This window comes from Autumnicola psychrophila, assembly GCF_031846645.1.
GTDB classification, from domain to species: Bacteria; Bacteroidota; Bacteroidia; order Flavobacteriales; family Flavobacteriaceae; genus Autumnicola; species Autumnicola psychrophila.
In genome coordinates, this window is the sequence record NZ_JAVRHN010000012.1 from 57672 (window position 1) to 115342 (window position 57671).

General features: G+C 39.0%; 57 protein-coding genes (2 of these 57 cut by a window edge). 16 read left to right on the top strand and 41 right to left on the bottom strand.

Annotated elements, in window-relative coordinates; all coding sequences use genetic code 11:
* The 5 genes from RM541_RS14625 to RM541_RS14645 all read left to right on the top strand — a co-directional run.
* A protein-coding gene (locus tag RM541_RS14625; protein WP_311500874.1) for a DUF4350 domain-containing protein crosses the window boundary here: on the top strand, positions 1–657 show its 3' portion. It extends 573 nt beyond the left edge of the window; only the last 657 of its 1230 coding nucleotides appear in the window; the start codon falls outside the window, past its left edge; its stop codon occupies positions 655–657.
* Positions 632–1648 carry an AAA family ATPase gene (locus RM541_RS14630; RefSeq protein ID WP_311500875.1) on the top strand — a complete coding sequence of 339 codons (1017 nt, stop codon included), beginning with the start codon at positions 632–634 and terminating at the stop codon, positions 1646–1648. The genes RM541_RS14625 and RM541_RS14630 overlap by 26 nt, the downstream gene beginning before the upstream one ends.
* Positions 1649–2980, top strand: coding sequence for a DUF58 domain-containing protein (locus RM541_RS14635; RefSeq protein WP_311500876.1), 1332 nt, complete (start codon positions 1649–1651; stop codon positions 2978–2980).
* Between the two features lie 104 nt (positions 2981–3084).
* Positions 3085–3507: a DUF2141 domain-containing protein gene (locus tag RM541_RS14640; protein ID WP_311500877.1), complete on the top strand. Its 423-nt coding sequence runs from the start codon at positions 3085–3087 to the stop codon at positions 3505–3507.
* A 123-nt stretch (positions 3508–3630) separates the two neighbouring features.
* On the top strand, positions 3631–4572 hold the full coding sequence (locus RM541_RS14645; RefSeq protein ID WP_311500878.1) for a LysR family transcriptional regulator: 942 nt from the start codon (positions 3631–3633) through the stop codon (positions 4570–4572).
* Positions 4573–4768: 196 nt separating this feature from the next.
* Here the strand turns inward: RM541_RS14645 and RM541_RS14650 are convergent, their stop codons facing one another.
* From RM541_RS14650 to RM541_RS14660, 3 genes are all read right to left on the bottom strand, one after another.
* Positions 4769–4966 carry a hypothetical protein gene (locus tag RM541_RS14650; protein WP_311500879.1) on the bottom strand — a complete coding sequence of 66 codons (198 nt, stop codon included), beginning with the start codon at positions 4964–4966 and terminating at the stop codon, positions 4769–4771.
* Positions 4967–5096: 130 nt separating this feature from the next.
* On the bottom strand, positions 5097–5897 hold the full coding sequence (locus RM541_RS14655) for a TIGR00266 family protein (RefSeq protein WP_311500880.1): 801 nt from the start codon (positions 5895–5897) through the stop codon (positions 5097–5099).
* Positions 5898–6085: 188 nt separating this feature from the next.
* Positions 6086–6505, bottom strand: coding sequence for a DUF4442 domain-containing protein (locus RM541_RS14660; RefSeq protein ID WP_311500881.1), 420 nt, complete (start codon positions 6503–6505; stop codon positions 6086–6088).
* 179 nt (positions 6506–6684) lie between these two features.
* Here RM541_RS14660 and RM541_RS14665 point away from each other — a divergent pair, with 179 nt between their 5' ends.
* Genes RM541_RS14665 through RM541_RS14680 form a run of 4 tightly spaced genes read left to right on the top strand, consistent with a single transcriptional unit; the run spans position 6685 to position 9431 of the window.
* Entirely contained in the window at positions 6685–7200 is a 516-nt protein-coding gene (locus RM541_RS14665) for a DUF4870 domain-containing protein (protein WP_311500882.1), read from the top strand.
* Positions 7197–7541 carry a PadR family transcriptional regulator gene (locus RM541_RS14670; protein ID WP_311500883.1) on the top strand — a complete coding sequence of 115 codons (345 nt, stop codon included), beginning with the start codon at positions 7197–7199 and terminating at the stop codon, positions 7539–7541. The genes RM541_RS14665 and RM541_RS14670 overlap by 4 nt, the downstream gene beginning before the upstream one ends.
* Positions 7534–9288 (top strand): PspC domain-containing protein, encoded by a 1755-nt coding sequence (locus tag RM541_RS14675; protein ID WP_311500884.1) that lies wholly within the window; start codon positions 7534–7536, stop codon positions 9286–9288. The genes RM541_RS14670 and RM541_RS14675 overlap by 8 nt, the downstream gene beginning before the upstream one ends.
* Positions 9285–9431 carry a hypothetical protein gene (locus RM541_RS14680; protein WP_311500885.1) on the top strand — a complete coding sequence of 49 codons (147 nt, stop codon included), beginning with the start codon at positions 9285–9287 and terminating at the stop codon, positions 9429–9431. Before RM541_RS14675 ends, RM541_RS14680 begins: the two co-directional genes overlap by 4 nt.
* A 76-nt stretch (positions 9432–9507) precedes the next feature.
* Here the strand turns inward: RM541_RS14680 and trxB are convergent, their stop codons facing one another.
* A complete protein-coding gene (gene trxB / locus RM541_RS14685; RefSeq protein WP_311500886.1) occupies positions 9508–10482 on the bottom strand; it encodes a thioredoxin-disulfide reductase in 975 nt (324 codons plus the stop codon).
* A 175-nt stretch (positions 10483–10657) separates the two neighbouring features.
* Here trxB and RM541_RS14690 point away from each other — a divergent pair, with 175 nt between their 5' ends.
* On the top strand, positions 10658–11281 hold the full coding sequence (locus RM541_RS14690) for a trimeric intracellular cation channel family protein (protein ID WP_311500887.1): 624 nt from the start codon (positions 10658–10660) through the stop codon (positions 11279–11281).
* Between the two features lie 150 nt (positions 11282–11431).
* On the opposite strand, the gene RM541_RS14695 is transcribed toward RM541_RS14690, so the two are convergent.
* The 17 genes from RM541_RS14695 to RM541_RS14775 form a co-directional block, all read right to left on the bottom strand.
* Complete coding sequence (locus RM541_RS14695; RefSeq protein ID WP_311500888.1) at positions 11432–12331, bottom strand: NAD(P)-dependent oxidoreductase; 900 nt, start codon at positions 12329–12331, stop codon at positions 11432–11434.
* Between the two features lie 192 nt (positions 12332–12523).
* Positions 12524–14065 carry an acyl-CoA carboxylase subunit beta gene (locus RM541_RS14700; RefSeq protein WP_311500889.1) on the bottom strand — a complete coding sequence of 514 codons (1542 nt, stop codon included), beginning with the start codon at positions 14063–14065 and terminating at the stop codon, positions 12524–12526.
* 10 nt (positions 14066–14075) lie between these two features.
* Positions 14076–15515, bottom strand: a complete 1440-nt coding sequence (accC, locus tag RM541_RS14705; protein ID WP_311500890.1) for an acetyl-CoA carboxylase biotin carboxylase subunit — start codon at positions 15513–15515, stop codon at positions 14076–14078.
* Positions 15516–15570: 55 nt separating this feature from the next.
* On the bottom strand, positions 15571–16071 hold the full coding sequence (locus RM541_RS14710; protein ID WP_311500891.1) for an acyl-CoA carboxylase biotin carboxyl carrier protein subunit: 501 nt from the start codon (positions 16069–16071) through the stop codon (positions 15571–15573).
* Between the two features lie 128 nt (positions 16072–16199).
* On the bottom strand, positions 16200–16613 hold the full coding sequence (locus tag RM541_RS14715; RefSeq protein ID WP_311500892.1) for a hypothetical protein: 414 nt from the start codon (positions 16611–16613) through the stop codon (positions 16200–16202).
* A gap of 214 nt (positions 16614–16827) precedes the next feature.
* Positions 16828–17316: a DUF2231 domain-containing protein gene (locus RM541_RS14720; protein WP_311500893.1), complete on the bottom strand. Its 489-nt coding sequence runs from the start codon at positions 17314–17316 to the stop codon at positions 16828–16830.
* A 2-nt stretch (positions 17317–17318) separates the two neighbouring features.
* Entirely contained in the window at positions 17319–17633 is a 315-nt protein-coding gene (locus RM541_RS14725; protein WP_311500894.1) for a hypothetical protein, read from the bottom strand.
* 132 nt (positions 17634–17765) lie between these two features.
* Positions 17766–18824 carry an MBL fold metallo-hydrolase gene (locus RM541_RS14730; protein WP_311500895.1) on the bottom strand — a complete coding sequence of 353 codons (1059 nt, stop codon included), beginning with the start codon at positions 18822–18824 and terminating at the stop codon, positions 17766–17768.
* Between the two features lie 16 nt (positions 18825–18840).
* Positions 18841–19881 carry a cytochrome d ubiquinol oxidase subunit II gene (locus tag RM541_RS14735; RefSeq protein ID WP_311500896.1) on the bottom strand — a complete coding sequence of 347 codons (1041 nt, stop codon included), beginning with the start codon at positions 19879–19881 and terminating at the stop codon, positions 18841–18843.
* Between the two features lie 2 nt (positions 19882–19883).
* Entirely contained in the window at positions 19884–21185 is a 1302-nt protein-coding gene (locus tag RM541_RS14740) for a cytochrome ubiquinol oxidase subunit I (RefSeq protein WP_311500897.1), read from the bottom strand.
* Between the two features lie 288 nt (positions 21186–21473).
* A complete protein-coding gene (locus RM541_RS14745) occupies positions 21474–21818 on the bottom strand; it encodes a rhodanese-like domain-containing protein (protein ID WP_311500898.1) in 345 nt (114 codons plus the stop codon).
* A gap of 189 nt (positions 21819–22007) precedes the next feature.
* Positions 22008–23408 (bottom strand): TolC family protein, encoded by a 1401-nt coding sequence (locus tag RM541_RS14750; RefSeq protein ID WP_311500899.1) that lies wholly within the window; start codon positions 23406–23408, stop codon positions 22008–22010.
* Between the two features lie 2 nt (positions 23409–23410).
* Positions 23411–24766 (bottom strand): HlyD family secretion protein, encoded by a 1356-nt coding sequence (locus RM541_RS14755; RefSeq protein ID WP_311500900.1) that lies wholly within the window; start codon positions 24764–24766, stop codon positions 23411–23413.
* 6 nt (positions 24767–24772) lie between these two features.
* The gene (locus tag RM541_RS14760) at positions 24773–26437 is read right to left on the bottom strand and encodes a peptidase domain-containing ABC transporter (RefSeq protein WP_311500901.1); all 1665 of its coding nucleotides are present in this window, start codon (positions 26435–26437) and stop codon (positions 24773–24775) included.
* On the bottom strand, positions 26437–27117 hold the full coding sequence (locus RM541_RS14765) for a TetR/AcrR family transcriptional regulator (RefSeq protein ID WP_311500902.1): 681 nt from the start codon (positions 27115–27117) through the stop codon (positions 26437–26439). The genes RM541_RS14760 and RM541_RS14765 overlap by 1 nt, the downstream gene beginning before the upstream one ends.
* Positions 27118–27890: 773 nt before the next feature.
* Positions 27891–28307 carry a Dabb family protein gene (locus RM541_RS14770; protein WP_311500903.1) on the bottom strand — a complete coding sequence of 139 codons (417 nt, stop codon included), beginning with the start codon at positions 28305–28307 and terminating at the stop codon, positions 27891–27893.
* A gap of 533 nt (positions 28308–28840) precedes the next feature.
* Positions 28841–29257: a hypothetical protein gene (locus tag RM541_RS14775; protein WP_311500904.1), complete on the bottom strand. Its 417-nt coding sequence runs from the start codon at positions 29255–29257 to the stop codon at positions 28841–28843.
* 166 nt (positions 29258–29423) lie between these two features.
* Here RM541_RS14775 and RM541_RS14780 point away from each other — a divergent pair, with 166 nt between their 5' ends.
* Entirely contained in the window at positions 29424–30608 is a 1185-nt protein-coding gene (locus tag RM541_RS14780) for an MFS transporter (RefSeq protein WP_311500905.1), read from the top strand.
* 194 nt (positions 30609–30802) lie between these two features.
* Here RM541_RS14780 and RM541_RS14785 read toward each other — a convergent pair whose 3' ends face one another.
* The 18 genes from RM541_RS14785 to RM541_RS14870 all read right to left on the bottom strand — a co-directional run bounded on the left by RM541_RS14785 (position 30803) and on the right by RM541_RS14870 (position 48093).
* Positions 30803–31285: a hypothetical protein gene (locus RM541_RS14785; protein ID WP_311500933.1), complete on the bottom strand. Its 483-nt coding sequence runs from the start codon at positions 31283–31285 to the stop codon at positions 30803–30805.
* Positions 31230–32216 (bottom strand): UDP-glucuronic acid decarboxylase family protein, encoded by a 987-nt coding sequence (locus RM541_RS14790; RefSeq protein ID WP_311500906.1) that lies wholly within the window; start codon positions 32214–32216, stop codon positions 31230–31232. Before RM541_RS14790 ends, RM541_RS14785 begins: the two co-directional genes overlap by 56 nt.
* Before the next feature lie 46 nt (positions 32217–32262).
* Positions 32263–32547 (bottom strand): hypothetical protein, encoded by a 285-nt coding sequence (locus RM541_RS14795; RefSeq protein ID WP_311500907.1) that lies wholly within the window; start codon positions 32545–32547, stop codon positions 32263–32265.
* Positions 32548–32568: 21 nt separating this feature from the next.
* The gene (locus tag RM541_RS14800; protein WP_311500908.1) at positions 32569–33363 is read right to left on the bottom strand and encodes a TIGR04290 family methyltransferase; all 795 of its coding nucleotides are present in this window, start codon (positions 33361–33363) and stop codon (positions 32569–32571) included.
* An 11-nt stretch (positions 33364–33374) separates the two neighbouring features.
* Positions 33375–34448, bottom strand: a complete 1074-nt coding sequence (locus RM541_RS14805; protein ID WP_311500909.1) for a CgeB family protein — start codon at positions 34446–34448, stop codon at positions 33375–33377.
* A 15-nt stretch (positions 34449–34463) separates the two neighbouring features.
* Positions 34464–35570, bottom strand: a complete 1107-nt coding sequence (locus RM541_RS14810; RefSeq protein WP_311500910.1) for a CgeB family protein — start codon at positions 35568–35570, stop codon at positions 34464–34466.
* A complete protein-coding gene (locus tag RM541_RS14815; protein ID WP_311500911.1) occupies positions 35560–36687 on the bottom strand; it encodes a CgeB family protein in 1128 nt (375 codons plus the stop codon). The genes RM541_RS14810 and RM541_RS14815 overlap by 11 nt, the downstream gene beginning before the upstream one ends.
* Complete coding sequence (locus RM541_RS14820; RefSeq protein WP_311500912.1) at positions 36684–37817, bottom strand: glycosyltransferase; 1134 nt, start codon at positions 37815–37817, stop codon at positions 36684–36686. Before RM541_RS14820 ends, RM541_RS14815 begins: the two co-directional genes overlap by 4 nt.
* Entirely contained in the window at positions 37795–38817 is a 1023-nt protein-coding gene (locus RM541_RS14825; protein ID WP_311500913.1) for a Gfo/Idh/MocA family protein, read from the bottom strand. Before RM541_RS14825 ends, RM541_RS14820 begins: the two co-directional genes overlap by 23 nt.
* Before the next feature lie 30 nt (positions 38818–38847).
* The gene (locus tag RM541_RS14830; protein WP_311500914.1) at positions 38848–39864 is read right to left on the bottom strand and encodes an MDR/zinc-dependent alcohol dehydrogenase-like family protein; all 1017 of its coding nucleotides are present in this window, start codon (positions 39862–39864) and stop codon (positions 38848–38850) included.
* A complete protein-coding gene (locus RM541_RS14835) occupies positions 39861–41888 on the bottom strand; it encodes a GDP-mannose 4,6-dehydratase (RefSeq protein ID WP_311500915.1) in 2028 nt (675 codons plus the stop codon). The genes RM541_RS14830 and RM541_RS14835 overlap by 4 nt, the downstream gene beginning before the upstream one ends.
* Before the next feature lie 9 nt (positions 41889–41897).
* Positions 41898–43010, bottom strand: coding sequence for an SDR family NAD(P)-dependent oxidoreductase (locus RM541_RS14840; RefSeq protein ID WP_311500916.1), 1113 nt, complete (start codon positions 43008–43010; stop codon positions 41898–41900).
* A gap of 19 nt (positions 43011–43029) precedes the next feature.
* On the bottom strand, positions 43030–43737 hold the full coding sequence (locus RM541_RS14845; RefSeq protein ID WP_311500917.1) for an SDR family oxidoreductase: 708 nt from the start codon (positions 43735–43737) through the stop codon (positions 43030–43032).
* A gap of 378 nt (positions 43738–44115) precedes the next feature.
* Entirely contained in the window at positions 44116–44292 is a 177-nt protein-coding gene (locus RM541_RS14850) for a hypothetical protein (protein ID WP_311500918.1), read from the bottom strand.
* Positions 44276–45136 (bottom strand): MBL fold metallo-hydrolase, encoded by an 861-nt coding sequence (locus RM541_RS14855; RefSeq protein ID WP_311500919.1) that lies wholly within the window; start codon positions 45134–45136, stop codon positions 44276–44278. Before RM541_RS14855 ends, RM541_RS14850 begins: the two co-directional genes overlap by 17 nt.
* Positions 45137–45146: 10 nt before the next feature.
* Complete coding sequence (locus RM541_RS14860; protein ID WP_311500920.1) at positions 45147–46649, bottom strand: FAD-dependent oxidoreductase; 1503 nt, start codon at positions 46647–46649, stop codon at positions 45147–45149.
* A gap of 97 nt (positions 46650–46746) precedes the next feature.
* Complete coding sequence (locus RM541_RS14865; protein WP_311500921.1) at positions 46747–47253, bottom strand: hypothetical protein; 507 nt, start codon at positions 47251–47253, stop codon at positions 46747–46749.
* Positions 47254–47610: 357 nt separating this feature from the next.
* Positions 47611–48093 (bottom strand): YciE/YciF ferroxidase family protein, encoded by a 483-nt coding sequence (locus tag RM541_RS14870; protein ID WP_311500922.1) that lies wholly within the window; start codon positions 48091–48093, stop codon positions 47611–47613.
* A gap of 266 nt (positions 48094–48359) precedes the next feature.
* Here RM541_RS14870 and RM541_RS14875 point away from each other — a divergent pair, with 266 nt between their 5' ends.
* Together RM541_RS14875 and RM541_RS14880 are read left to right on the top strand one after the other, a co-directional pair.
* The gene (locus tag RM541_RS14875; protein ID WP_311500923.1) at positions 48360–49577 is read left to right on the top strand and encodes an exonuclease SbcCD subunit D C-terminal domain-containing protein; all 1218 of its coding nucleotides are present in this window, start codon (positions 48360–48362) and stop codon (positions 49575–49577) included.
* Positions 49578–49579: 2 nt separating this feature from the next.
* Positions 49580–52606 carry an AAA family ATPase gene (locus RM541_RS14880; RefSeq protein WP_311500924.1) on the top strand — a complete coding sequence of 1009 codons (3027 nt, stop codon included), beginning with the start codon at positions 49580–49582 and terminating at the stop codon, positions 52604–52606.
* 316 nt (positions 52607–52922) lie between these two features.
* On the opposite strand, the gene trhA is transcribed toward RM541_RS14880, so the two are convergent.
* Positions 52923–53573, bottom strand: a complete 651-nt coding sequence (trhA, locus tag RM541_RS14885) for a PAQR family membrane homeostasis protein TrhA (RefSeq protein WP_311493229.1) — start codon at positions 53571–53573, stop codon at positions 52923–52925.
* An 83-nt stretch (positions 53574–53656) separates the two neighbouring features.
* Entirely contained in the window at positions 53657–55549 is a 1893-nt protein-coding gene (gene serA, locus RM541_RS14890; protein WP_311500925.1) for a phosphoglycerate dehydrogenase, read from the bottom strand.
* A gap of 216 nt (positions 55550–55765) precedes the next feature.
* Here serA and RM541_RS14895 point away from each other — a divergent pair, with 216 nt between their 5' ends.
* From RM541_RS14895 to RM541_RS14905, 3 genes are all read left to right on the top strand, one after another.
* Positions 55766–56578 carry an SDR family NAD(P)-dependent oxidoreductase gene (locus RM541_RS14895; RefSeq protein ID WP_311500926.1) on the top strand — a complete coding sequence of 271 codons (813 nt, stop codon included), beginning with the start codon at positions 55766–55768 and terminating at the stop codon, positions 56576–56578.
* On the top strand, positions 56578–57552 hold the full coding sequence (locus RM541_RS14900; protein WP_311500927.1) for an NAD-dependent epimerase/dehydratase family protein: 975 nt from the start codon (positions 56578–56580) through the stop codon (positions 57550–57552). The genes RM541_RS14895 and RM541_RS14900 overlap by 1 nt, the downstream gene beginning before the upstream one ends.
* Before the next feature lie 92 nt (positions 57553–57644).
* On the top strand, positions 57645–57671 hold the start of the coding sequence (locus RM541_RS14905; RefSeq protein ID WP_311500928.1) for an SGNH/GDSL hydrolase family protein. The gene runs 1038 nt beyond the window's last position; 27 of the gene's 1065 nt are visible here — the first part of the coding sequence; the start codon lies at positions 57645–57647; its stop codon lies off the right edge, out of view.

Below are 57671 nucleotides of genomic sequence, written 5' to 3' on the forward strand. Positions count from 1 at the left end.
CAAAAAATAAATTTTATAAAAGCTCCCTTCGGAAATGGCCAATTTCTGCTGCATACCAGTCCTCAGGCCTTCAGCAATTACTTTTTACTTTCTGAAAACAACCACGAGTATGCAGAAAAAGTTCTGTCATATATAGACGATAATGGGCAAATTTTATGGGACGGTTACTATAAATCCGGCAAGACGTTTTACTCATCACCGCTTTACATTCTTCTTAACCGAAGAAGTTTAAAATGGGCTTATTATTTTGTGATTATTGCGGGTGTCCTTTTTATAATCTTTGAAGGCAAAAGAAAACAACGTCCAATTCCTGTAGTGAATCCGCAAAAAAATCAAACGTACGAATACACTCAGACCATTGCAGATTTGTACCTTGAACAGAAGCAGTATAAAGAACTTGCCACAAAAAAAAATGAATTGTTCCTTGAGTATATCAGGCTTCATTATCGTATTCCTACACAGGAAATAAATGAACAATTTTACCTGGATTTATCTTCACGGGCAGGAAAAACGACTGAAGAAGCGAAGGAGTTATTTAATAGAATCAATCAAATTAAAAGCAGGGCGCAGATTTCTAAAGAAGAATTTTTAGTATCAAGCCGGGCAATTAATGAGTTTAAAGACATAAAAGATGGAAAGCGAAGAAATACAACCTAATGAAGGTGAACAAAGAGAAGAGCTGAATTTTAATAATCGGGTTCCTCTGGAGGATCTAAAAGATTCTGTTGAAAAGCTGAAAGAGCAGCTGGCAAAAGTAATTGTTGGCCAGGACGAATTTGTAGAGCTTCTTATCGTGGGTCTCCTTGCCAATGGCCATGTGCTTATAGAAGGAGTTCCCGGAGTGGCAAAAACAGTTACGGCCAAGCTTTTTGCAAAAAGCCTGGAAACCGGATTTAGCCGAATTCAATTTACTCCAGATCTTATGCCCAGTGACGTATTGGGAACTTCTGTGCTCAACATGAAATCTTCGGAGTTTGAATTTAAGCCGGGCCCAATTTTCTCTAATGTTGTTCTTATTGATGAAATTAACCGTGCTCCCGCAAAAACTCAGGCTGCACTTTTTGAAGTCATGGAAGAACGGCAAATCACGATAGACGGTAAACAATACAACATGGAAGCTCCTTTTATGGTTCTTGCCACACAAAATCCTATCGAGCAGGAAGGAACTTATGCCCTTCCCGAAGCGCAACTGGACAGGTTTTTATTTAAAATTGATGTGGGATATCCTTCTACAGAAGATGAAGTTAAAATTCTTCAATCCCACCACGAGCGTAAAGGCAAACTTCCTGAAGCTAGCATAGAAGCTGTGCTTCATCCTGATAAATTGCTTACACTTAAGGAGCAAATTCATGAGATTTTGGTTGAAGAAAAGTTACTGAATTACATAGCCCAGCTCGTCGGGAAAACACGCCAACATCCTCATCTATACCTCGGCGCTTCTCCCAGGGCTTCTATTGCGGTGATGAATGCCTCCAAAGCTTTTGCCGCTATTAACGGGAGGGATTTTGTTATTCCTGAAGATATTAAACGCGCCCTGAATCCTGTTTTAGGACATAGAATTATTCTTTCTCCAGACCGAGAGATGGAAGGAATGACGACAAAAAATGTCCTGGAAATGATTACACAATCTGTTGAAATACCACGATAGGTGATAAAATTCTTCAAATCTTTATATTTTACGCAACGGGTTTTTGTGGCGCTTTTCGCGATCGCCATAATCTTCCTGTTTTCGTACTGGTTTGAATTTCTTTACACTTTTGCCTGGATATTTGTAGTCCTGCTTTCCATTTTTGTACTACTGGATATGGTAACTCTTTTTAAAAACACAGGACTTACCGCTTCCCGAATTCTTCCCGAGAAATTCTCCAATTCCGATGATAACCCTGTGAGATTGGAAATCCGGAACGAATACAATTTCCAGATTAAGTGCGAAGTAATAGACGAACTGCCCGTACAATTTCAGAAAAGGGATTTCCTGAAAATTTTTACTATTTCTGCCAAAGGAAAGCACTCTTTTGAGTACCTGGTGCGGCCCGTGCATCGTGGAGAATATATCTTCGGAAAATTAAATGTTTATGCCACTACAAAATTGAAGTTGGCTAAAAAGCGACAGGTGTTTGATGCAGACCAAATGGTAAAGGTTTACCCTTCTTTTATTCAGATGAAAAAACTGGATTTCCTGGCTATTGATAATAAAATTTCCCAGCCGGGCCTCAAGAAAATCCGAAGGATTGGCCATACGATGGAGTTTGAACAAATCAAGGAATATGTAACCGGGGACGATGTGCGCACGATCAACTGGAAAGCCACAGCAAAGCATGGAAATTTAATGGTGAACCAGTTTCAGGATCAGAAGGCCCAGCCGGTTTATTCGGTTATTGATGCCGGTCGGGTCATGAAAATGCCGTTTAACGGACTGAGTTTACTGGATTATGCGATTAACAGCGCTTTGGCATTTTCTAACGTTGCACTTAAGAAAAAGGATAAAGTCGGTTTCCTGAGCTTTTCCAATGAACTGGAAGCCCTGCTTGGTGCCAGTTCAAAACCCACCCAACTCAACCGAATCCTGGAAACACTCTATAACGTAAAAACCGGCTTTCGTGATTCCGATTACAGCCTGCTTTATTCCCGCGTTAAAAGGCATATCAATCAGCGTAGCCTGTTGATGCTCTACACCAATTTTGAACATCCTTCCGGACTTAAACGTCAGCTTCCGTATTTAAAAGCGCTGGCAAGAAAACACGTTTTGGTGGTGATCTTTTTTGAAAATACCGAAGTGCAAAAACTAATAGAAACAAACGCCGATTCTGTCGCCTCCAGTGCACATCAAACCATAGCAGAGCAATTCTCCTATGACAAAATTAAAATGGCTAAGGAATTACAGCGCAATGGAATCCAGACCATTCTCACCAAACCGGAAGATCTCAGCATCAACACTATCAATAAATATCTTGAAATTAAAGCCAGAGGGATTTTATAGTAATTACAATTCAGGATCATCATCCTACAGTTCAGCAAAATTTTTTAGTTGTTCAATACCCTTCAGAATATATTTGAAGTATAAATTTTTTAAAACCAACAACTATGAAAATTTTAGCAGTATTAGCAAGCATCTTGTTCTTCAATTTCGCAACCGCTCAGGAAAACAAGGAAGAAAAGGCTAGAATCACAGTAACTATTAACAATGCCACAAGTGATGAAGGAGAAGTTCTCTTCGGATTATATACTGAAGATACTTTTATGAATACCGAGCCGGAATTTAGAGCTTTAAGTGAAGTGAAGAATGGTGTGGCCAAAGCTACCTTTAAGGATATCCCGCAAGGAACATATGCCATCATCGCCCTCCATGATAAAAATGGTAACAAAAGAATGGACTTTGACAGCAACGGAATGCCAATGGAGAATTATGGAACTTCGGGAAATGGAATATCATACGGGCCACCTAATTGGGAGGATTCTCAATTTAAATTCGATACAGAATCCCGCGAAATTGAAATAAGATTTTAATTATCCAATTAAGAAGTACCAGTAAAGGATAGTATAAGCAACAGCTTAAATAAAGAGCCCTGCGATTAATTGATAATACTATAGAAAAAACCAATACCTTTGTAGCATAATAAATTGCTATTTATGACAATCACACAGCTACATTACGTTCTTGCTGTAGCAGAACATAAAAATTTCACGAAAGCTGCCCAAAAGGTATTTGTTACACAACCTACGCTAAGTATGCAAATTCAGAAACTGGAAGAAGAGTTGGACATCCAGATTTTTGACCGGAGCAAGAAGCCCATTCAGCTTACCGAGACAGGTCAAAAAATTGTTCACCAGGCGCGAAATATTGTAAATGAAAGCGATAGGATAAAGGATATTGTAGACCAGCAAAAAGGTTATGTAGGAGGTATTTTTAAATTGGGAATAATCCCCACAGTAATGCCTACGCTCCTACCGCTTTTTATTACCAATTTTATTAAAAAATACCCCAAGGTAAAACTAAAAATTGAGGAGCTAAATACCGATGCTATTATCGAAAAACTGAAGGAAGGTCACCTGGATGCAGCTATTGCGGCTACACCTCTGGAGCAGGAAGGTATTAAGGAAAATCCACTTTATTACGAACCTTTTGTTGGATATATTCCGCCTTCACACCGCCTGAATAAAAAGGAAAAAATTGCTGTAAACGATCTTGATCTGGATGATATACTGCTACTTCAGGATGGCCATTGCTTTAAAGATGGAATTATTAATCTTTGCAAAATAACCCGTGGTACCAACGATGATCATTTTCAACTGGAAAGTGGAAGTTTCGAAACATTAATAAGCCTCGCAAACGAGGGACTGGGAATGACACTGCTCCCCTATCTCCACACCCTCGAACTCAAAGAATCAGAAAAACAGCATTTAAAAATGTTTGAAGATCCTGTACCTGCCCGGGAAGTGAGCCTTATTTACAATCGCAGCGAATTAAAAATGCAGATAATTGAGGCTATGCGCAGCACCATTGCAGGAGTTATAAAAGGAGCAATAGCCTATCAAAACGTACAGATTATAAGTCCGATAAATAAAAAGTAAAGTGGTTGACCTTTTGAAAGCCTAAACTTAGTTTTTGTCATCTTGAATGAAGGCAAAAGGACAAACAAACTCCTCAACTGCAATCGGTCTGGCAACTCTGCTATAATATTTTGGTTAGAGATTTACCAGAAGCATAAATAGTAATCGAAATGAGGTCAAACAGAAAAAGAAAAAGCGGCTCAAGGGCCGCTTTTTTCTATGGATTTAAATAAATTAAACAACTATTTAATTCGGGGTTCTGCCGGGTTAAAGTTATAATCCAGATTTTTAGTTCCTCAATTTCATGAGGCAGCAATCTGTCCATTGCTTTGTTGACTTCCTTACAGAACAGCGTAGCATCAAAACTTACTTTGTCAAGTACTGTTTTGGTGTATTCAAAAATCGCTCTCGCCATAATTTGATACCTGGTTTAGTTAGAAAAAATGATTAAAAAAAGGTAGAATTGTTTCTATAAGCTTAGATTAATACTTTCTAAATATAGGTAATTTATTTTAAATAAAGATGTACGAAAACGATTTAGTTCGTTAGAACCTTCTATCCCCACCAATCACATCTCCCAATCCACCTAGAATACTACCTTCTCCTTTATCCTTGCCTCCACCTTGCGGTGCCGCCTGAAGAACTCTGTTTGCCAGTCGGCTAAAAGGCAAAGACTGAATATAAACAGTTCCGGGTCCAGTGAGCGTAGCAAAGAACAAACCTTCGCCACCAAAAAAGGTGTTTTTTATACCACCAACGAATTCGATATCATAATCAATATCCTGTGTAAAACCAATTATACAACCAGTATCCACTTTTAATTTCTCACCAGGTTGTAATTCCTTTCTTGCCATAGTTCCGCCTGCATGGACAAATGCCATACCATCTCCCTCTACTTTTTGCATAATAAAACCTTCACCTCCAAAGAAACCACGACCAAACTTTTTACTGAACTCAATTCCAATGGAAACGCCTTTTGCAGCACATAAAAAAGCATCTTTTTGACAAATAAACTTCCCGTTAAACTTTGTAAGGTCTATGGGAATAATCTTTCCCGGATAGGGAGATGCAAAACTTATTTTTTTCTTTCCCTGTATCTCGTTGGAGAAAATAGTCATGAAAAGACTTTCCCCGGTCAACAACCTTTTTCCAGCTCCCAGGATTTTTCCCAAAAAGCCTTCATCTTTGGCAGAACCGTCGCCAAAAATGGTATTCATCTGGATGCCGTTATCCATCATCATAAAATTTCCGGCTTCAGCAATTACCGCCTCCTCTGGATCCAGTTCCAGCTCAACATACTGCATTTCTTCTCCAAAGATCTGGTAATCTATTTCATGTGCATTCATGAATTTAAGTATTTAAAGGTTAAGGTTTAAAGTTTTTAAAGTTGTTCTCTGTTATGAGTTATCTGTTGTTTATCGTTTGATGTTTTACAGCATAAAGCTTTTAATTCCTTCCTCCCCTCTTTTGACTGACTCAACTTTCTTTTATGACTGCATTTTCAAATTAACTCATTTTCAAATTCTCAAATCATTTACTTCTTCACCCTCACCGTCCATTCAAAATGAAATTCGGATACTTCAATCCCTTCTTCATTTCTTCCCTCACTTTTCATCCAGAAGGTTTCACCTTCTCCGGTGGATAAAGTTTTTTTGATAGCTTCAGTAATTTTTTCGCCATCCTCACACGTAAAGGTGATTTTTCCTGTTGCTTTTTTTGAGAAAGTAGATTTATTTTGGGCAACCAACATCGAAATCTTCTTGTTTTCCTGCTGAATTTTTGACATTACCAATGCTCCCGTGCTTAACTCGGCAGCCATCGCCTGTACCGCAAAATACATCGATTTAAACGGATTCTGATTTATCCACCTGTGCTTAACCCTTACTTGACAGCTCCTGCTATTAATCTGTTTTACCCGCACACCACAGAGCCATGCACTGGGTAATTTCAGCATTAAAAAAGAATTAAGTTTTGCGGGTGTCATTACTGGAAATTTCAAATTTGTACTTAAATGTATTTAAAATAACTGGTTCAGCTGGGAATATCAATTCTTAAATTTAAGTTAATTTTGAGTACTATGTTTTGCAAATTACTATCCTTTGTACATATATTTGTATAAGAAAATAATAGGTTATGAACTTAAAAGTCTTAAACAGGGATAAAAACCTGGCAACACTCATTCATCTGTCGGTGTTTACCAAGTTTCTTTTTCCATTAGGAAATTTTCTTTTTCCGCTCCTTCTCTGGATTTTCAGAAAAGATGATGAATTCGTAGACCACCATGGAAGAAATGCACTTAACTTCCAGATAAGTATTTTCCTGTATAGCATTTTATTGGTAGTACTTGGATTGGCGGGGCTTACTCTCATTGTACTGAACCTCGATCCTGAAATTTTTTTACATAGACTTCCTGAATTTGTAATAGATGATTTACAGCAGGCACTTTCTGCCATCATTCTGGTAATAGTCTTTGCCACGCTCCTCCTTGCCCTTTTTGTCCTGGAAATCTTTGCTGTGATAAGCGCGAGTCTAAAAGCAAATGAGGGAGAACTTTACAATTATCCGTTATGCATCAATTTTATAAGTATCAATAACACTAATCATCAATCAAAAAATGCACAGTTTAACAAAGAAAATCACACATTATGAAGATTGAAAATACCAAAGCGCAAATGCGAAAAGGTGTTCTGGAGTACTGCATTCTCTCTGTCCTTAAGGATGAAGATGCATATGTGGCAGAAATTCTCGAAACCCTGAAAGACGCAAAATTACTGGTAGTAGAAGGTACCATTTATCCTTTACTCACCAGGCTTAAAAACGCCGGACTCCTTTCTTACCGATGGGAAGAATCCAGCAGTGGGCCACCACGTAAGTACTACGGACTTACAGATACAGGAAAATTGTTCCTTAAGGAACTCACCACCACCTGGGACGAACTGCAAACTGCTGTGACTATTGTAACCACTCAAAAAAATAAAGATCATGAATAAAACAGTCAATATAAATCTCGCCGGCATTTTCTTCCACATAGATGAAGATGCTTATGCTAAATTACAGCACTATCTGGAGGCCATTAAACGCTCGTTTGCCCGTACGCAGGGAAGCGAGGAAATAATAGCAGACATTGAAGCCCGTATTGCTGAATTATTCAATGAAAAGATCAAGGATAAGAGACAGGTAATCAGCATTAAAGAAGTTGAAGAAGTGATTGCAATCATGGGTCAGCCTGAAGATTACATGGTAGACGAAGAAATCTTTGAAGATGAACCCGTTTATGAATCTACAGGAAAAATGACCGGAAGAAAACTATTCCGGGATCCTTTAAACAGTTATCTGGGTGGCGTTTCTTCCGGTCTGGGACATTATATGGAAATTGATGCGGTTTGGGTTCGGCTACTATGGGTGCTGCTCACATTGCTTACCAGTGGTGCTTTTATCCTGATATATATCGCATTCTGGATTTTTGTGCCCGAAGCGAAGACTACAGCAGACAGGCTTGCCATGAAAGGTGAAGAAGTGACCATCAGCAACATCGAAAAAAAAATTCGTGAAGGTTTTGATAACGTAGCCGGAAAGGTAAAAGATGTAGATTATGAAAAATACGGGAAAAGGGCAAGATCGGGAGCAAGTTCTGCAGGATCGGCTTTAGGAAATGCCATTTTAATGGTACTTACCATCTTCGTGAAATTCATCGGAATCTTACTTCTATTACTATCAGGATCAATTTTAATAGGACTATTTATAGCCTTGTTTACCATTGGTGTCTTCGGAATTATCGAAACTCCGTGGACAGATTACATAGAAATGGCGGTAAGTGGCGGGCCGCTATGGCTAATTTCCTTGCTGTTTTTTTTCCTGGTGGGAATTCCGTTTTTCTTCCTTTTCGTTTTAGGACTAAAAATTCTGGTGAACAACCTTAAATCAATTGGAACAACTGCCAAACTGGTATTACTTGGAGTGTGGATTCTCTCCTTTATCGGATTACTTATAATCGGAATTCAGCAGGCCACGAATACAGCTTTTGATGGAGAAACGGTGATCACAAAGCCGCTGAATATTTCTGCACAGGATACCTTATTCCTGAAAATGCAAAATCAGAATAGTTTTTCTTCCAGCTTTTATCGTGGTGATGCTTTTAAAATAAAACATGACGAAAGCAATAACAAAATGTTATTTTCAGACCAGGTTTGGATTACGATAAAATCTACAAGGGATTCCCTTGCGAGCATGGAAATTGTGAAAGCTGCAGAAGGAAGTGATTTTGAAGATGCCAATGAAAGAGCACGCAATATTCAGTATGATGTCAACCTTATAAATAATGAATTACAACTCGACAGTCACCTCACTTCAGATTTAAAATACAAGTACAGAGATCAGGAAGTGAGGATCACGTTGTTTCTCCCGCAGGGCACCACGCTTTATGTGGAGGACAATGTAGGTGCTTTTATTAGCCGAAGATATAATAGTGAAAACATCTACAGGCATGGCGACCAGGAACGTTACCTGGAAATAACTGAGAATGGAACTATTTGCAACGACTGCCCGGTGGAGATGGAAATGGAGGATGAAAATGCTGACGATACTTATACCGATGAAGAATGGGAAAGCGAAGACCAATGGGACGAGGAAAGCGATTATAACTCCCGAAGCACTAACCGTAGTTCTACTGAAGAACCAGAGAATACAGAAGATTCTGAAACAACTACAGTAGAAACCGATACAACCAGCCAGTCATGAGCACATTAATTTCTTTATTGATCAGTTTGGTTATGTCGTTTATGATGGAAAATCCTCAAGAGGATACACAGAAAATAATTGCTGAAGAAAACTGCACAATTCAGCTTCAGCAAAAAATGTGGGAAGAATGTAACGAAGATTAGTCGTAGTTCCTTCCCGGAAAAAGAAATCCCGTCAAACTGAATTGACGGGATTTTTTATATTCGAAAATTGCCATTTTCAGGCAGTGACTTCCTCTTCTTTCCTACTCTCCACTTCAGCCAAATATCGCTCTGCATCAAGAGCTGCCATACAACCCGTTCCGGCTGCAGTTACAGCCTGGCGATATTCTTTATCCTGTACATCTCCTGAAGCAAAAACCCCCGGAAGATTTGTTTTTGTAGATTTGCCTTTCGTGATCAAATAGCCGGTATCATCCATGTCCAGCTGACCTTTAAAGACTTCAGTATTTGGTTTGTGTCCAATAGCTACAAAAAATCCGGTAATTTTTATTTCTTCCTTCTCTCCTGTCTGGTTATTTACCATTCGCAAACCTTCAACTACCTGGTCACCAAGAATTTCATCAACCTCGGTATTATATCTCAGGTCAATGTTTTTTGTACTGGTCACCCTGTGCTGCATTGCTTTAGACGCTCGCATCTCATCTTTCCTAACCAACATAGTCACTTTATTACAAATATTGGAAAGATAAGTAGCCTCTTCTGCAGCGGTGTCACCACCACCCACAATGGCAACATCCTGATTTTTATAAAAGAAACCGTCACAAACCGCACATGCTGAAACTCCGCCTCCTCTTAATTTCTGCTCACTTGGCAATCCAAGATATTTTGCAGTAGCTCCTGTAGAAATAATTACAGTTTCTGCCTCAACCCAGGTAGCGTTATCTACACGTGCACGATGAATTCCGCCAATTTCTTTGCTGAATTCTACTTCAGTTACCATTCCTATTCTCACTTCGGTACCAAAACGTTCAGCCTGTTTCTGAAGGTCCATCATCATTTGCGGCCCGTCTATACCGTCTGCATATCCGGGAAAGTTATCTACTTCAGTAGTAGTGGTTAACTGTCCGCCGGGTTCCATTCCGGTGTACATTACCGGTTTAAGATCTGCACGGGATGCATAGATTGCTGCAGTATACCCTGCCGGCCCGGAGCCTATAATAAGACACTTTATTCTTTCAACTTTATCGCTCATAGGAATATAATTTGAAATGCAAAAATACTAACTTTAAAGTAAATTCCCGAGACTATTACGATGAAGATTTGTTATTGGCAAATAGCTTCAGTAAATTCCTGATCTTTTCAGAAGCTTCAGAAAAAACTTATTTGACCTCCTCAGGATTCGAAGTTAAAAATTACCTTTGCCCGTTATGGAACTGAGTCTATTTAATATTCTGGACATCCTGGGAACCATGGCTTTTGCCATTTCGGGGGCACTTGCAGCAATGGACAGGAAGCTCGATCTCTTCGGAATTTTTATTATAGCCTTTGTAACCGCTATTGGTGGCGGTACCATTCGCGATGCGCTTATGGGAAATACTCCGGTCGCCTGGATGGAAAACGCAACCTACGTTTACCTTATTGGAGCGGTAACTATTTTTGCAATTATCTTCCGGAATAAAATAAATTACCTCAAAACCTCCCTTTTCCTGTTTGATACTATCGGACTCGGAGTTTTTACAATCACAGGAGTAGAAACCGGTGTTGCCAACAACCTTGATCCTATAATTTCTATCGCCATAGGGGCAATGACAGGTACTTTTGGTGGGGTGGTAAGGGATATTCTCTGTAACGAAATTCCGGTAATTTTTAGAAGGGAAATTTACGCGACAGCATGCATTGTGGGAGGTCTAGCCTTTGTTATTCTGCACCGGCTTGGAGTAAATATTGATATTATTTACATCGTTACCTCACTTACCGTGATAATTATTCGTCTGCTGGTGGTCAAATACAAGATCTCATTACCATCTTATCATCTGCTTCAAAATAATTAGAAAATCTCACCTTAGGAGATCATTTTTTATAAAATTTTTTAAAAAGAAGTTCTTAACTACATACTACTTTATCTACAGGGCTACTCAAAAAAATTCATTTATCGGCATATAGAAAAGTAAATAACAATATGAATCAGACGTCAGGCGCAATTAGTCTTTGATGAATTCTTTAAAATTATTTAATACTTTTTGAGACAGGCGTTCTTCTGTTTTTGTGGACCATCCGGCACTTTTATCCACTGTAATCAGGTTTTTATTCTTCAGGATTCGGCCATCGAGTTTACTTTTTGCATCTCCGTCGAAAATGGCAAAATTTGAAGGTTCACTTATCCATTTCTGAAAAGCCTTTTCGTCTAAAGGCAGTCCCAGTGAAGTATTAATCAAAATTTTTCCAGAACCCAACTGCTCAAACTCCTTTTTCTTCAGAATCTGAATATTTTTTGGCAGATGAATACTTATCATTTCTGAAGTTTTTAGCAATTCATCCAATTCCAGGTAATTAACACCTTTCTCTTCCCAGTCTTTTTTCCTGGTCCTGCTGAAGTAGTAGAGATCCATTCCAAAAGGCAGCAGGCATTTTGCCAGTAACTGTCCGGTAGTGCCAAGGCCGATAATTCCTAATTTCCTGCCGGTAAGCTCCATTGGCATTTCCCGCCACTGATTTTTACCAAAACCGTGCAGCAATCTCACCAATTCTGAAACTATAAACTCAATAACACCGGGATCTCCATAATCTCTGATGCCTGTAACCCCAATTCCCCTCTCCCGGGCGAAATTCACGGCCACGTTAGCAGAAGCGTCATCATACAGACTGCAGCACATTCCGATATACTTGAGATTCGGACACTTTTCAATGATTTTTTCGTCAATTTGGGTCCTCCACGACACAAAAATCGCTTCCGCATCGCCTATCCGCTCTAAAACCTCAGTTTCAGAAGCCGGTTCGTCTTTATATACATCAATTTTCTCTTCACTATATTGCTGTAGTTCCTCCAAAGCCCAATCCTGAATCTTGGTATGATCTACACATACTATTTTTTTAAACTTCATACTTTATTTCTCTCTTTTTCTTCTGAAATAGTCATGTCTTCAAAATGGCAATTATCGACCTGAAAACTTATTTTAAATGATGAATCGTGAATTCTCTTCTTCTCTCAAATACATTTAAAATCTAAAATCTTTTTCTGTTCTCTTTTCTCTCTCCTCTTTTTCTCTTTTCCTCTTTAATTTCTTACCTCAAAATCACAACGGAATATTCCCATGCTTCCTGTCTATCCTTAACACCTGCTTATTTTCGAGCATACTAAAAGCCTTTAGTAGTTTTCTTCTGGTATCCCGCGGCATAATCACCTCATCTATAAATCCGCGTTGCGCCGCTTTAAACGGATTCGCAAACTTTTCAGCATATTCAGCTTCCTTTTCAGAAAGTTTCACTTCCGGATCTTCGGCCTCTTTAATTTCTTTTCTAAAGATAATTTCACTCGCACCCTTAGCTCCCATTACGGCAATTTCCGCAGTTGGCCAGGCGTAATTAAGATCGGCACCAATATGTTTGCTATTCATCACATCATAAGCACCACCATAAGCCTTACGAGTAATTACCGTTACCCGTGGCACTGTGGCTTCACTTAAAGCATACAATAACTTGGCACCATGCAAAATAATTCCGTTCCATTCCTGGTCGGTTCCCGGTAAGAATCCCGGAACATCAACAAACACGAGCAACGGAATATTAAAGCAGTCGCAAAAACGTGTAAAACGTGCCGCTTTTTTTGAACTATCCACATCGAGCACCCCGGCCAAACTCATTGGCTGATTGGCAACAATCCCGATACTTCTCCCTCCAAGCCGCGCAAAACCGACAATAATATTATCGGCATAATCTTTATGAATTTCAAAGAAAGAATCTTCATCTATAATTCCTTTTATCACCTCATGCATATCATAAGGTTTTGTGGAACTATCAGGAATCATGCTGTCCAGCGAGTTTCTTATCTCATCTCCCAGCTCGTAAGGGAGCTTTTCCGGTGTTTCCTTATTATTCTGCGGAAGATAACTCATCAAGTTTTTGATATCTTCCAGGCAGGTAATGTCGTTAAATGATGTAATATGCGTTACGCCGGACTTTGTGGAATGCGTGCTGGCACCGCCAAGCTCTTCAGAAGTGACTTCTTCGTTAGTTACCGTTTTTACTACGTTTGGTCCCGTTACAAACATATAACTGGTGTCCTGCACCATCAGTGTAAAATCTGTCATTGCCGGGGAATACACGGCTCCTCCCGCACACGGTCCCATAATTGCCGATATTTGCGGAATTACACCCGATGCCTGTACATTTCTATAAAAAATATCTGCATAGCCACCCAATGATTTCACCCCTTCCTGAATCCTGGCACCTCCCGAATCATTTAATCCGATAATTGGTGCACCAACTTTCATGGCGTGGTCCATAACTTTGCAAATTTTTTCAGCGTGGGTTTCAGATAAAGCGCCTCCAAAAACAGTAAAGTCCTGAGCAAATACGTAAACAAGCCGGCCGTGAATAGTTCCATACCCGGTTACCACTCCATCGCCATAATACTGCTGCTTGTCCATCCCAAAATCGGTGGTTCGATGTGTTACCAATATTCCAAGCTCTTCAAAGGAGCCTTCATCCAGCAAATAATCAACTCTTTCCCGGGCAGTTAACTTCTTCTTTTCGTGCTGTTTGGCAATCCGTTTTTCACCGCCACCTAAATGAGCTTGTTGTATTTTTTCATTAAGCTTTTCTATATTCTTACTCATCTCTTATATTCTATTTTGGTAAACGGACTAGTTTCTGATCCTTTAAATATTGCTTCAATGCAATTAATCCCGCGAGTTTGGCTTCTTCTTCTATTTTTGCCTCCAGTTTTTCTGCGGAATAATATTTTTTTACAAAATGAGTATCAAAATTTCCACTTCTGAAGGCTTCATGTTCAAATACAAATTTTCCGAAGGGTAACGTGGTCATCACTCCCTTCACTTCGTAATCATCTATCGCCTTTATCATTAGCTGAATGGCTTCTTCCCTACTTTTCCCGTAAGTTATCAACTTGGCGAGCATCGGGTCGTAATAGATTGGAACTTCCATTCCTTCTTCAAAACCATCATCCAGGCGGATGCCTTCTCCTGCAGGACCTCGGTACCTTTCCAGAGTTCCCACGCTGGGCATAAAGTCTTCCATGGGATCTTCAGCATAAACCCGAAGTTCGAGTGCATGACCGGTGATCTTTAGATCTTCCTGCGAAAATTGCAATTTTTGACCCCTGGCTATTTTTATCTGTTGCTCCACAAGATCGATTCCGGTAATTAATTCGGTTACCGGATGTTCCACCTGCAGGCGCGTATTCATTTCGAGGAAATAGAAATTCTTATTTTCATCCATCAGGAACTCCACAGTACCCGCTCCAACATAATCACAGGCCTTGGCTACTTTTACAGCAGCCTCTCCCATTTGCTTCCGCAGTTTTTCATCCAGAATTACTGACGGGGCTTCTTCCACCACCTTCTGGTGACGCCTTTGGATACTACACTCCCGCTCAAAAAGATGAAGAAAATTTCCATGAGTATCTGATAATACCTGGATTTCTATATGTCGCGGCGAACCAACATATTTTTCAATAAAAACCGACCCATCACCAAAAGCAGATTCCGCTTCACTTATCGCACGCTTCATTTGGTCTGCCAAATTTTTCTCTTTTTCAACAATACGCATTCCTTTTCCACCACCACCGGCAGAGGCTTTAATTAAAATAGGAAACCCGATCTCCCGCCCGATTTCTTTGGCTTTTTCCACATCGGTAATCGCTTCATCTATTCCCGGAACCATAGGGATATCATACTTCTTTACAGCATCTTTGGCGGCGAGTTTGCTCCCCATTATTTTGATGGCTTTGGAACCGGGACCAATCCAGGTGATGCCGTTTTTTTCCACATTTTCGGCAAACCCGGCGTTTTCACTTAGAAATCCGTAGCCGGGATGAATACCGTCCACTCCAAGATCTTTTGCAACTTCTATAATTTTATCACCCCGTAAATAGGATTCACTGGAAGGGGCTTCTCCAATACAAACCGCTTCATCTGCAAATTTTACATGCGGTGCATTCCTGTCTGCCTTCGAGAAAACAGCCACGGTTTTTATTCCCATTTTCTGTGCGGTTTTCATCACCCGCAAAGCAATTTCTCCGCGGTTGGCTACTAAAATTTTCTTCATCTGTAATTATCTTTTTGAAATAGTTTATCTGCCCGCTATCATGGCTTTTCACTTTTCACTCTTCACTTATTTCCTCCAGTTCGATCAATAATTGATTTTTATCTACCGTTTGCCCTTTTTCAATATGTACAGATTTTATAATTCCGTCGCCAGGAGCAGAGAGGGTATTTTCCATTTTCATAGCTTCGAGCACGAGCAGGTAATCTCCCGCTTTCACCTCATCACCTTCCTTGGCCATTACATCGAGAATGAGACCCGGCATTGGCGCCTTTATATCGTTTACAGCCTGAGCAGAACCCAGTGAAAGTCCCATTTCTTCAATAAGCAAATCCAACTCATTGGCAATATCTACTTCATAAATATTGGAATTGATCCTCACCGTGTATCTTTTCTTATTAAAATCAGCATACAAAACTTCGGCTTTGTTGGATTTATGCTCCTTTAAAACATGAAATTTAGAACCGGAAAGTTCCTGTTGATCTAATGTGGTAATGTCATCAAGGGAAAATTGATACTCGTAAGCACCATTTACCGTGACCTTATATTTTTTTTCCATAATTCTTAGTTAAACGGGGCTTTTGAGGCCTGTTTCGTAAATATAGAAAAAGTTTGAAGTAATAATTAAAGACTTTATAAAGCTTTTTGAAAAAAGCTATAGAACCAGCGGGCTGTTAGTAAAAAAGACTAATTACGTTCTAAAAGTCGCAGATAATCATTTCTTCCGAAAGTGATAAAATAAACAAAATAGCCAAGGAAAAAGAACATCAGGAAAGCGAGATAAATGGAACTGATGTCGTAAACGGTATAAAGTAAAAAATAAAGCAGTGCGTTTAAAAGAGCTACAGGCAGGAACCAACCGGAAAAGATAAAACCGGTAACTTCTACAAGTTTCTCTTCTCCTTCGTTAATTTCAAACTGAATTACACGGCTTCCGCACCAGTCCAATTGCGCTCGCAAAGTATGTTTCCCGGGAGGAATTTTGAATTCTTTAATTTCTCGATCTTCAATATAACCCAAAACCCCGCCGTCTAAAACGAGTTCAAAAGATCGGAATTTGTTAGCCCATTCTGAGTTCCTTTTAATCTTAAGACTGGCCATTATCGAATATTTCTCTATTTCAACTAAAACATTAAAATAAAAAAATTCCTGTTCACTTGAGAATCGAAATAAAATTAAGGTCGATAATTGGCAATTTTCGGCATTGATTCAGAAAATTGCCAATTATCGACCTCAAAAAGTTTAGCTTCAATACTGCTAAAATTTTATTGAAATTAGTGAAAATTTCCTTCAGAAGAAGTTTATAAAAGAAGGTTTATTCAAATTCCGCGCAATTTCCTGAAGGAATATTTACGCCGGCGGCCTGCTGATAAACCAGAGTAACTCCAAGATGACCTACATACATTAAAACTCCCGTTCCTGCAGCCAGTCCTAAAACAAGAACGAATTGGACAATCAATTTGCGGAAAAAAGAAATTTTAAAATAAGCAGCAAGATCCACGAGCAAGCTTCCACTAAAAATATAAGCGGAGAGATAGGCCATATTTTCGTGGTCTTTAAGAATTGTAGGATCACATAATTTCCTGGAAACGATACCATCGGCAAGATTTCCGGTGTAAATGGCGATCCAGATTCCGACAACCCCAAGTAACAACATGAGTGTTCCTCCTGTTTCCCAAAGCTCCCGTTTAAACTTTAATGCGAAGAGTTTGAAGATGAAGGCGAGTAACAATAAAACTATTGGAAAATGAACGGACAGAGGATGGTATACCTCTGTCCGCCAAAATTCTGGTATTTCTGCCATACTTACTCCATTATTTCAACTGAAATAGGATCAAGTCTCTGGCCATTCTTTTCTACCTCAACTTCCACTTTCTGACCTTCCTCCAGTTCCGAAAAATCTACGGTACTGCCGTTCCTGGTAAGTTGTGTTTCTTCTGTAAAGTAAAGTTCCAGCGTTTTATCATCGTCAGTCTTTACATAAATTTCATCTTTAGATGGCTCTACCTCCTCTATAGTTCCCTGGTAAGTACCAGATTCTACAACGTCTGTACTTTCACCGCAAGCGATGAAAAAGAAAAATGAACTTACTAATAATGTACTTAAAATCTTGGTTTTCATATTAAACTGGTTTATTGTTTATTTATTCATTCAAATTGTTAAAACTAAATTAACCAAATACCTGCACACCCCAAACATATTGGTATTATTTCATTAAAATTTCACAAAGTTTTAAAAGTTGCGGCGTCATCACTAGTACTTCTCTTCAAAATTCCACCAGGTTTCCTGATTAAAATCTTCTCCCAATTTATAAGGTTCTCCTATTTTTGGCACTACGTATTGCTGCCCTGATTTTTTCGCAGAAGCCACAAATCTCTTGACAGGTTCATTCCAGGAATGTATTGATAAGGTGAATTTTCCCCAATGCACCGGAATTGCAATTTTTGCATTAAGATCTTTAGCAGCGGTGACTGCCTGCTCGGGAAACATATGAATCTCCGGCCAGTTTTCATTATACTGGCCGCATTCCATAAAAGCCAGATCAAAAGGTCCAAACCTTCTTCCTATTTCTTTAAACTGCTGACTGTAACCTGAATCTCCTCCTATATAAATTTTGTAGGCGCTGAATTCCAGAATAAAAGAGGACCAAAGTGTTGCAAAACGCGTGGTTCCCCTTCCCGAAAAGTGCCGTGCCGGTGCCGCCGTAATTTTTAGCTTTTCATTTATTCGTTTATCTTCCCACCAGTCTAATTCTGTAATGCCCATTTTTTCCAATCCCCAATATTCAAGGTGCGCTCCCACTCCCAGGGAAGTAACAATTTTCTTTACTTTGGATTTCAGTTTCATAATTGAAGGATAATCCAGATGATCGTAATGATCGTGCGTAAGAATGAGCAGATCTATTTCAGGAAAATCATCAACTTCATATTTGTCTGCACCGCGAAATGATTTACCGAAGAATTTAACCGGAGAAGCATTTCCGCTAAAAACAGGATCAACAAGAATTCGGTATCCGTTGAAATCGATGAAATAGGAAGAATGTCCAAACCAGACAATAACCGGTTTGTCTGAAGAAATTTGCGAAAGGTCTGTCTTTACATTCGGAAGTTCTGCGGAAGGTCTCACCGACTTTGGCCGCGTCATAAAATCCTTAAGAACAGTGATCATCGAGACATCATCTGGACTTACCGCTGTAGGCTGTACATTCTGAAATTTTCCGTTAGTACTGTTGGAAGATTTTTCTATCCTTTCCAGCCGCTCCCCTTCCGGCTTCTTCCCAAATGATTTTTTAAAACTTTTAATTCCGGCCACAGTTAAAACAGATTACTTACTCTTCAAGTTCTTTGGCATCCTTTTCATAAACCTTAATCATATTGAATGACTTCATGAGATGGAAAAGTCCCGGTAAGATAACAAATCCGCCAATAATGAGAGAAATCCCCAGAGTAGAAATTACCGCTTCCGGAGCCACACCTTCAAGAATACTCAGTTCTTCTCCTGCAGTAATTATTATATACGGAAAATGTGCAATAAGGGCGGCAAACAAGATGAGAATTACCTGAAATCCAGCCAGATAACGACTGGCAATCCTATTCTGTTTTCTAATGGAATTCCAAAGCGGAATAAGAAGAATTCCGGATAAAACGACAGCAACTATAGAAATAGGATTTGTTATAAAATCTTCGATAAATGCAATATCAGAAATATAACCATAGACTACAAGGATAAAGCCTATTGTGACAAGGGCAATGGTAAAATATCGTGATTTTCGGCTGTACATTTTTCTAATCTTTCCTTCGCTTTCGCCAATTAATAAAGTGGAAGCTAGGAAAGCACAAAGCGCGGCATAGAACAAGCCCACCAGTAGAGAAAAGATATTCAGCCACGGATGCATAAAAATTTGGCTGAAGGAATAGCTGGCATAATCTTCTGTTCTAATAATTTCCCCACCAATTAAAGCGGCAAAGGACATTCCCAGAAAAACCGGAGTTATAAAACTGGAAATACGGAACATCACGTTATAAAGATATTGTGAGCGATCTTCTATGGCATCGTAATGCCGAAAAATGAAAGCTACACCACGCATAGTAATTCCCAGAAGTACCAATGTAAGCGGAATGTGCAAGTAAATAATGATAACATTGAAATACACCGGAAAAGCGATCCAGAGGATTACTATGAGGATAATTAGCCAAATATGATTGGCTTCCCAAACCGGGCCCATCACTTTATAGATCGTATCGCGGTTAATCTTTTTATTTTCCTTTGAAGAAAAAAGCTCTACTATGCCTGCACCAAAATCTGCCCCGCCCAGCAGTACATAAAGAAAAAACGAAAAAAGCGTAAAGAAAAGGACGACGTATAGCATAGTTATTCTTTATCTGCATTTAAAACTCTTATTTGCCTTTTCATAAGCCAGGTGACGGTAAAAGCGAGAATAATGTAAACCATCAAATACATATAAAAGCTGAATTTTATTCCCGGCATTGGTGTTACGGCATCTTCGGTACGCATAATACCATAAATTATCCATGGCTGGCGCCCAACTTCTGTCACCACCCAACCAGCTTCCAGAGCAATAAAACCAAGCGGTGCAAGCAACATAAAAAACCACCAATATTTGCGGCTATCCATCCACGATTTCTTCTTCAGACTAATAAAATAAAGTAGCCCTGCAAGCATTAGTAATGTACCAATCCCAACCATCGTCTGGAATGCATAATGAACTATAGCGACTGGAGGAAGCTCGTCTTCAGGAAAGTCATTAAGCCCCTTTACTTCGGCATCAAAGTCTCCAAAAGCAAGAAAAGAAAGGGCATTCGGAATTTCCAATTTGTTGGTAACTTCCCGTTTCTCTTCATCTACTATTCCGCCGATATAGAGCGGAACTCCTTTACTGGTTTCATAATGGGCTTCCATGGCAGCAAGCTTTACCGGCTGCCTTTCTGCTACATCTTTAGCTGAAAGATCACCACTTAAAGGCTGCAGAATTGCTGCGACCGCACCAAAAGAAATGGCAATTTTAAATGCCTGTTTATGCAGTTCCGGATTATTGTTACGCAAAATCTGATATGCATGAAGGCCGGCCACAGCAAAACTGGTGGCAACAAAAGCCGCAAGCGTCATATGTAATGCCTGGGTAAACCAGGCGGGATTCAAAAATGCCTGGACAGGATCTATATTTGTGAATTCACCATTAATATAATCAAAACCCGAAGGAGCATTCATCCAACCATTTGCAGAAACTACCAATATTCCAGATGCTACTCCTGAAATGCCAATTATTATACCTGTAAACCAGTGAAATTTTTCTGGAAGTTTATTCCAGCCGTAAAGATAAAAGCCAAGGGCAATTGCTTCCACAAAAAAAGCCGCTCCTTCCAGAGAAAAGGGCATTCCTATAATTGGGCCGGCATGTTTCATAAATTCCGGCCAGAGCATACCTAACTCAAAGGAGAGTGCTGTTCCGGAAACTGCACCGGTCACAAAAAATATTGCTACGCCTTTTAGCCAGGCCTTTGTAAGCTTCAGGTAAAGCGGATTTCTGGTTTTTAGCCATTTCCGGTGGGCTATTACCATGAAAAAAGGCATAACCATCCCGATACAGGCAAAAATAATATGAAATCCAAGAGTAAAGGCCATTTGCAGCCTTGCGTATTCCAGATTTTCCATAGAAAGTTCTAAGAACCTACTTCAAAAAAAATGATTTTCAGTTCATTACAAATCATCAGGAACTATTCCTGCTCTCCGCTAAAATTAAGCAAAAATTGAATGGTGACAGAGCGGTTTTAGAAGGAATTACATAGAATAATTTATGTAGAAAATTGATTTGTCATTATTTATAATTTAATGAAAACCCAGAAAGAAGCATTTGATTTTCTCTGAAGCTAAAAAAACCACTAGCTTCAGAGAAAATCTTTAAATATGAATGCTTTAGTGGCTCAAATTTCAAAAAGAAATTTACTTCTGCCAGGCTAGAAATCCACCTTTAAGATCATAAATCTGTAAAAAACCCTCCTTCACCATAAATTTCGCAGCGCGCGCACTTCTGGCTCCGTTCCGGCAATAAATAAACACGGGCTGATCTTTATTTAAGCTTTTAATCCTGGTCATGAACCGGGAATCGTAAAAATTAATGTTCCTGGCATTTTCAATATGATCTTCGATAAACTCCTTGGGAGTGCGAACATCAATTAAAACACCGTGAGTATCTAAAAGATATTTTTTGAATTGATCTTCTTTAAAGACTTGAATTTTCGCATTGGTTTGGGAGCCGAAACCAAACAAAGACTTGATAATTTGCATTTTATAGGTTCTCCTATGATTTTAAATTTATTCTTGAGATGATATATTTTCTTTGAAAAAAATCAGCAATTATTTTAAGCTTTTCTTTTTAAATATAGAGGAAGTGTATCAAATAATATACCTAAGTTTTTTACTGATGTGAAGCCTGAGATAAGATCATCAAATTATGCCAGAAATTAAGGTAAAAATCTAATCAAGTTCCGGAATTATCCCAAGACTCTGGAAAAGGCGGGCTTTTGCATACATGAATTTCGTGAGCACTTCATTTTGTTTTAGTTGTGCTTCTATTAGCTTAATTTCCCTGCTGTTTATGAGGAATATGGAGCTTTCCCCAAAGCTCATCTTTCGTTCTTCCGCAGCGAGCATTATAATATAGTTTTCTACCATTTCGCTCACAATGACATTCTGAATTTTATAGGATTCCAGTTCCTGAAAAACGGCCCTTATTTTATTCTCAATTTGCCTTTCATTCAGCTGAAGGTCAAAATATGTATCTTGTACTTTCAATTCAGCAAGGCGCAAATCCCCGCGTTCCTTTCTAAGAAACAAAGGCACACTAAAGCTTATTCCGGCTTTATAATTGGCTGTATTGAGGGTTTGAAATTCCGGCTCCGGGGTAATAAAGTTGTATTCCAAATTTATAGCAGGCAGTAATTTATTAGCTTTTAAACGTCTTTCGATTTCAAGAGCCTGAAGCTTGAATTCGAGGGAACGTAGTTTGGGATGATCTTCTATATCAATTTGATCCGGGGTCAACGGGGGGAGCTCGAGAGTTAAGTCCAAATCTTCCTGTAAACTCGTATCCGGAATTACATTGGGCTGTAGTTCTACCGGAACATTGTTTGCGAGCCATAAATAATTGGACAGATTTAGCCTTTCCTTCATTAGTCTTACCCTTGCCTGCTCCAACTCTAATGTTCGGCTTTGAACAGGAATTTTTGCTTCTACCGTATCTATGGCGGCTACTTCTCCCAGCCGGGCGTTCTGTTTTATACCCAAAAATCGTTCTGCAGCATTTTCCAGAAACTCTTCATAAATAATCACTTCGTTATAGACCTTTAGCCATTCAAAATAAGCAATGGCCGCATCGTAAAGCACCTGATTTACCATCAAATCCCGCTCGGCTAATGTCTGCTGCCGGAAAGCTCTTGCACTCTTTAAAGTTGCCATACGATCGTTGATCCACATCCCCTGTCCCACATCAACAGAAACTCCGGCGCTGAACAGTCCGTCTTCGGGAACTGTTTTTTGTGGATTCAGATAATAGCCCTCATTTTGTTCAAAACCTGCTTTTACTTCTACTCCGTACCAGGTTGGTATTTTAAAAGTGGAATTCAGGATGTCGTAGTACTCTGTTCCCTTAAATTCCTTCCTGTCATAATTAACTTCAATTTTTGGATCAAAACCACCCCGCGCCTTCAGCAGCTGTGCTTCTCCCATGGAAATCTGAAGCTCTGCCTGGCCTGCTACAGGGTGATATTCCTTTACATAGGCCATATATTCCTCAAAACTCAACACTTCTGGAAGTTGTTCCTGAGCTTTGAGAAAAAAGCAGGAAAAAACAGAAACTAAAAATAAATATCCTTTCATGTTTACTTCTTTTCCTTGTTCGCTTGAGAAGATCCTTCAGGTTGGTAGTAATTTGGAGGAAAACCATTTAAATTTCGCCATATTTCATACCAGATAGGAACTTCCTCCAATAGAGCTATTGTTGTTGCTCCGGAACCTACCCTAAGTGCATCTGGCCAGGGATGATCATTAGGATCTGGTGCAAGAAGAACACGATATTTTCCGTTATCACTTATAAAACTTTCTATGGCAACTACACGTGCACCGTAAGTTCCGTAAGAAAGGTTTTCCCAACCGCTAAAAACTATCGAAGGCCAACCATCAAACTGCACTCTTACCTCTTCTCCAATATGGATCAAAGGAATATCAAGCGGATCTATATAAGTTTCAACCGCCAGTTGAAAATCTGAAGGCATGATCCCCACCAGTCGCTCCCCTTCTTTAAAGGTCTCTCCAATCCCGGCGCGCAGGGCTTTGGTTATATAGCCACTTTGAGGTGCTAAAATATAGTTCATCTGGCCTCTAATCACATAATTGGAATAATCACTTTCCAGCTTACTCACCTGTGCTTCGGCATCCAGTTGGTTTGAACGTGCTGTATTTAGATCACTTTCCGCTTTAGCTATTTTATTGACATATTCTGCTTCAATTCTATTAATTTCCAACTGTGCATTAATAACTTCATTTTCACTAGCTAATAATTTATTTTGTTGAGAAATTAATTTTGCCTGGGTTTCCTGCAGTTTTAATCTCTTCTCCTCCACATCGGGTAAAGCTTTAAGACCTTCTTCCTGTAACTGCACAGTACGTGCGTATTGAGTCTCAGCAATATTGAGATTTGTTCTGGCTGCTTCCAGGTCTATACTATCACTCTCCACTTTTAAACGAGCCTGTCTCAGTTTATTATTCGCCTGTTTCAATTTTAAAGCCAATTCATTTTGTAAAGCTGCAATTTGAGCACGAAGCGCAATAATTTTACCTCCGTAAGAGTTAACAGATCCTGTCTTCGCTTCAATCTGGTTTCCTGTTCTTTCTACCAGCAAGGGATCAAAATACTCACTTTTCACTTCTGAAATATGAAGAATGGTATCTCCCTCATTCACAAACTCACCTTCTTCCACAAACCATTCTTCGATCCTACCAGGAATAGCAGATTGTATAGTCTGAGGCCTGTGCTCGGGACTTAATGTGGTTACATATCCAGATCCGGAAACATTCTGCGTCCAGGGTAGAAACATGACTAACACAATAAAAATTATAAAACCGAGAAGAATCTTGTTGAATAAATCGTATTTGGTTTTGTGAAAGGCATATTTCACAGATTTATATTCTGAAATATCCACCCTCCTGTTCAGTTTATCTTTTGATATATTAAGCATCTTTTGCTAAAATTTATTCTTTATTATACCATTTTCCAGGACGATGGTTTCATCACAGAATTCTTCCCAAAGTTCATTCCTGCTTGCAACTAACAGAGACCATGGCCGGGAACTATCTGTAAAGAAATGAAGAAGGCGACTGGCTTCTTCTTTTTCAAATTGTTCCAGAGGTTCTTTAAGAATAAGCAAATCTGGTTTTCTTACAATTGCCCGGGCTAGGATAATTCGTTTACCTATTAGTGACGAAAGATACTTCCCCTCTGGGTAAATAATACTTTTAAGTCCTTCAGGCTGCTCTTTTACAAATTGTGATAAGCCCATCGTGTCTATTGCCCATTGTATATCTTTATCAGATACGCTGTCATCACCAAAAGTTATATTATCACGTAAAGTTCCTTCAAAAGGAAATTCTTCAGGTAAAAACACCCCCAATCTTCCCCGGTAGTCATTTATGGCTAAGCTTTTCAAAGAATAATTATTTACGTAGATATTTCCGCGTGTGGCTTCAAGTATTCCTGCAACAACTTTTAAAAGTGTTGTACGTCCACTACCATTTGATCCTTTAATAAGAAAATTTTTTCCTGCAGGAATATTAAGGGAAATATTTCTAAGAATGGTTTTATTACCTGTGGGTGCGGTGTACGATACATCATCCAATTCTACATCTAAAGGGACTGCATCTGATAGGACGTTATCACCTTCAGTTTTTTCCAGTTCTTTGTCTACTACCTGGCCCAGTTTTTCCAGTGAAGTAAGCAAATCATAAACAGTGTCCAATCCTTTTATCAGTTTTTCTACAGATCCCATAATAAGGAGGATAATTATTTCTGCAGCCACAAATTGCCCTATGTTCATTTGTTGATTTAATACCAGCATACCCCCAATGGCCAGAAGCCCCCCGGTTACCAGAACCTTAAAAATTATTAGCTTTATAAACTGAATTATTAAAACGCCGAAATGACCTTCGCGGGAATGAAGATAATTATTGGTCAAATAATCACTTTTATCCATTGCGAGACTTCTCTTTCCTGATACTTTAAAACTAACAATCTCCCTGGCCATTTCCTGAAGCCAGTGGGCCACTTTATATTTATGTTTCGATTCATCAAGGCTGGTGTCCATTCCCTTGCGTGCTGTGAATTTAAAAACAAGCCACAGAAGGACCACCAGTAAGAACCCATAAATTATGAAGAATGGGTGGTAAAGGGAAAGCAGGATCAAACCTAAAATAATTTGCACTATAGCAGAAGGAAAATCCAGCAGCAGTTTAGCCATGCCTTTTTGAACATTAATAGTATCAAAAAAACGGTTTGCAAGTTCTGGGGGATAAGAAGAATTTAACTGTTCCATTTTAATTTTTGGAAACCTGTAGGTAAATTCAAAAGAAGACCTTGTAAATATTTTTTGCTGGATATTTTCTACGATACGCACCTGCATTAGTTCCAGCACCCCCACAAACCCCACAGCCAGAGTAACCAGTACTACAAGTACTATCCAGGAGGTACTTACCCGACCTCCCTGGATTAAGTTTACAATAGCCTGTATACCCAAGGGCACAGAAAGGTTTATTAATCCTGCAAAAATCGCATAATAAATAGTTTGTAAGACATCTCTTCTGTCGAGCTTTAAGAGGCCGTACAATCGGTTAAGTGCATAGGTTCCTTTAGCCATTATTTAGGTAAGTTTAAAGTTGAAGAAACAAGGTGAATAAAAAATTGAGAAGGCAATATCTTATCATTACATTCTGTAAGTGAAGAAAAATGTTCTTTTAAAAAATGCTGATGCAACGCACCTTCCAAAACAGTACTGGCCAGAGAAGATGGAAAAGGATAATTACTGTCTACTGCCAGAACCATTTCTTTTAACCTTACCGCTAATCTATTGTACACAGCAAAAAAGCCTTCTTTATTCTCCCTATCCACCTCTTTTGAAAGAAAAGATTTGGAATACTCATTAATTACCACTTTATGAAGGATTACTTCATCAATATGGGAGATAAAAGAATCTCTCTCTACGCTTCGGGTCAAAACCTGAATTCCCGTCTCCAGCTTCTTTTTGGGATCTTCGATATTGGCTGTAGCAAATACTAATTGATATTCTTTCCATCCCCAGTACCACGAAGTGAGATAAAGTAGCAGCTTGTGCTTGTTCTCAAAATATCGGTAAATCGAACTCTCATTAGAACCAATTTTAGCTCCAAGTTTTTTAAAGGTAAAATGCTCAAATCCAATATCATGTGTTAAAAGAATGCTGTGCTCCACAATTTTTTTCCCTAAAGCTGAAGATTCGGGGTCCTTAACATAAAGATTGCGATTAACCTCAATTTTTAAACTGGCAAAAAGACTTTTCATCCTATGAAATATTAGATCGCAAATATAATAGTAACACTATCATATTTGCAACTAACACATTCATTAGTAACATTAACTTAATCTGAAAAGAGTCCTATTCCGGGAGTATGGTTTTCGTCAATACAATAAAATACTTGAAAATGGTGTGATCGCTTAAGAATCTGATTAGCCTCTGTTTTGCAATTTTTGCATTTTCCGGACTTTGCATTTATGGGGGAGAGATGTTTTGGAATTATATTTTCCTATATAAAAACAAATTTTTCAGATGGGCAATTAATATCTGGACTTTTACTTTTTTCCCATAAATAAAATACAGAAATTTTGTTCCTATTTCACCATAAAGTGCTCATTTTCGGCTTCAGATCTCCGGAAAAAAATCCGTTATTGAGAATTTTGACTAATGGTAAAGTATCATCCATTACCTTCCAAAGTACAGATTTCTACACATATTTGAAAGAAATGGAAATATTCAGAGAAAGAGAGCTTAGATTTAAATTTGCTGCCACTTAAGAATATCCTGATTCCTTTTTTTTACGGATTTAAAAAGGTTATTCCCAGCATGGATTGCATAAATTTTCTCATGGTTGAGGGGTGAAGCACCTCCCCAGGCAGCACATCTTCTGCACAAAATTTGTCTCTTGCGCGAGCAGTATCAAAGAATTTTATTGATGTTGCTTCATTTCAGAATTAAGTTTCCCGCTCAAGACGACGGACTCCTATAAAAACTCAGGATGAACCAATAAAGGGCAAATTTAAATACGCTAAAATCCAGCTTATTTTTCAGCTAATTTATCGATTCCAACAGAATCATAAACCTGAACTTTTTTCCACAGATGAGATGATTCTTCTATAAACACCTCATGAGCTGGTTCTGTTTGGTACTTATTTTGAATCTCTTTTGAAGGAAAACTTAGAATCAAAGAATACGTATAAGAGTTATCGACTACATCCCGTGGTGTTCCTGCCGGAACTCCAATAAATTTAGTCTGTGCATATTCACTGTTTTTCATGAACTTTTTTACAGAAGTTTCAAAAGCCTGGCGATCTTCAGCACTATCAGGGTTATGAAACCAGAAATAAACAACGTGTGTAAAATTAGAGTCAAATTCCATTTTCTCTTCCTGAGCCGAGAGGTTATTAGCTCCTAATACGACCGTAGCAATAACTAAGGTTTTTAAAATTTTGGACATTTTTATATTGATTTTAAAGTTCCTAAATTACAATAAATTAGACAGGTTCAAAGATTTTCTTTAAAATTTAAATAAATGTGCAGCGGAAACATCTTCCTGATTACGTATCGATATTTGTTATTTTTAGCACTTCACCTTAAAAAGCCAAAAACATTTAATAATATTCATTCTTCTCTTTCTCTGTATAGTAAATTTTAACTGTTCCAAAGTTATTAGAAACGAAAATACTAAAAATTGAGAATGATTCTTAAAAAAAGGAAAATCAAAATTATTATTTCGAAGAGTATGAAAGTATAGACTTCAACAATTGCCGATATTTGCCATTTTCAGGTATGTTCTAAAATGGAAGGCGTCAACTTCTTCATAGTTAATATCTTTATTTTTATCTCTTTATTAAACCACCTCCTGAAGATAATCAACGTACAACTGCAATTCTCTATCGAAAATGTGGGGGCGATCTGTGCGTTTTGGTAAAGCTGTTCGGCCATAAATATGGTCCACCATTTCCTGAAGACTTGCCCGCTTCGAAAAATTCAAAAAACCTCCTCCAGGTCAACTTTTTCTGCTTCACCTGCCATGTCTAAAAAGCGCCTATACTTTTCTTTTAGTCCGCTTTCTTCGGGAAGCATCTCAAAATATTTTACAATTTCAGAACCCGTTTCAAAAGCAGAAGATCGTAAATCTTCCAGTTTAGACTGTACGTTTCTGTTTACAAGATTTAGATAATCTGTAAGACGTCTCACCCGGTAATTCCCTTCATCAGTACTAATAGGCACGTACGGCTCATTACTTTGCTGGTAATAATGTTTACGCATCATTTCAACCAGGTTGTCTTCAATAATCGAAATTGCCGAAGTTATCCCGTAGTGGGCAACTTTTATAGGTGAATCTATAGTAAAAGAAAGTCCCATGACCGGGATGTGAAAATTATGTGGAGAAAGAACGCTCATGTTATTTTAAATTTTAGCAAGCTCAAAGATGAAGAAGCTTTGGAAGCTGAAATATGATTAAAATCATGTATTGCCACATACTTTAATAAAAAGTATAAATTGAAAAGAGATTCCTGCTCATCTATATTGACATTTTTGCTTTTCTTCGCATCAAATCGACCAGATAATGCTTGTTGCAAAGCGTATATTACCAATTATAGTTTTTTCCCAATTTTGCTGTACCTCGCTCTGGTTTGCGAGCAATGCAGTAATGCCAGACTTGCTGCTGAATTATAATCTTGGAGCTTCCGCTTTGGGGCATTTAACTTCTGCAGTGCAATTTGGATTTATAAGCGGCACCCTGATTTTTGCAATTTTCGGCATTGCAGATCGGTTTTCGCCTTCCCGGGTTTTCTTTGGGTGTGCATTGTTGGGAGCCTTCTTTAATCTCAGTATTATTTCTGAAGCGCATACTTTAAACAGCCTGTTATTGCTGCGTTTTCTTACCGGATTTTCTCTTGCCGGAATTTATCCTGTAGGTATGAAAATCGCTTCTGATTATTACCTGAAGGGACTGGGAAAATCCCTTGGTTTTCTTGTAGGAGCCCTGGTCCTTGGAACCGCATTTCCTCATTTATTAAAAGGTATCACAACCACCGGCACATTACCTTGGAAGTCGGTTCTTATAACAACTTCTGTTTTATCTGTTTTAGGCGGATTGCTGATTTTTCTTTTAATTCCGAATGGACCTTACAGGCAACCAAAATTGAAAAAGGACTTTTCTGCAGCTTTTAAGGTTTTTAGAAATTCGAGATTTAGAGCTGCCGCTTTCGGTTATTTTGGGCACATGTGGGAGCTTTACGCTTTCTGGGCATTTGTGCCGGTAGCCTTGCAAATTTATCAGGAAGTTAATCCTCATATAGATTTTAATATTCCTTTGCTTTCGTTCCTGATTATCGGCTCCGGCGGACTGGCATGTGTGATAGGGGGTTATATTTCTGCAAATTTCGGCACCCGGAAAACTGCAGCCACGGGACTTTTTCTTTCGGGATGTTGTTGTCTTCTTTCTCCTTTGCTGCTTCTTCAAAATTCTCCGACTGTTGTAATTGTTTTCCTGATTTTCTGGGGATTAATGGTGGTTGCAGATTCGCCTCTTTTCTCCACATTGGTAGCCCAAAATGCAATTGCAGAATCCCGGGGTACCGCCCTTACCATTGTAAATTCTATAGGATTTGGTATCACTATTTTAAGCATCCAGCTCCTTAATTTATTTACGGAAGTTATTGATCCCATTTACCTGTTCGTCGCACTGGCAGCGGGACCAGCCTTTGGATTATGGGCACTCTTTAGAAAAAGTTCTTCGGAAGACTGATTTAACCCTTCCGTCTTAACCAGCTTTCGCTGATTAAGCCACCTTCTCTTAAAAAAAGGAAAGGAACCTCTAGAGTTGCAATTTCTTCTTCAGAATTGAGAAGAAATCTTTCATGGCTACGAATTATCTTTAAAGTTGAAGATTTTCAATGAAGTGCCTTTAATTCAAAATTAAAAATTCAGAATATTAAAGAATCACCTTCGATGCCATCTCCTGGTAAACCACCAACTACTTATTTGTAAAAAGGCGGTCAGCACGACTGAAGCTATAAAATGCTGCAGAATTAGAAAAGTGAGTATGGGATAATCACCAACGTTTATAGCATTGGAATAAAAATTATTCGGAATATCCTGAATGTAAAAACCCAGCACACCAAATGCTACAACAAGGAAACCGTAAGTAATATAAAACAGAAAATTCTCCTCTATAGTCCATTTCCTATAGACCGCAAAAGCGACCATTAGAATCCAGGTTATCCATATACTAACAAGGCAATTCTGAAGCGTAGACTGAAATTCCTCCATAGTTCCGCTTTCTTCTTCTAACCCTGTAAGCTGAAAAAAAGAAATAATCGGATAAACTAGAACAAGCGCCAGAATTATTAAAAAAATCTTTCCGGTTTTAGATTTTATTATATTGCTGGAAGTCTTTATGTTCTTTTTTGAAGAGTTCCTCATCACTTAAATTTTTGAAATATTCATAAGTTTTAGCGAAACCTTCTTTTCTTGAAACTACGGGGAACCAATCCAAGATTTCGTTGGCTTTCGTAATATCTGGTTTCCTTTGCGAAGGATCATCCTTTGGAAGCGGTTTATTAACTACCTTTTGGTCGCTTCCTGTAAGATCCAAAATTTCGTGTACCAACTCATTTATTGTAATTTCTTCTGGATTACCAATATTCACAGGATAAGAATAATTACTCATCAATAGTTTGTAAATTCCTTCTACCTGGTCATCTACATAACAAAAAGAGCGGGTCTGGCTTCCATCACCAAAGATCGTAAAATCCTCCCCGCGCAATGCCTGACCTATAAATGCAGGAATTACCCGGCCATCATTTAACCTCATCCTGGGACCGTACGTATCAAAAATACGAACAATACGCGTTTCGAGACCATGAATCCTGTGGTAGGCCATCGTAATGGATTCCATGAACCTTTTCGCCTCATCATACACTCCGCGGGGCCCTATGGTGTTTACATTACCGTAGTAATCTTCGGTTTGTGGATGTACAAGGGGATCACCATAAACTTCAGAAGTAGAAGCAATAAGAATTCGTGCCTTCTTTTCCTTTGCAAGCCCCAGCAGGTTGTGCGTTCCCATAGCCCCTACCTTTAAGGTCTGAATAGGGATTTTAAGGTAATCTATGGGACTGGCGGGTGACGCAAAATGCAAAATATAATCCAGCTCGCCCGGCACATGCACAAATGTCGTTACATCGTGATGATAAAATTCAAAATTGGGAAGTTTAAACAAGTGCTCTATGTTGCCAAGATCCCCCGTAATGAGATTATCCATCGCAACAACATCAAAACCTTCTTCAATAAATTTATCACATAAATGCGATCCTAAAAAGCCTGCTGCTCCTGTTATTAATACTCTACCCATAGATATTTATTCCAAAGCTAATACTCAAACCGATAATTGACGTTTTCTAGTCCTTGTTCACAAATTTGTTAAAACGACTTTCACTACCATCTTTCGTTTTTTCCTGGTATAAGAATTCCAAATCGTTTTCATCAAAAATAGTGAAAAATTTATCCCAGGAAATTTCTTCCAGGCTTTCTTCTGCTCCTCCGGGAAAATCAATTCTCAGGAGTCCGCCGCCTTTACCAGTGTCTCCCGTTCCTTTGACTACAGCAGGTTTTCCATCCCGCTCTTCAGCCCATTTTTGAATCGTTTTGTGATCTTTTGTTGTTTTTGAATCTTGAGTTGCCATAATTTCTAAATTTTAAATTAATTACTTCTTCGTTTTCTTCTCCACTTCTTTCTTCCAGTCTTTGCCCACTGCAGAAAGATATTCTGAATAATTCCAGGTTTCAAGGCTGGATTTCAGTTCTTCGTCTTTTTCAGCAATATATGTTTCATCTTCAGGCATTCCGGTGACTTTGAAGCCACAACTTTTAAGTATGGAAATAATTCCCTGATGGTTTGGCGCCCACCAATTGGTAGGATCACCCGCCAGTTTGTTCTCGATAAATGCCATTTTTGGCCATGCATCAGATTTCATGATTTCCCTTTTATGAAATTCCACATCTTCCGGAATTCCCATTTCTTCTTTCCCCGGAAGGGAAAGTGTCTGAAAAACCATCATCCTGGTTGTTTTTTGGGACAAAATATCCATTGCCAGAAGCGGATATCTTAAATGATAAAAGACTCCCATGAACCAAACCAGGTCAAACTTTTCTTCAGAATGGGCAAAATCATAAACTTGCATTTGCTTAAAAGTTATCTGATCTTCTAAACCAAATTGTTTTGCAGTCCATCTCGCCTGTTTTAAATAATGTTCATCGAGATCTATTCCGGTAACCTCAGCACCTCTTTTTGCCAATTCTATGGAATAAAAGCCCGCGTTGCAGCCAATGTCCAGCACTTTCCAACCGGTCAAATCCTGCGGAACAGCATCTTTTATATTCTTCCACTTAAACGCCGGAAAATCACCTAAAAAATGATCTGTGGCGGTCTGGTTTCCATCAGGAAGATGAATATTATGGAACCAGGGTTCCAGTTGTTTTATTTCGGTTTCGGTTGACATTTTACTACGATTTAAATTTTTGAAGTTTCAAGAGCCTCTATTACATAAGTCTCCAGTTCTTTAGCGCGCGCTTTAGCGGTGTGATGTTTCAGTACTTTTTGCCTGGCGTTCTCTCCAATTTGCCTTCTCTCCTCCTCTCCTATAGATTTGAAACATTGTTTCACATCTGCGGCACTACCTGCTATCAGGATTTCCTTATTTATTTCGAAAATACTATCTATTCCATTCCAGAAATCAGAAATAATCGGAACACCACATGCAGCAGCTTCGAATAACCTCACGCTCGGGGAATAACCCGCCCGTATCATGTCTTCCCGGGTAACATTCAGCGTATATTTTTGAGAATTATAAAATTCGCGATGCTGTGCCGGCGGCAAGTGATCTATCCGCTCTACATTTTGTGACCATTCACAATCTTCAGGGTAATTTGGACCTGCTACCACAAAATTTTTCTGCGGATACTCGGCTGCAGGTTGATTCAGTAATTTACTTACTGTTGGTTGTCTATCAGGACTGTACGTTCCCAGGTATCCCATTTGCCATTTCTTATCCAGGTCTTCAGGATAATATAAATCGGGATCTACAGAGCAGTACAACGCTTTTGCATTGGGTGATCCATAATGATTTTCCAGATGGTGAAGAATAGAGCCTCCCGAAAATGATAAATACATATCGTATTTGCTGATAATTTCCGGATCCAGATACTCGTAATCCTTCCGCTCCAGTTTCGCCAGTGTTACCGGCGTATCTATATCATAAAAGGCTGTCAATCCCTTTGCGGTGTCTATTGCCCAATTCCCGACCTCAACACCCTGCTGGACGTAAGAACCGACAATCACAACATCTGCATTAGCAACAGCATCTTGGTAGTCCTCTTTTAACTCATCGTTGGTTTTATATAAACCAAGCTCACAAAATTCCGGATTGGGCAAATCCCTGTTATTTGCATAATATGGTACATCTTTTTCCAAAAAAAGAATGTCGTGGCCGAGAGCTTTGAGTTCCTTTAGCAGCGCTCTAAAGGTCGTGGCATGGCCATTACCCCAGGAAGAAGTTACCGATAATCCTATAATTACAAATTTCATATCCAGTTTATTGATTTAATCCACAGATTTTGCTTCTCCGTATAGCTTTCTTGAGATCACCGACTCCAACAGCTCGGCGCGATGCTCGTAGGTGTGCTTTTCAAGGACTTTTTTATAAGCTGCTTCGCCTATTTTCTTAGCCCTTTCTGGAGTTAATTCTGAAATTACTTTTTTCACTTCTTCTCCGCTTTTCACGACAATTATTTCTTCATCGGGTTCAAAGAAAGTGGCAATTCCCTTCCAGTAATCGGTGATAATACAGGCTCCTGCTCCGGCAGCCTCAAAAACCCGGGTTGCCGGTGAGAATCCGTACTTCGCCATACTATCCCTGCTTATATTTAAAACCGCCATAGGCGTACAGTTGAATGCATTGTGATCTTTTGTATAAATGTGCCCCAAATAATCAACATTATCGGGCATCTTCTTATCTCCCCAGCCGCTACCTCCAATCAGAAATTTATGATCTGGAAGCTCTTTTGCTGGTTTTAAGAAGAATTCTTCCACACGCTTTTCCCTGTCTGGTAAGCGATTACCAAGAAAAGCCAGGCTTCCCTCAAATTTTTCTTCAGGATCTACAGGATAATGCGTGTCGGTATCCAGCGCGTTATAAATCGGGATACATTTTTTTGCACCATTCTTTTCATAAGCGTCAATAACCGGTTGCCCGCCGCCATAAGTGAGTACAAAATCGTACTGCGGAATGAGTTCTCTAAAAGGATCATTTTCGTCCTTTTCAATTCTGTCTAACGTAGCCGGAGCATCAACGTCCCAGAAAATGATAAGGTTATTCTCGCTTTTCATTTTTGCCACTTCGGCCTCCAGAAAATCGTCAAAAGCACCCACTCCGCTCGCTTTGATGATCACATCTGACTCTTCCTGAGCCTTCCGGAGTAATCCTCTTAAGCTGATTTTATCCTTTTCATAAACAATTACATTGCACCAGTCGGGATCATCGATATCCCTGTGTTGCTGGCGCTCAAAAATATCGGGCTCATAAAAAGTTACTTCATGCCCCATTGTATGTAGGGCTTTTACAATTCCGCGGTAATATGTGGCCGCGCCGTTCCAGTAGGCAGAGACGATACTGGATCCAAAAAATGCTATCTTAAGTTTATTTTCCATTGTTGATCTTCATTTCATCCGCTAAAGGCGATTCAATTTCATCAATTATTTGTTCGAGTTCGTCCACTCTGTGCGCACAGGTATGCTTTTCCAGAATAGTTTCCCGTCCATTTTCTGAAAGACTTTTTGCAAGTTGAGCACTCTTTAAAACTTCAGCTATCCTGTAACTCATCGTATTTCCATCTTTGGCCATGAGATAATCTTCACCCGGTGTAAAAAGGTTTTCTGCATCTTCCCAGGGCGAGCAGATAAGTGGAATTCCGCAGGAAAGTGCTTCGAACGGCCTGATGGTCGGTATTCCCGGCAACATCTCCACATATGGCCTTCTGGGAACATGTACAGTAACTTTATACTTTGAAAAGACTTCCGGTACTTTATAATTTGGAAGCCAGCCCCCATACTCAATTCCTGCGTCTTTTAGTGCCTGCTTAGCTTTTTCAGGATATCTTACGCCATACACCTTCGCCTTTATACCCAGTTCTTTTATAGGTTCTATCAGGAATTCCATTAATTCCTCGGTACGTTCATTATCACCCCAGTTTCCAATCCATACCAAATCACCTTCTTTCTCCTCATTACGATTGGGTTTGAAAAGATCTGCATCTGCAGCTTCATGCCAGGTCCAGACTTGGTTTACCCATTTCTTCTCCTGATAAATTTTCCTAATTACTTCTCCAAAAACCAGAGCTCCATCATAATTACTGAAGTCGTATTTTTCCATGCTTTCTTCATCAGAAACTGCACGGTGATGTGTATCGTGAAACAGTAATTTATATCCGTACTCTTTCTTTTTCTTCCCTATTTCGGCAACCAGTTCAGGACTGTTCCACTCGTGAACAATTACCACATCTGCACCACTTAAAATGTTCTGATAGTTCAGCTTTTTCTGCGGATTATAAAACTGTGGATTTAAAGTGGGATAATATTTCCTGAATTCGTCCAGTTTTTCTGCTCCATGGTCTTTTATGAGGTTATTTAAGCTCCATCCGCCTTCCGGCTCATATACATCCACTTCATGCCCCCTCTTTTTGAGTTCCTTTACGATTCCTCGCAGGAAGTGAGCATTTCCATGGTTCCAGTCGGAGTACAACGAATGATAAAACATCACAAAATTCATAAGCTTGGGATTAATTGGTTAATATCAGTTTTTCTGGATACGATAAGTCGTTTATACAAAGCGGCATATTCTGAACCCATTTTTTGAAGATTGTAAGCTTCAGACTGAGATTGGGCTTTTTTAGCCATTACTTCCCGGTATTCTTTATCTTCTATTAACTGAAGGATTTCTTTCTCTGTATCCTCAGGATTTTCAGGGTCAAAAAATGAAGCGGCTGAAGACCAGAGTTCTTTAAGAGTTTCAATATTGCTAAGAGCGAGTGCACAACCGGCTTTAGCTGCTTCCAGAATAGCCAATCCAAAAGGTTCATATTTCGTAGGACTTGCAAAAATCGCAGCTCTTTGCATCATATTCCAGGCTTCTTCAGAAGATAATTCTCCCAGGAACCGGACATTTTCAATTTCTACTTCTTTACCCGTATTTGGATTTACATTATTCCCGGCAATATACACGGGCCACGGTAAGTTTTTTGCAATTCGGGATAGTAGGCTTAGGTTTTTAGCTTCGTCCCAGATCCTTCCCATACAAAGGATAAAATTTTCTTTTTCTACTTCTTCTGAAAATTCTAATTCCCTCCCGTTATAGATAACATCTGTAGGCGACTTCACGTTATGAACCCGCACCGCTTTCTCCAGAATTGCTTTTGTAGGACTCACTACAATATCTGAAGTATTCAATGAATCCTTTACCAATGCTGTATATCTACTCCAGGCAGAAGGTGCTGAAGTACCTTTTACAGCCTGCCACCAGGTTTGCACGCAGGAGTGGTAAACGGTAACAATTGGGCAGGACCAAAAATTTTCTATGTGCGCATAATTGTTAAAATGAACAACATCGGGATGTATTGTCTGATAAATGGAAGCGATCCACTTATGCGCCTTCTCCAGGTCTTCCCAAGGATCCTGCATCCATTCTAACTTGTAATCACTTTTATACAGGACGATATTTGCCATTTTTGATGCCTCTCTTTCCTGCTCTGCTGTGGGCCACGCACCCATTGCCGCCAGGTGAACCTCAATATTATGCTCATTTAACGCTTTGCATAATTCCAGCGAATAGGTCCACACGCCGCCAACCGTATCTGTCGTCATTAATATTTTCATCCTGTTATCTTCCATATATACGGTCAATTATTCTACTTGTTTTTATAAATTCTTCCGCCGGTTCTTTATCGAATCCTTTTCCTTCAGAAAGTGCATTTGCCCAAACCACTCCGGCACGGCCACTCCAGTCGTCGGGAGGGGTTATGAGCGTTTCTGTTTGTGTTCCTGTATATTTTTCAGCTTTAAAATCGTAAAAAGAACCATTTACATTTTTAAAAGCAGCTCCACCTTTGGTTCCATAAAAACGGGCTTCAATTATTGCTTCTTTTCCTGCGGAAAGGTTCCAGGAACATTGCAGATTTATGGTGGTATCTTTTTCTGAAGTCATCGCAACGCTTGCAAAATCTTCTACATCTTTATTGAAAGAAGTCAGCTTTTTTCCGTGCTTATAAAGGTTACTTTTCACCTCATTTATTTCCGGAAAATTGAGCGTCCATAAAGCGAGGTCAATTAAATGAATTCCAAGATCCATAACACAACCCCCGCCAGATTTATTGATATCGTAAAACCATTCTTTGTCGGGTCCGTAGGCATTATGAAAAACAAGATCGGCTGCATAAATTTCACCAATTTCGCCATTCTGAATTAGATCGTAAACCGCCTTAAATGCTTTTGTGTACCTGTAAGACAAATCTACCGCCAGAAGTTTATTTGTTTTTTCAGCCGCTTTCACCACTTCTGAAACTTCAGTAGCAGTGCGACCCAACGGCTTCTGACAAAAAACTGATTTTCCAGCTTCTAAAGCTTCAATGGATTGCTGCGCATGCATTGCACTGGGAGTAGCGATTACGATCCCGTCTAAATCATCATTTTCATAAAGCTCTGAAGGTGAATTGGCAATTATCGCATTTGTTGCACTTTTCAGCGCTTCGTCAGCATTATCTTTTGATGGTTCTGCTATGACCAGCGCTTCGGCATTGGAATTTTTTAGAAGAACTTCCATTCTATTCCTGCCAATCCAGCCTACGCCAATAAAGCCAAGAGCGAGTGTTTTATTAAAATTTTCAGTTGGTAGTGTTGTAATCATTCTAATATCTATGGTTGATTAAATTGTCCTTTACTGCCGGTTTAATACGAGCGCTTTAATAAACCCGTCTGGTCTTTCCTTTAAATTATTAAAGGCGTTTTCCATTTCATCGAGTGAAAATGTATGTGTAAAAAGAGGAAAAGGATCCATTTCTTTCTTCTGAATAGCAACAACTGCGGCTTTTATTCCGTCTACATATTTTTGAGGATCACGTTCATGTGCACTTATCATGTCTATCCCGCGCCAGTTCAGCATTTGCACATTTAAACTGCGCATACCATCCTGGTGAAAACCTGCGACGATGAGCTTTCCTCTTTCGCCGGTGAGTTCTATAGAAAGGTTTAGTGGCCATTCTTTTCCTGTCGCTTCCACTACACGTTCACAGAAATCACCACCTGTTATTTCCTTAACCTGTTCAATAATTTTATAGTGATCATCCATCTTGACGGTTTCATCTGCCCCGGCTTCTACAGCCGCATCAAGCGAAAATTGCCTTCTGGAGATCGCGATAACTTTTGCTCCTTTGGATTTTGCCAATTGTATTAAAAGCAATCCCAGGAAACCGCATCCAACAATTGCTACAGTCTGTCCACGCTGGATATCAGTCCTGGAAAAGATATTCATTGCACAACCTAAAGGCTCTCCGGGAAAAGGTTTATCATCAAGGAAGTCCGGTAATTTTACCAGGTTTTCCGGTTTGGCAATATCATAAGTAGCGTAAGCATTATAGGTTAACCCTGTAACCCTTTCTCCTACCGCAAATCCTTTCACGTCCTCTCCCACGGCGTCTATAATCCCCCAGCCTTCATGGCCCGGATTTCCTTTTTCCACCGGATAATCGAACCAGTCACGACCTTCCCACACAGGAATATTTGAGGCGCATACTCCGCTTCCCTGCAATTTTATCCGTACTTCTTCTTTTCCCGGTTCAGGTATTTCAGATTCTGTGGCGACCACTTTCCCCGGACTTTCAATTACGGCAGATTTATAAACTTCTTCCTCGTTAGGAAGTGACGGTATTTCCTGTAGTGTTCTGGTCATTCTCATAGCGCCATTGCTTTAGCTGATGATCTTGGATTATCTTTTAATTGAATATTTCTGGTTTTGCATAGCCATTGGAGTAATTCTTCCATTCCTTCATCTACAGAATGCTTTGGCGACCAACCCGTGGCCTGCTGGAATTTAGAGGTATCAGACACATAATAAAGCTGATCCCCTGTTCTCCAGTCTTCAAAAGAAATATCCATTTCTTTTCCTGCTTTATTCTTAATGATATCAAGAATTTCAATAAGGCTCACCGTATTTTTAGGTCCTCCTCCAATGTTGTAAACTTCTCCCGAAATCTTCTCTATGTTTTCCCTGGCAAGTAAGAAAGCATCCACCAGGTCTTCTACAAACAAGATATCACGTACCTGTTTCCCATTTCCATAAATTACTACAGGATTATCTTCCAGAGCACTAATTAAAAAGTGAGCTACCCAACCCTGATCCTCAGTACCAAACTGATGTGGACCGTAAATACAACTCATTCTAAAAACTGCAGTTTTCAACCCATAAGAACGAGAATAATCCAGGATATATTGATCTGCACCACCTTTGGAACAACCATATGGACTATGGAAATCCAATGCTCTTTCTTCACTTATTCCGTTTTCTCTAATAGTTTCATCTGAAGGATAATGCCTGCTGTCATTCGATTTCATTTCCACATCATCCAAATTTCCATAAACCTTATTTGTGGAGGTAAAAAGAAGCGGCGGCTGATGCTCTGATTTCCGAATAGCTTCAAGAAGATTAAATGTTCCCTGCAAATTGACCTGGAAATCCATTAATGGATTTGTAAGCGAAGTGGTAACGGCGACCTGGGACGAAAAATGGTAGACTTCTTTTGCTTTTTTTACACTTTCCTCCAATATTCCTTTTTCCTGAATATCCGCAATTTGAATGATAAGTTTATCACCATACTCCTTCTGAAGCCACTGCAGGTTCTTTTCTACGCCATCTCTAAAAAGACTGTCATAAATCATTACTCTTTTTCCTTCACTTAACAACCGGCTGGCGAGATTTGTTCCCACAAAACCTGCTCCTCCTGTTATAAGACTGTACTGCTCCTCTTCCTGAACCACATACTGTTTCTGAATATATGAATGATCTTTAATGTTCTTTAGTCCTTCATTTTCCAGAAGTTTATACAGCAACTTTTTTGTACCATCTGTCTTTCTTAGTCCGAAAAAGTACTCTCTTTCATCCAGATGGAAACCGCCCACAGTTGGATTCTTCGGATGCAAATCATTTAAGCTGTACCAATAAACTCTATCGGCAGAAGTACTAATTGCATTTTTAAATTCTTCGTACTGCTTTACCTCATCATTTTGCCAGGTAGAAAAACCTGCTTCAGAAATCCAGAGTTCCTTTTCAAGATCAAATCTTTTAAGCACCCGCTTAACCTGCTTAATATTTTCTTCCCAACCTTCCCATTGCTGGTCGAAAACATGCGGAAATCCATGAATACCAATAGCATCAATATTTTCCAAAGTTCCATTTTCTGCCATCATATGCAGCCAGTTTGGATCGATAGGACTCATCCCGCCGAGTAATGTCTTCTTACCTTTTTCTTTGGCCCAATAAGAAGCCATGTCGATCATTTTAGAAAACTTGTGCCAGGAATAATCCATTGTGAAATCATATTCCACTTTGTTATTAGGTTCATTCCACAGCTCTACCCACTCAAAATATTGACCATACTTACTAATCATTAAGTCCAGAAAATCTGCATAAGACTTCAAATATTTTGGAGGGGAAGAAGTTTTCGCAGTTTCTCCTATAGAAGGCGGAGTATATAAAAAACATGGAAGAATTTCTACCTGTTTACTAAGTGTAGCAAAAAGCCAATCGTACCATTCTTCTGTCCCTTCCACGTACCAGTCTGCCCAGGAAATTCCTGTTCTTATGTGAGTAATTCCTAAATTCTGAAGATCCTTTATTGTTCTTTCCACCTCCTCATACTCTCCCGGCCTAAACCATTCAAGAATACCTATAACAGGAGTATTGTTTTTATTTTCCTTTTGCATAGCGTCGGTTTATACTGTTAATCCTCTGGAAGAAAGTTCGTTACTTGCCTTGCTCACATTATCTGTGGCAATCTGGTCTTTTAGCCATTCTGCAAGTTCAAAAAGACCATCTTCAAATTTCACCTGAGGTTCAAAACCTAAAATCTTTTTAGTTTTATCTGTATTGGCAAAGCAGTGGCGAATATCCCCAATCCTGTACTTTCCGGTAACTTCAGGAGAAATATCTTTTCCCATTACTGTTGCAAGTTTATCAGCAATATGGGTAATGGTATACTGGTTACCACTACCAATATTCAAAACTTCACCATCTGCTTCAGGCTTTTCCATTGCCAAACGACAAGCCCTTGCGACATCTTTAACATGAATAAAATCTCTTTTTTGCAAGCCATCTTCAAAAATCATTGGTGCATTATCATTCAACAACCTGGAAGCAAAAATGGCAAGTACTCCGGTATATGGGTTTGATAAGGCCTGTCTTGTTCCGTAAACATTAAAGAACCGTAATGCAGTAGTTGGAATGTTATATGCTTTTCCAGTTATAAGACTCAATCGCTCCTGATCGTATTTTGATAATGCATAAACTGAAGCCAGATTTGGCTTTTTATCTTCAGGAGTGGCAATTGGCGTTAATTCCTCTCCATCTTTGTACATTTCCCAGCGATCCTCTTTTAAGTCTGAAAGTTCTCTTTCACACTCCATTACCAGATTATCACCAGAATCTTTATACAAACCTTCACCGTAAATACTCATACTGGAAGCCACGACAAGTTTTTCTACGGGATTATTTGTAAGTGCTTCAAGCAGTGTGGCAGTTCCAAGATTATTAACTTCGGTATAATCCCTTATCTCATACATACTTTGTCCCACTCCCACCATTGCCGCGAGATGGAAAACGGCATGAACGCCCTCAAGTGCATTTTCTACTGCTTCTTTATCCCTAACATCTCCTACCAGAAGTTCTACCTTAGAGTTCAGATAAGAAGGTTTTTTCCTTTCCTTTCCATGAACCTGTTCAGATAGATTATCCAACACTCTCACCTCATAACCCTGGTTCAATAATTCATCTGCCAGGTGAGAGCCAATAAATCCTGCACCTCCGGTAATTAATATTCTTTTACTCATTTAAGCTGTTTTTGGTTGATTAGAAATTTTGTTTTAAAGGCCTGGTAACTATTTTGTTAATGCTTCTATTATTTTTTCTGCTAATCGCATAAAAAACATCTTCAGCTATATCTTCTGGTGTTATGTATCCCATGTCGAGACCTTCAACACTTGTATGCCCGGAAATCTGATTCTCGAAAAAGTTTGTATCTGTTATTCCGGGGCTTATTACTGTTACATTTATATGCGGAAGAGTTTCCAGCCGCAAGGTTTCAGCAATAACTTCAAGAGCAGTTTTTGTGGCACTGTAGATTCCTCCTGAAGGATGTGGCTGGTTAGCCGAAACTGAAGAAATAAAAACAACATTGCCTTCGCCTTTTTCCAACATTGCAGGAACAAATGCTCTAATGCAGCGTAAGGCACCCATGAGATTAGTGTCCATCACTTTTTGCCATTTTTCAGGATCCCCTTCTGTTAAAGATTCCTGGATGCCAATTCCTGCATTGATTACCAGAACATCAGGATTTCCAATCTTTTTTGTAGTCCAGCTAAAAAGATGATCTATATCTGAGGACCTGGTAACATCTGTATTACAGAAAAATATGTTCTCATCCTGTAATTCAATATTTTCTATATCGGCTATAACAGTTTTATAATTTTCTAAAGAAAACTTTTTGGAAATGGCACGTCCTATTCCTTTAGCCCCACCGGTTATTAAAGCTTTTCTTGAAATATTTCCAGTTTGCATTCACAATTTTTTCTAATTACTGAGCTACGCCCGATCAAATTTTGAGTTGCAAAAAGTGTTTTACAAACTCTGGACTGATGGCAAATAAACTGAGTCTGAAGTACCCTGTTTTATTAACCTTCTATGACAACCAAATTTATAGCAGATGATTACTAAATACTCCTAAAGACGGCATAAACATTTCTTAATATAAGTAACTGTTATAGAAATGGTATTGAGAGGGAATATTCAGAATAGACGGTAGATGCAGCAGCTATAACATGCTTTTTGCTTGTTAAATAGCTGTTAATACGTTCTGTTTTTAAATAGAAATATGGATCGATAAGCTAAAAAACGGCTGCCATGCAGCCGTTCCATTCTGTGTACAGCAAATGCTGCCTATGGTGTTAGCACCACTTTAATACATCCGTCTTTTTTCTTTAAACGTATTATAAGCTTCTGAATCTTCATCCAGTCATCTATACAGCAATCCGGTCCTTTTCCATTGGTCATTTCCATTAGCTTGGATAATAAATATCCTTTTTCTTCCGTAGGCCGGTTAGGCTTTGTCCTCATTCCGTACCCACTTCCCATGATCCGGAACTGCGACTTCATCAAAGTTATTGCTAAGCTTTTCCAGCCCTTCCCTCAGTTCTTCTCCTTCTACCGCCTCACCATGCCCGGTAACGGCAACTTCAGGTTTCAGGGCTTCAAGCTTTTGAACAGATTCACGACTATGCTCCCAATTAGTGGTGAGATATACCGGTGGCCCATTTATTTCTGTTTTCTGAACAAGTACCTTGTAAAAAGAATCCTGCTTAACAGTAACAAAAGCATCGGCTGCAATTAAGGTCCTGTCGCTTTCCCTGAAAAGTGCTACCTGGCCCGGAGCATGCCCCGGGACGTGAATCCACATCCAATCCGGTAACTCAGGCACCTCTCCATCTTCAGGCAATTCCTTTAGAGCACATTTAATATTTATTGGCTCATGCGGATAAACTGAAGAAATTTTTGCCAGTAATCCGCCTTCTACAGAAGTATCGGGTTCGGGATATTTTTTCTCTCCAGTTAAAAACAATGTTTCTAAAGGATGGGCAAAAACCGGACAATTCCACTCATTTATTAAGTGCACTATTCCGCCGACATGGTCAAAATGGCCATGAGTCAGGATAATAGCTGCAGGTTTATTACCTTTCCCAAATCGTTTTTCCGCTACTTTTTGTATTTCAGGACCAGATTTTGGCATTCCTGCATCTATCAGGATCCAGTCTTTGCTACCCGGTTTTCCAATCATTATTACATTTACAACCTGATTAGTATAGTAGTAAACATCACTTCTAACTTCACTTCCCTTTCCACTTCTAAAAGAAGTCATAGGAATAAATTTGTTATCATCACTCTGCTTCATATCCTCCTTCATATTTTGTTGCTTATTCTATAATTTTTTTCGGCAGTGCATTATAAGCGGGACCTTCTATAACCTCTCCAGAGGTGTCAAATCTGCTACCGTGGCAGGGGCAATCCCAGCTCTCTTCTACGTTGTTCCAATGAACCATGCAGGCCATATGCGTGCATAATGCCGAAACAATTTTATATTCTCCGTTCGGTTCTCTGTAGACAGCTACTTTCTCTCCGTTCCTTGTAATTATAGCAGCCTCACCTGGTGGAATTTCCATCAAATCCTTATCATCTCCTTTAAAGCTAAGATCCTTTAAGAACTCTCCTGCAACGTTCACATTTTCCTTTACGAATTTTTTAGCAGATTTAGTGGGTTGGTGTCGTGCAGCCTCATATAAATCCTCGAAACGATTAAATTTATCTTCAATTTTATCTGCAATTATATTCGCCGAAAGTGCTCCGTAGATAAGTCCGTCTGTAGAAAAACCTGTAGCTATAAACTCCCTGGAGTTTTTGGTTTTTCTACCTATAAATGGTAAGAGATCTGCAGGCTTATAATTTTGTCCACCCCAGGTATGGGTAATCTGCCCCACAATAAACTGCTCCTGTATAAAGGCAACAAGATCCTCTACATGCTTTTGGTTGTTTTCTGCCTGGCCCACCTTGTGCGGACTTCCAACAGCAATTAAATAATTTTCATCACCGCGACTGTAGGACCTTATAGAATATTTCTGTTCATTATAATATCCCCAAAATATCCCCTGCGGATAAGATGTCGATTCAAGTTTTGCCGCAACTCCATATTCTCTGTAGGATCCTAACGTGGTATGGTACTGCAACTCCAGTCCTTTTGGAGTATGGGTAGCGTGTACTGCATATTTTGCGGCAACAATTGCTTCAGATGTGTTTACCAACACCCTGTCTTTTTGCTCCTCTACAGAACGTACTGCGGTATTTTCGTAAATCGAACATTTTTCCTTATCAAGAGATGCTGCCAGTCCCAAAACATACAATAACGGATTAAATTGCGCCTGATGATCAAACCTAATTCCGTTGTCCTGTTCAAACGGAAAATCTTCTGAAAGCTCTGTAAATGCTAAATTAATTTCTTTCGCAGCTTTGATCTCCTCAAGGATTTTCATGTTATTGACATCTTCATATAAAAAAAGAGGTTGTCTGCTAAAGTCACAGTCAATACCAAATTTCTCCACATTCTCCTCAATTTTTTCCAATGCAGCTTTTCTGGATTCGATAACCCTAATCACCACATCCTTATCATACTTCGATTTTAAAGAGGATAAAAGTTCATCAATAATAATATAAAGGTTTCCTGTACTATGCCCGGTGGTGCCATGACCCACACTCCTTGCTTCCAGAACAGCTACTGTATAGCCTCTTTCCGTTAACGCCTGCGCAGTAGTAATACCGGTAATCCCTCCGCCAATTATCGCCACATCAACAGCAATATCTTTATTGAGCTTTGGATACTTTTCAGGATCTGTAGCAAAAGAACTCCATAACGATTTTTTTAACATGTAATATTCTTTTTTTGATTAGAAATACAATGACCTGTGCCAAAAAATGAAACAGGCCAGTAATTATTTTTATTTTTGTAACAGACTTGAATTTAGTCTATATTTTGGTATCAAATTCAATTGGAGAAGGCTCAAGTGCTCCTTCAATATCTTCGTAAACTCTTATTCCCATGCACTTAATTTCCCTTAGCCACAATTTTGTTTTGTTCCTCTGAAACGTTAGAACCTCCCTTAAACCACTTTCACTTATTTGCGAAAGAGCATAATTGTATAATAGTATGTTTCTTTTCTCTCTTCTGTAGCACTCTTTAATAAGACCATGCCTTTCATACCGGGAAGTTTTAAGTAAAGGAATGGTTTTTTCTACTGAAGGGGCTTTTGAAAAAACAGGTATGGAATCTTGTGGTAATTCCTTTTCTGTTCTTTCAATTTCCTGCTGAAGTTTAGCAGCAAAATTTCCCTTCTGATTGGAAAGGTTCAAAAAAAATGATTTTATCAACAATCTATCTGCATGTTGTGTGATTTGCTGATAATCTTTCTGATGAGCAAGATTCTTGTACTTCAGGGATCTTAGAATTCTTAAAGTTTTTTCGCGGGAGTTCATGACTTTTATTTAAAGGTGGGTTTGTGATTTAAATGTAGGGGAAATGCATTCTTCAGTAGTTCAAGTTAATAACGAAATGGTTTGAATTAGTTTGATTTAACTTTTTTAACCTCATCAAAACGGCACCCTTTATTTTGGCACAAGCTTTTTTCTGAAACGAAATGGCCCAAAGCATTAAATACTTAGTGGGTTTAAGCATTATCAATGAAGAAAATCGGCTTTTCATTCCCCTTTATCAAAAAGTTAATTTTTGTTAAATTATCATCTGAAAAATAATCCATGTAAAATATTTTACGTCGTGAATTGAAAAAAAACGCCTGCTTTCACAGGCGTTTTAATCAGTTAGAGAATGGGATATTATTTTGCCTCTTTATTAAGACGTCCTTCTGCCAGTTTATTTAGCTTTTCATCAGCTCCATATTCCTCGTCAAGGGTTTTCTTTAATTTTTTTGCAATATCATCATGGCCCAATTCTTTGGCATACCTCACAGCTGTACCATATCCTGAAATCTCATAATGTTCCACCCGTTGTGCTTCGGCTACTAATCCCGCATCTTTTACATCTTCCTCTGCATCTTCCTTAATAAACTCTTCAGCTTCTTTTATAAGTCCTTTCATAGCTTTACATTCTTCACCGGTAGGCTTAATCCCAAGCTCATCACAAATTTCTTTTATGCGTGTCTGATGTTCTTTGGTTTCTTCCAAATGGCTTTCAAAAGCTTTCTTTAATTTAGAATCTTTGGCAGTTTTCGCCATTTTTGGCAAAGCTTTAATTAATTGACTTTCTGCACTATACAGGTCTTTTAATTGGTGTTCAAATAAATCTTTCAAATTTTTCATAATTATATATTTAATTATTGCTTACAGAGTAAAATTAGCTATGATTAAGTCCCGTATCAGTTAAATGCTTAATAATACTTTGTTGTATTTGTATTAAATTAAATTTGTACTAGAAATTTCTTCGGAAGAAAAAGTGCTGCAGTTAATTTCCTTTCTTTTATAACAGCGAAATTCCGCCGAAGAATCAAGTTCATTTCTTTACAGAATAACATATAAATAATATCTTTCAACTTCTGAATTTCCCCTGGAATTAAGCTGAAAATTATATGAAAATCCTTCATACTGCCGACTGGCATATTGGTAAGAAACTCCATAAACATGAACTTTTCACAGACTTTGAACTTTTCGTAGAATGGCTGACCAATTGCATTGAAGAAAATAAAGTTGATGTCCTGTTGGTTTCCGGTGACGTTTTTGATCTCGCCAATCCTTCTTCTGAAGCACGTAAACAATATTATAAAGCCTTATTGCAACTGCGGAAACTCGACTGCAAAATTATCCTTACCGGCGGCAACCACGATTCCCCGGCGATGCTGGATGCACCAAAGGAAATCCTGAAGGAGCTGGATATGCACGTAATTGGTGGTTTGCCAGAAAAACTTGAAGATTTAACTATTCCTGTTTCCGGGAAAAACGGTAAAACAGAACTGGTAATCGCTGCCCTGCCCTACTTGCGTGATTCTGATTTACGTAGTGCCAACGACGGCTATTCTTATGATGATCGGTTGGAAGCTATCCGGAAAGGAATTCAGCGGACTTTCAACCAGGTTGCCGATATTTGCCAAAAAATATACCCGGCTGTTCCGGCGCTTTCCATGGGACATTTGTTTGCTGCAGGTTCAGAAACTTCAGAAAGCGAAAGGGATATCCAGATTGGGAATCAGGCGGCTTTTAATGCGCTTCAGTTTGGGGAATATTTCAGCTATATTGCTTTGGGTCATATTCATAAACCGCAAAAAGTTTCAGCCGCTGTGCCAATTTATTACAGCGGTTCGCCTCTTCAGCTTTCCTTCAGTGAAAGAAAAGATGATAAACGCGTGTTGCTAATAGATTCTGAAAAAAGCTGGCTTCCGGAGAATATTCCTGTTCCGTCTTTCCGAAAATTGCTGAAAATTAGCGGCAGCATTGAAGAGTTACAACTAAAACTTGGCGCACTTGAAAAACATAATCACCTGGATTCTTTAATTGAAGTAGAACTGAAGGAAGAGCATTACGACGCTACAAAAATCTATTTACTCGACGAGTTGGTCACAAATTTCAAAACTTCGGGTTATGAAATTGTAAAACACAGGGCGAGCTTTAAAAATCAGTTGAAATCCGCGGGTGAACTTTACAAAAATTCTCAGCAGCTCGAAGATTTAAAGCCAAAAGAAGTTTTTTCCAAACTCGTGAATGAGCATCAATATGACGAAGAAACCAGAAACGAAATTCTTGCTGCGTTTGATGAACTTTTGGAAGAAATTGAAATTAGCGAAAACGATTAAAAATGAAGATCCTAAAAATAGAATTTCAGAATATAAATTCACTTAAAGGCGAACATAAAATTGACTTTACCGCTGCTCCTTTTACCGCCAGTTCGTTGTTCGCGATCACCGGCCCAACAGGTAGTGGAAAAAGTACCATTTTAGATGTCATTTCCCTCGCATTATTTAACCAGGTGCCAAGGTTGGGCAAGATCACCAAAAATGAAATTATCGCCAAAGGAGCAATTCTTACCCGCAATCAGAAGGAAGCTTTTGCGCGTGTTACTTACCACAGCAAAAGTGGGAAATTCAGCTCCCTCTGGAGTATTTCTACTGCAAGAACCGGTAATCTTCGGGAATATGATATGCAGCTAAGCAATGCGGAAACCGGAGAAATTATCGATCTTAAAAAATCTGAAGTTCCGGCAAAGAATGAAGATTTAATTGGTCTTAATTATAACCAATTTATAAAGTCAGTTTTGCTGGCGCAGGGCGAATTTGCACAGTTTCTAAAGGCAAAGAAAGAAGAACGTGGGGAATTACTGGAGAAAATTACCGGCACCGGAATTTACCGAAAACTGGGAATTAAAGCATTTGAAAAAAACCGTGCAGTAAACCAGGATATCCAGGAACAGCAGAATGAAATAAAAATTATTCAGCAGAAGTTGCTTGAGGAAGAAATCCTGAAAAACCATCAGGAACAGTTTCAGGAGAAAACGAGTGCCTGCGAAATATTTCAGAAGGAAATTGAGGTTTTAAATAAGGCATTAGAGCTAAAAAGCAATATTGAAAGTCAGAAAAAGGAAATTACAAAATTAGAATTTCAGAAAAGCGAAGCTTTAGAGAAGCTAAAAACCTTTGAAAAAGAACACGGTTTTCCTTTAAAGCAACATGAAAAAGTCCAGGATTTTTCTGATGATTTGAGGAGCTGGAATCAGCTTAAAAAAGAGATTCTCGATCTCCAGGAGGAAATTAAAAACATTAAAAAAAAGAAGCAGGAAAATTCAGAAAAAGCCGATGCTCTAAAAAGACAAATATCGACTTTTATTCATTCTGAAGTCAATGCTGAAGATCTTCCTGAAAAATTACAAGCATTTACCAGGAAAATTCAGACGCTACAGGAACAAAAGAAGGAGAAATTAAGTGCATATTCTTATCAGAAGTCTCAGTTTTTATCAGAATTAAGAGAAGTTCCGTTTCAGCTCAATGAAAAGGATCTTCCGGAAAGTTTACAGCAATTAAAAGAGCTAAAAATTGAAGCTGATCGAAAATCGGCAAATTTGAGTGCCGACCTTAAAACAATGGACCTTCAGAATCCTCAGGAAGAAAAGGAAAATATCCAAAAGCATTTAAAACTGGCCCGTGAAGCAACACGAGATTTCTTCAGCATAGAAAAAATTTCAGAAGAAATAGAAAAACTGACTGCAGAGAAAGAAGTCATTACTCCAAAGCTTGATACTCTTCCGGAAGAGATAGAGAAAGCAGAAAACACTTCAGAAAAGTATAAAAATCGGCTCGAAAATCTCAATTTAAAGAAGGAAAACCAGCTATTGCGGGCAAGCTTGGAAGAACACCGATTAAATTTAAAAAATGGAGAAGCCTGTCCGCTCTGTGGCGCTTTCGAACATCCTTATGCACAGAATTTACCCGAAAAAGATGATTCTCTGGACATGGAAATCGGTAAAATTCAGCAAGAATTGCAGGAATGGAACCGGACACTGAATACTGCGAGCCTTAATTTTAAAAATCTGCAGGAACGTTTGCAGGAGCTGGATAAAAATCTTCAAGAAGCAGAAAAAAAGGCTAGGCATCAAAAATTACAATTTTCGGAAAAGTATGTAATGCTTCCTAAAGCTGAAACCAGTACAGAATGGGAAAATAATTGCACCTCTTTTGAAAATCAGCTCCAACAGCTTGAGCAATACGAAAAATGGCAAAAAACGGCATTGGCAATTTCTGAAGGGATTCCTACCCTGGAAAAACTTCAGGAAATTTTGGAAGAAGGAAAAGAACTGAAGCAAAAACTGGACGAATTATATAAAGGAGACGATATTTTTCGAAACAGTCAGCAGTTTCAAAATCGCTGGATAAGTAACCAGGAAGAAAAGAAAGCTTTAGTTTCAAAATATGAGGAACTTGAGAAAACTTCCGAAGAAAAAGCGGCTGTAAAGTCAAAAACAGAAGAAAATCTTTCCGGAAAAAGCGCAGAACAAGGTTTTGCAGCTATTGAAGATGCTTTTAAAGCAGTAATGACAGATTCAGAATGTAATGCGTTGCGTTCTAAACGGGAAACGATTCAGAAGCAAATAGATAATTCTGTTGCCTCTCTAAAAATTCTGAATCAACAGCTGGAAACTTCAGAAAAACTGGATGTAGAGAAGGAAAAGTCGATTTTACTGGAGGAGCTGGAAGATCAAAAAGTAAAGTTTCAGAATATAAGTGACGAGTGCAAAGAAATTCACAGGATTATCAAAAATCATGATGAAAACCTGGAGCGCCTAAGAGAATTAAAGTCGGAAATTGCTGAAAAAGAAAAGCAGACCAAACGCTGGCGATTGCTGAATGAACTGATAGGTGATTCTAAAGGGAAAAATTTCAATGATTTCGCCCAGGATTTGAGTCTGAGTCAATTACTGCAGCTGGCCAACGTACGCCTTAAAGATCTCAGCGACCGTTACCACATCGATAAGCCGGAAGAAGAGGAAGACGACGGGCTCGTTGCTATTGACGAGCATATGGGCGGGCAGCGACGTTCGGTAAAGACACTTTCAGGAGGAGAAACTTTTATCCTGAGCCTTTCGATGGCTTTGGCGCTTTCTGACCTCGCTTCTAAAAATGTGGAAATAAACAGCCTGTTTATTGATGAAGGTTTTGGAACGCTCGATCCTGAAACGCTCGACCAAACACTCGATACTTTGGAAAAACTGCAGGCGGAATCTTCAAAAACGATCGGAATAATTAGTCATGTGGATTCGTTAAAAGAAAGGATTGCCACTCAAATCAAATTAACCCGAAACGGACAGGGATATAGTAGTTTGGAAGTGAATTAGTTGGTAGGCTGTAGACCATAGTCGATAGAAAAAAGATATTTTAAATTTTGAAATCTGAATTTTGAATGTTCTTTTTCCTTTTTCGCTCTTTAACTCTTCCCTTTCCGCACCTCGAATGCACGAATAATTCTCAAGAAAGTTTCCCGCAGATCCCGCAGATAAGCGCAGAAACCCCGCTATGCACTTTTGTAGCTCGCCTTCATACTTTTAACTTCGAATTCCCCCTTCACTCTTTTCCTCTTTGGCTATTTTTAATCTTTTCTCTCTGTTCTTTCTTCTTACTTCAGAATTTAAAATTCATCATTCAAAATTATTTTTATTCCGCGGGAAGTACATAATAGTAGATAGAAATAAAGTGGCAAAACGTTCCAAATAACACAAACATGTGAAATATTGCATGGTTAAATTTTATCCTGTCCAGGCTGAAAAGTACTGCACCAATAGTATATGAAATTCCGCCGGCGACGAGCCACATTAGTCCGTTAAAGCTAAGGTTTTCTACTAATGGTTTTACGGCAAAAACGATGATCCAGCCCATTACCACATACATAATTGTAGAAAGGGTCTGGTATTTTCCGGTGAAAAAAAACTTAAGTATAATTCCCGCCAAAGCCATTCCCCAAACCACACCAAAGATAATCCAGCCAGATGTTCCCTGTAAGGTAACCAGTGCAAAAGGCGTGTAAGTACCTGCAATAAGTACGTAAATGGCAGAGTGGTCGAGGATATTAAGTCTTACCCGTAGCCTGTGTTTTTTTGCGCTGTGATAGAGCGTGGAAGCTGCATACAAAAGCACCATACTTGCTCCAAAAATAAGGATACTTACCAAATGAACGGTTTCTCCGTAATCGTCGGCGCGCAGGATTAGAAGCACTAATCCAAAGATGCTTAATCCAAAACCGAAGGCATGGGAAATCACATTCAGTTTCTCCTCGAAAGGCGGATAAGTGTTCGGGTTCTGATCCACAGCAAAAAAAGTTTAAACGATCTTCAGAATAAATTTATCGCATATTCTGAAGATTGTCAACCTCTTTTGCTTAAAGATAACATTTAATAAAGCACCCTGAATTTAATTGTGCCTTCTATGCCTTTTAATTCCTTAATCACATCGGCATCGTAAGCCTTGTCAATATCTGTAATCACGTAACCCACAGTCTCGTTCGTCTTGAGATACTGCCCAACAATGTTAATGTCGTTTGCAGCAAGAATTTTATTGATATGCGCGATAATGCCCGGTTTATTGTGATGGATATGAATAAGCCTGTGTGCATTTTCAAGACTTGGCAACTGCAGGTTAGGAAAGTTTACAGAATTTGTTGTTCCACCGGTATTGATGTAATCGATGATTTTTCCCGGAACAAAATTTCCGATATTTTCCTGGGCTTCCTGTGTACTACCGCCAATATGCGGAGTCAGGATAACATTGGGCAAGCCGCAAAGTTCAGATTCGAACTTTTCGTTGTTCGTTTTTGGCTCCTTCGGAAATACATCTATTCCCGCTCCTTTAATTTTTCCGGAAGAAATATGCTTCTTAAGAGCTTTCACATCAACAACCTGCCCCCTACTCAAATTAAGAAGAATAGAACCTTCTTGCATTTGCTGAAATTGCTCTTCTCCTATAAGGTTTTGATTTGCTGCTCTTCCGTCTACATGAAGTGTCACAATTTCTGCAGTTTCCAAAAGTTCCTGAAGGCTGCTGCATTTAGTGGCATTTCCCAAAGCAAGTCTTTCTACAAGATCATAGTAATAAACATCAAAACCTATTGCCTCTGCCACAACAGAAAGTTGAGCTCCAATATTTCCGTAGCCAACAATTCCCAGCTTTTTACCACGAATTTCGTAGCTTCCGGAAGCGGATTTATTCCATTTTCCCTGGTGCATTTCAGCAATACGATCTGGAAGATTTCGCATAAGAAGGATAATCTCACCAATTGCCAACTCTACAACAGATCTCGTGTTACTGTAAGGAGCGTTAAAAACGGCAACTCCCTTTTTAAGACATTCCTCAAGGTCTATCTGGTTGGTCCCAATACAAAAAGCACCAACTGCAATAAGACGTTGTGCATTATCCAGCACCTTTTTGGTAAGTTGAGTTTTGGAACGGATTCCCAAAACAGAAACGTCCTTAATTTTTTCAGCTAATTCATCTTCATCCATTCCCCCGGCATACGTCGAGACATTGTAACCTTCTTTTTTCATAATGGCTACAGCATCTTCATGCACGTTTTCAAGAAGTAAAACTTTAATTCGGTTTTTAGGGTAAGAAATAGCTTTATTCATTTTATGTAGATATAAAAATTCATCAAGACTCGGGGTAATATGATCTGCCTTTGCAGTGACTTTTTCCCGCGAAACGTTTTCAGTAAATGCGTAAAATTTATTGGCAAGACCTGCCGCTTTTATTTCATAATCTGTGTATCCATCGCCAATCACATACACATCACCCTTAAGCTCCAGTGCCTTTAACTGCTCCACCTTACCGTTATTGGAAGAGAGCACATTGTCTTTATCAAAACCTATAATTTTACCCTCGTCATCAAATACAAAACTGTTGGCAAATACATTTTCCTCTTTTATCCCATATTGGGAAACGATAGGTACAATAAATTCCTTAAAACCATTCGAAAGAATAAAGATGTGATCTTTGTTTTCCTGGAAAAAATCTTCATTTCGTACAAAAGAAGAAGAAACTTTTCCTTTTAGGCTTTCAATAAGCGGTTCAAGATGGCTTTTCTCTGCCTGCAGTAATTCGAGACGTTTCTGGATAGATTCCCTCAGGGATAAACCTCCCTCCATTCCTCTGTCAGTTAACGATTTTAGATCAGCAAGGAGCTGCTCACGGTTTGGCTTTCCAGACAATGAAATTTCACCTAAAATATCCAGGGCTTCAACCTGGGTAAATGTACTGTCAAAATCTATTACGTAATTCCTATTGTTTTCCATGCAGAATACTCTCTTCAGGTTTTAATAATAAGCCCCAAAACTAAGATTTTTAGCGCATTTATAAGCACTTCAAAAAATTATATCTGAAGCTTTTATCGTTTTTACACAAATTAGAGAAAATCGTTAAATACATTTAAATTTAAATGCACTAATAAGGATATGAATTATGAAAAAGATAAGTTTTAAAGTAAATTTGTTGCTTTTAATAAACTAATAATGAATATAACCAGAAACGGAAAACCGGGACGTTTCGCGCTAATCACCGGTGCTAGCAGAGGCCTGGGAAAAGCCTTTGCATTTGATCTCGCTAAACGGCAAAGAAACGTAATCCTGGTAAGTTTACCTGGAGAAGGCCTGGAACAGGTGGCAGAAGAAGTCCGGAAAGCCGGCTGTGAAGCTCATTTTTACGAAACAGACCTTACTGTAAAACAAAATGTCCTGGACCTTACCGCATGGATAAATAACAATTTTCGCCTCGATATTCTTATTAACAATGCAGGATTTGGAGGTAACAAAAGATTTCTGGAAGCAGGTGCAGATTATATCGACAAGATGATTGAGCTAAATGTAAAAGCTACTTCCATAATCACCCACCAACTCCTTCCCAACCTGCTTAAAAGTAAAAAGTCTTATGTGCTGAATGTTTCCAGCATGGCAGCCATGAGCCCCATTGCTTATAAAACTGTTTATCCGGCTTCCAAGGCTTTTGTACACAGTTTTACCCGAAGCCTGCAAAGTGAATTTTCAGATAAAGGAGTGTTTTTCAGCGTACTTAATCCGGGACCCATAAAGACAAACGGAGATGTTTCTTCAAGAATCGACAAGCAAGGGATGCGGACTAAAATACTTGTTCTTCCGCCGGAAGAAATCGCCAGGCTTTCTATCGATCAACTTTTCAACGGAAAAAACGTGATAAAACTGAACTGGGCACACCGCTTTGGCTGGTTCTTACTACATGTCTTACCCGTATCGGTTAAAATGTCAATTTTGAGCAATAATGCACTGAAGGAAATAGAAAACGCCGATTAATGAAGCTGCTTATTACCGGAGCTAACGGCTTACTGGCAACCAATACTATAAAACATTTTCTTGAGCTTGGCCACAGTGTGAAAGGGCTTTTAAGAAACAAGCAAAAATTTGTATTGCCATCGCATCCCAATCTTGAACTTGTACAGGGCGATATTACAGATAAGTCGGCTGTAGAAAATGCTGTTAAAGATTGTGATGCTGTGATCCACATCGCTGCTCTCACTGCCCCGGATTTGCCAAATTACGATAGCTACTATAAAGTAAATGTCCTGGGAAGTGAAAATCTTGTCAAATCCGCTATAAATCATCAGCTTAAAAAGTTTATTTACGTAAGTTCGGCAAATGCCATGGGTTTTGGAACTTTAGAAAATCCGGGAACAGAAACCACCCCTTTAAAGCCCCCCTTTACTGAATCACTCTACGCAAAAAGTAAGCTGGAAGCCCAGGAGAAGTTGTTTTCTTATGCTGATAAGATTGATGTTGTTATGGTAAACCCTACTTTTATGCTGGGACCTCACGATGGCAAACCAAGTTCCGGAGAAATCATTCTCATGGGCTATGGTAAAAAATTTATTTTTTATCCTCCCGGCGGAAAGAATTTTGTGGATGTGCGGGATGCTGCCAGAGGAATAAGTGCTGCTTTGGAAAAAGGTGAAAACCGGGAAACCTATCTTCTCGCAGGGCAAAATTTGAGTTATAAGGAGTTTTTTCAGAAGTTGGTAGAGCGATCAGCAACCAAATCGGTCATGATAAAAGTACCCAGACAGTTACTTCTAATCGCTGGCTACGGCGGGGATTTTATAAGAAAGCTGGCTATAAAAACTTCAGTTTCATCTGCCAATATGAAGATCTTAAGTGTTAAAAATTATTATTCCGCTAAAAAAGCAGAGGAAAAACTAGGTGTTCATTTTCATCCAATTGATCAGGCAATTGATGATGCAATTGATTGGTTTCATGAGAATGGAAAATTATAATTTCCCCTTCCTTCAATAGCAATAAAAACGGAAATTTGATCTCGGATTTTTGAAGAAATCCTGTAGTTTAGTAGCTACATAATATTCTTCAAATGATTCAAAAAATTCTGCTGCTACTC

What these genes read in the sequence shown, in the direction of transcription:
- RM541_RS14630 (WP_311500875.1), top strand. Translation starts at nt 632, where the DNA reads ATGGAAAGCGAAGAAATACAACCTAATGAAGGTGAACAAAGAGAAGAG.
- RM541_RS14640 (WP_311500877.1), top strand. Translation starts at nt 3,085, where the DNA reads ATGAAAATTTTAGCAGTATTAGCAAGCATCTTGTTCTTCAATTTCGCA.
- RM541_RS14645 (WP_311500878.1), top strand. Translation starts at nt 3,631, where the DNA reads ATGACAATCACACAGCTACATTACGTTCTTGCTGTAGCAGAACATAAA.
- RM541_RS14650 (WP_311500879.1), bottom strand. Translation starts at nt 4,966, where the DNA reads ATGGCGAGAGCGATTTTTGAATACACCAAAACAGTACTTGACAAAGTA.
- RM541_RS14655 (WP_311500880.1), bottom strand. Translation starts at nt 5,897, where the DNA reads ATGAATGCACATGAAATAGATTACCAGATCTTTGGAGAAGAAATGCAG.
- RM541_RS14660 (WP_311500881.1), bottom strand. Translation starts at nt 6,505, where the DNA reads ATGCTGAAATTACCCAGTGCATGGCTCTGTGGTGTGCGGGTAAAACAG.
- RM541_RS14665 (WP_311500882.1), top strand. Translation starts at nt 6,685, where the DNA reads ATGAACTTAAAAGTCTTAAACAGGGATAAAAACCTGGCAACACTCATT.
- RM541_RS14670 (WP_311500883.1), top strand. Translation starts at nt 7,197, where the DNA reads ATGAAGATTGAAAATACCAAAGCGCAAATGCGAAAAGGTGTTCTGGAG.
- RM541_RS14675 (WP_311500884.1), top strand. Translation starts at nt 7,534, where the DNA reads ATGAATAAAACAGTCAATATAAATCTCGCCGGCATTTTCTTCCACATA.
- RM541_RS14680 (WP_311500885.1), top strand. Translation starts at nt 9,285, where the DNA reads ATGAGCACATTAATTTCTTTATTGATCAGTTTGGTTATGTCGTTTATG.
- trxB (WP_311500886.1), bottom strand. Translation starts at nt 10,482, where the DNA reads ATGAGCGATAAAGTTGAAAGAATAAAGTGTCTTATTATAGGCTCCGGG.
- RM541_RS14690 (WP_311500887.1), top strand. Translation starts at nt 10,658, where the DNA reads ATGGAACTGAGTCTATTTAATATTCTGGACATCCTGGGAACCATGGCT.
- RM541_RS14695 (WP_311500888.1), bottom strand. Translation starts at nt 12,331, where the DNA reads ATGAAGTTTAAAAAAATAGTATGTGTAGATCATACCAAGATTCAGGAT.
- RM541_RS14700 (WP_311500889.1), bottom strand. Translation starts at nt 14,065, where the DNA reads ATGAGTAAGAATATAGAAAAGCTTAATGAAAAAATACAACAAGCTCAT.
- accC (WP_311500890.1), bottom strand. Translation starts at nt 15,515, where the DNA reads ATGAAGAAAATTTTAGTAGCCAACCGCGGAGAAATTGCTTTGCGGGTG.
- RM541_RS14710 (WP_311500891.1), bottom strand. Translation starts at nt 16,071, where the DNA reads ATGGAAAAAAAATATAAGGTCACGGTAAATGGTGCTTACGAGTATCAA.
- RM541_RS14715 (WP_311500892.1), bottom strand. Translation starts at nt 16,613, where the DNA reads ATGGCCAGTCTTAAGATTAAAAGGAACTCAGAATGGGCTAACAAATTC.
- RM541_RS14720 (WP_311500893.1), bottom strand. Translation starts at nt 17,316, where the DNA reads ATGGCAGAAATACCAGAATTTTGGCGGACAGAGGTATACCATCCTCTG.
- RM541_RS14725 (WP_311500894.1), bottom strand. Translation starts at nt 17,633, where the DNA reads ATGAAAACCAAGATTTTAAGTACATTATTAGTAAGTTCATTTTTCTTT.
- RM541_RS14735 (WP_311500896.1), bottom strand. Translation starts at nt 19,881, where the DNA reads ATGCTATACGTCGTCCTTTTCTTTACGCTTTTTTCGTTTTTTCTTTAT.
- RM541_RS14740 (WP_311500897.1), bottom strand. Translation starts at nt 21,185, where the DNA reads ATGGAAAATCTGGAATACGCAAGGCTGCAAATGGCCTTTACTCTTGGA.
- RM541_RS14745 (WP_311500898.1), bottom strand. Translation starts at nt 21,818, where the DNA reads ATGCAAATTATCAAGTCTTTGTTTGGTTTCGGCTCCCAAACCAATGCG.
- RM541_RS14750 (WP_311500899.1), bottom strand. Translation starts at nt 23,408, where the DNA reads ATGAAAGGATATTTATTTTTAGTTTCTGTTTTTTCCTGCTTTTTTCTC.
- RM541_RS14755 (WP_311500900.1), bottom strand. Translation starts at nt 24,766, where the DNA reads ATGCTTAATATATCAAAAGATAAACTGAACAGGAGGGTGGATATTTCA.
- RM541_RS14760 (WP_311500901.1), bottom strand. Translation starts at nt 26,437, where the DNA reads ATGGCTAAAGGAACCTATGCACTTAACCGATTGTACGGCCTCTTAAAG.
- RM541_RS14765 (WP_311500902.1), bottom strand. Translation starts at nt 27,117, where the DNA reads ATGAAAAGTCTTTTTGCCAGTTTAAAAATTGAGGTTAATCGCAATCTT.
- RM541_RS14770 (WP_311500903.1), bottom strand. Translation starts at nt 28,307, where the DNA reads ATGTCCAAAATTTTAAAAACCTTAGTTATTGCTACGGTCGTATTAGGA.
- RM541_RS14775 (WP_311500904.1), bottom strand. Translation starts at nt 29,257, where the DNA reads ATGAGCGTTCTTTCTCCACATAATTTTCACATCCCGGTCATGGGACTT.
- RM541_RS14780 (WP_311500905.1), top strand. Translation starts at nt 29,424, where the DNA reads ATGCTTGTTGCAAAGCGTATATTACCAATTATAGTTTTTTCCCAATTT.
- RM541_RS14785 (WP_311500933.1), bottom strand. Translation starts at nt 31,285, where the DNA reads ATGAGGAACTCTTCAAAAAAGAACATAAAGACTTCCAGCAATATAATA.
- RM541_RS14790 (WP_311500906.1), bottom strand. Translation starts at nt 32,216, where the DNA reads ATGGGTAGAGTATTAATAACAGGAGCAGCAGGCTTTTTAGGATCGCAT.
- RM541_RS14795 (WP_311500907.1), bottom strand. Translation starts at nt 32,547, where the DNA reads ATGGCAACTCAAGATTCAAAAACAACAAAAGATCACAAAACGATTCAA.
- RM541_RS14800 (WP_311500908.1), bottom strand. Translation starts at nt 33,363, where the DNA reads ATGTCAACCGAAACCGAAATAAAACAACTGGAACCCTGGTTCCATAAT.
- RM541_RS14805 (WP_311500909.1), bottom strand. Translation starts at nt 34,448, where the DNA reads ATGAAATTTGTAATTATAGGATTATCGGTAACTTCTTCCTGGGGTAAT.
- RM541_RS14810 (WP_311500910.1), bottom strand. Translation starts at nt 35,570, where the DNA reads ATGGAAAATAAACTTAAGATAGCATTTTTTGGATCCAGTATCGTCTCT.
- RM541_RS14815 (WP_311500911.1), bottom strand. Translation starts at nt 36,687, where the DNA reads ATGAATTTTGTGATGTTTTATCATTCGTTGTACTCCGACTGGAACCAT.
- RM541_RS14825 (WP_311500913.1), bottom strand. Translation starts at nt 38,817, where the DNA reads ATGATTACAACACTACCAACTGAAAATTTTAATAAAACACTCGCTCTT.
- RM541_RS14830 (WP_311500914.1), bottom strand. Translation starts at nt 39,864, where the DNA reads ATGAGAATGACCAGAACACTACAGGAAATACCGTCACTTCCTAACGAG.
- RM541_RS14835 (WP_311500915.1), bottom strand. Translation starts at nt 41,888, where the DNA reads ATGCAAAAGGAAAATAAAAACAATACTCCTGTTATAGGTATTCTTGAA.
- RM541_RS14840 (WP_311500916.1), bottom strand. Translation starts at nt 43,010, where the DNA reads ATGAGTAAAAGAATATTAATTACCGGAGGTGCAGGATTTATTGGCTCT.
- RM541_RS14845 (WP_311500917.1), bottom strand. Translation starts at nt 43,737, where the DNA reads ATGCAAACTGGAAATATTTCAAGAAAAGCTTTAATAACCGGTGGGGCT.
- RM541_RS14850 (WP_311500918.1), bottom strand. Translation starts at nt 44,292, where the DNA reads ATGAGGACAAAGCCTAACCGGCCTACGGAAGAAAAAGGATATTTATTA.
- RM541_RS14855 (WP_311500919.1), bottom strand. Translation starts at nt 45,136, where the DNA reads ATGAAGGAGGATATGAAGCAGAGTGATGATAACAAATTTATTCCTATG.
- RM541_RS14860 (WP_311500920.1), bottom strand. Translation starts at nt 46,649, where the DNA reads ATGTTAAAAAAATCGTTATGGAGTTCTTTTGCTACAGATCCTGAAAAG.
- RM541_RS14865 (WP_311500921.1), bottom strand. Translation starts at nt 47,253, where the DNA reads ATGAACTCCCGCGAAAAAACTTTAAGAATTCTAAGATCCCTGAAGTAC.
- RM541_RS14870 (WP_311500922.1), bottom strand. Translation starts at nt 48,093, where the DNA reads ATGAAAAATTTGAAAGATTTATTTGAACACCAATTAAAAGACCTGTAT.
- RM541_RS14875 (WP_311500923.1), top strand. Translation starts at nt 48,360, where the DNA reads ATGAAAATCCTTCATACTGCCGACTGGCATATTGGTAAGAAACTCCAT.
- RM541_RS14880 (WP_311500924.1), top strand. Translation starts at nt 49,580, where the DNA reads ATGAAGATCCTAAAAATAGAATTTCAGAATATAAATTCACTTAAAGGC.
- serA (WP_311500925.1), bottom strand. Translation starts at nt 55,549, where the DNA reads ATGGAAAACAATAGGAATTACGTAATAGATTTTGACAGTACATTTACC.
- RM541_RS14895 (WP_311500926.1), top strand. Translation starts at nt 55,766, where the DNA reads ATGAATATAACCAGAAACGGAAAACCGGGACGTTTCGCGCTAATCACC.
- RM541_RS14900 (WP_311500927.1), top strand. Translation starts at nt 56,578, where the DNA reads ATGAAGCTGCTTATTACCGGAGCTAACGGCTTACTGGCAACCAATACT.